54 protein-coding genes (1 of these 54 cut by a window edge) are annotated in these 55,685 nt (G+C 61.6%); 22 read left to right on the top strand and 32 right to left on the bottom strand.

Annotated features, from left to right (window positions below; genetic code table 11):
- Position 1 carries a 1-nt sliver of a transporter substrate-binding domain-containing protein gene (locus DTP52_RS01065; protein WP_109751462.1) on the top strand. It extends 3,620 nt beyond the left edge of the window, so only 1 of the gene's 3,621 nt is visible here; its start codon lies off the left edge, out of view; the stop codon is cut by the window's left edge — 1 of its three bases falls inside, at position 1.
- 117 nt (positions 2–118) lie between these two features.
- Positions 119–3,067 (top strand): HD domain-containing phosphohydrolase, encoded by a 2,949-nt coding sequence (locus DTP52_RS01060; protein ID WP_109751461.1) that lies wholly within the window; start codon positions 119–121, stop codon positions 3,065–3,067.
- Here the strand turns inward: DTP52_RS01060 and DTP52_RS01055 are convergent, their stop codons facing one another.
- Both DTP52_RS01055 and DTP52_RS01050 read right to left on the bottom strand, forming a co-directional pair.
- Positions 3,068–3,550 carry a GAF domain-containing protein gene (locus DTP52_RS01055; protein WP_109751460.1) on the bottom strand — a complete coding sequence of 161 codons (483 nt, stop codon included), beginning with the start codon at positions 3,548–3,550 and terminating at the stop codon, positions 3,068–3,070.
- The gene (locus tag DTP52_RS01050) at positions 3,547–4,437 is read right to left on the bottom strand and encodes an ATP-binding protein (RefSeq protein WP_109751459.1); all 891 of its coding nucleotides are present in this window, start codon (positions 4,435–4,437) and stop codon (positions 3,547–3,549) included. The genes DTP52_RS01055 and DTP52_RS01050 overlap by 4 nt, the downstream gene beginning before the upstream one ends.
- A gap of 163 nt (positions 4,438–4,600) precedes the next feature.
- Between DTP52_RS01050 and DTP52_RS01045 the strand changes: the two genes are divergently transcribed.
- Positions 4,601–6,922 (top strand): response regulator, encoded by a 2,322-nt coding sequence (locus DTP52_RS01045; RefSeq protein ID WP_109751458.1) that lies wholly within the window; start codon positions 4,601–4,603, stop codon positions 6,920–6,922.
- Here DTP52_RS01045 and DTP52_RS01040 read toward each other — a convergent pair.
- The 3 genes from DTP52_RS01040 to msrB form a co-directional block, all read right to left on the bottom strand.
- Positions 6,906–7,367, bottom strand: a complete 462-nt coding sequence (locus DTP52_RS01040; protein ID WP_109751457.1) for a MarR family winged helix-turn-helix transcriptional regulator — start codon at positions 7,365–7,367, stop codon at positions 6,906–6,908. The two genes, DTP52_RS01045 and DTP52_RS01040, sit on opposite strands and share 17 nt — an antisense overlap.
- A complete protein-coding gene (locus DTP52_RS01035) occupies positions 7,364–7,849 on the bottom strand; it encodes a glutathione peroxidase (RefSeq protein WP_109751456.1) in 486 nt (161 codons plus the stop codon). The genes DTP52_RS01040 and DTP52_RS01035 overlap by 4 nt, the downstream gene beginning before the upstream one ends.
- A gap of 258 nt (positions 7,850–8,107) precedes the next feature.
- Positions 8,108–8,500: a peptide-methionine (R)-S-oxide reductase MsrB gene (gene msrB, locus DTP52_RS01030; protein ID WP_109751455.1), complete on the bottom strand. Its 393-nt coding sequence runs from the start codon at positions 8,498–8,500 to the stop codon at positions 8,108–8,110.
- 221 nt (positions 8,501–8,721) lie between these two features.
- On the opposite strand from msrB, the gene DTP52_RS01025 reads away from it, so the two are divergent.
- Together DTP52_RS01025 and htpX are read left to right on the top strand one after the other, a co-directional pair.
- Complete coding sequence (locus DTP52_RS01025; RefSeq protein ID WP_018603142.1) at positions 8,722–9,933, top strand: pyridoxal phosphate-dependent aminotransferase; 1,212 nt, start codon at positions 8,722–8,724, stop codon at positions 9,931–9,933.
- Between the two features lie 302 nt (positions 9,934–10,235).
- Positions 10,236–11,123, top strand: a complete 888-nt coding sequence (htpX, locus tag DTP52_RS01020) for a protease HtpX (protein ID WP_003199411.1) — start codon at positions 10,236–10,238, stop codon at positions 11,121–11,123.
- An 80-nt stretch (positions 11,124–11,203) separates the two neighbouring features.
- On the opposite strand, the gene DTP52_RS01015 is transcribed toward htpX, so the two are convergent.
- The gene (locus DTP52_RS01015; RefSeq protein ID WP_109751454.1) at positions 11,204–11,857 is read right to left on the bottom strand and encodes a thiopurine S-methyltransferase; all 654 of its coding nucleotides are present in this window, start codon (positions 11,855–11,857) and stop codon (positions 11,204–11,206) included.
- A gap of 104 nt (positions 11,858–11,961) precedes the next feature.
- Between DTP52_RS01015 and DTP52_RS01010 the strand changes: the two genes are divergently transcribed.
- Positions 11,962–12,729, top strand: coding sequence for a class III extradiol ring-cleavage dioxygenase (locus DTP52_RS01010; RefSeq protein ID WP_109751453.1), 768 nt, complete (start codon positions 11,962–11,964; stop codon positions 12,727–12,729).
- A gap of 199 nt (positions 12,730–12,928) precedes the next feature.
- Here the strand turns inward: DTP52_RS01010 and DTP52_RS01000 are convergent, their stop codons facing one another.
- A complete protein-coding gene (locus DTP52_RS01000; protein ID WP_109751451.1) occupies positions 12,929–14,602 on the bottom strand; it encodes a DEAD/DEAH box helicase in 1,674 nt (557 codons plus the stop codon).
- 487 nt (positions 14,603–15,089) lie between these two features.
- The gene (locus DTP52_RS00990) at positions 15,090–15,845 is read right to left on the bottom strand and encodes a spermidine synthase (RefSeq protein ID WP_025212625.1); all 756 of its coding nucleotides are present in this window, start codon (positions 15,843–15,845) and stop codon (positions 15,090–15,092) included.
- A gap of 155 nt (positions 15,846–16,000) precedes the next feature.
- On the opposite strand from DTP52_RS00990, the gene DTP52_RS00985 reads away from it, so the two are divergent.
- Positions 16,001–17,347: a class II 3-deoxy-7-phosphoheptulonate synthase gene (locus tag DTP52_RS00985; RefSeq protein ID WP_109751450.1), complete on the top strand. Its 1,347-nt coding sequence runs from the start codon at positions 16,001–16,003 to the stop codon at positions 17,345–17,347.
- Positions 17,348–17,482: 135 nt separating this feature from the next.
- On the opposite strand, the gene DTP52_RS00980 is transcribed toward DTP52_RS00985, so the two are convergent.
- Both DTP52_RS00980 and DTP52_RS00975 read right to left on the bottom strand, forming a co-directional pair.
- On the bottom strand, positions 17,483–18,712 hold the full coding sequence (locus DTP52_RS00980; protein ID WP_109751449.1) for a winged helix-turn-helix domain-containing protein: 1,230 nt from the start codon (positions 18,710–18,712) through the stop codon (positions 17,483–17,485).
- 64 nt (positions 18,713–18,776) lie between these two features.
- Positions 18,777–18,995 carry a DUF1127 domain-containing protein gene (locus DTP52_RS00975; protein WP_053120494.1) on the bottom strand — a complete coding sequence of 73 codons (219 nt, stop codon included), beginning with the start codon at positions 18,993–18,995 and terminating at the stop codon, positions 18,777–18,779.
- A gap of 97 nt (positions 18,996–19,092) precedes the next feature.
- On the opposite strand from DTP52_RS00975, the gene DTP52_RS00970 reads away from it, so the two are divergent.
- Positions 19,093–19,947, top strand: a complete 855-nt coding sequence (locus DTP52_RS00970; RefSeq protein ID WP_018603125.1) for a LysR substrate-binding domain-containing protein — start codon at positions 19,093–19,095, stop codon at positions 19,945–19,947.
- Here DTP52_RS00970 and DTP52_RS00965 read toward each other — a convergent pair.
- Positions 19,937–20,686 (bottom strand): sulfite exporter TauE/SafE family protein, encoded by a 750-nt coding sequence (locus DTP52_RS00965; protein ID WP_109751448.1) that lies wholly within the window; start codon positions 20,684–20,686, stop codon positions 19,937–19,939. The genes DTP52_RS00970 and DTP52_RS00965 overlap by 11 nt on opposite strands.
- 146 nt (positions 20,687–20,832) lie before the next feature.
- Here DTP52_RS00965 and DTP52_RS00960 point away from each other — a divergent pair, with 146 nt between their 5' ends.
- From DTP52_RS00960 to DTP52_RS00950, 3 genes are all read left to right on the top strand, one after another.
- Positions 20,833–21,294 (top strand): MarR family winged helix-turn-helix transcriptional regulator, encoded by a 462-nt coding sequence (locus DTP52_RS00960; RefSeq protein WP_109751447.1) that lies wholly within the window; start codon positions 20,833–20,835, stop codon positions 21,292–21,294.
- A gap of 419 nt (positions 21,295–21,713) precedes the next feature.
- Positions 21,714–22,133, top strand: a complete 420-nt coding sequence (locus DTP52_RS00955) for an organic hydroperoxide resistance protein (protein WP_109751446.1) — start codon at positions 21,714–21,716, stop codon at positions 22,131–22,133.
- A 33-nt stretch (positions 22,134–22,166) separates the two neighbouring features.
- A complete protein-coding gene (locus tag DTP52_RS00950; RefSeq protein ID WP_109751445.1) occupies positions 22,167–23,180 on the top strand; it encodes an alpha/beta hydrolase in 1,014 nt (337 codons plus the stop codon).
- A gap of 207 nt (positions 23,181–23,387) precedes the next feature.
- Here the strand turns inward: DTP52_RS00950 and DTP52_RS00945 are convergent, their stop codons facing one another.
- The gene (locus DTP52_RS00945; RefSeq protein WP_003199385.1) at positions 23,388–23,957 is read right to left on the bottom strand and encodes an elongation factor P; all 570 of its coding nucleotides are present in this window, start codon (positions 23,955–23,957) and stop codon (positions 23,388–23,390) included.
- A 48-nt stretch (positions 23,958–24,005) separates the two neighbouring features.
- Positions 24,006–25,139, bottom strand: a complete 1,134-nt coding sequence (gene earP, locus DTP52_RS00940) for an elongation factor P maturation arginine rhamnosyltransferase EarP (protein WP_109751444.1) — start codon at positions 25,137–25,139, stop codon at positions 24,006–24,008.
- 120 nt (positions 25,140–25,259) lie between these two features.
- On the opposite strand from earP, the gene DTP52_RS00935 reads away from it, so the two are divergent.
- Together DTP52_RS00935 and DTP52_RS00930 are read left to right on the top strand one after the other, a co-directional pair.
- Positions 25,260–25,646 (top strand): hypothetical protein, encoded by a 387-nt coding sequence (locus DTP52_RS00935; protein WP_109751443.1) that lies wholly within the window; start codon positions 25,260–25,262, stop codon positions 25,644–25,646.
- A gap of 2 nt (positions 25,647–25,648) precedes the next feature.
- A complete protein-coding gene (locus DTP52_RS00930; RefSeq protein WP_109751442.1) occupies positions 25,649–26,131 on the top strand; it encodes a GreA/GreB family elongation factor in 483 nt (160 codons plus the stop codon).
- Positions 26,132–26,138: 7 nt separating this feature from the next.
- Here DTP52_RS00930 and cysB read toward each other — a convergent pair whose 3' ends face one another.
- The 4 genes from cysB to DTP52_RS00910 all read right to left on the bottom strand — a co-directional run bounded on the left by cysB (position 26,139) and on the right by DTP52_RS00910 (position 29,701).
- Positions 26,139–27,113 carry an HTH-type transcriptional regulator CysB gene (gene cysB, locus DTP52_RS00925; protein WP_003199376.1) on the bottom strand — a complete coding sequence of 325 codons (975 nt, stop codon included), beginning with the start codon at positions 27,111–27,113 and terminating at the stop codon, positions 26,139–26,141.
- Between the two features lie 110 nt (positions 27,114–27,223).
- A complete protein-coding gene (locus DTP52_RS00920; protein ID WP_014337270.1) occupies positions 27,224–27,724 on the bottom strand; it encodes a universal stress protein in 501 nt (166 codons plus the stop codon).
- Positions 27,725–27,820: 96 nt separating this feature from the next.
- Positions 27,821–28,726 carry a 5'-nucleotidase gene (locus tag DTP52_RS00915; protein WP_109751441.1) on the bottom strand — a complete coding sequence of 302 codons (906 nt, stop codon included), beginning with the start codon at positions 28,724–28,726 and terminating at the stop codon, positions 27,821–27,823.
- Between the two features lie 21 nt (positions 28,727–28,747).
- On the bottom strand, positions 28,748–29,701 hold the full coding sequence (locus DTP52_RS00910) for a putative 2-dehydropantoate 2-reductase (RefSeq protein ID WP_109751440.1): 954 nt from the start codon (positions 29,699–29,701) through the stop codon (positions 28,748–28,750).
- A gap of 266 nt (positions 29,702–29,967) precedes the next feature.
- Between DTP52_RS00910 and DTP52_RS00905 the strand changes: the two genes are divergently transcribed.
- Entirely contained in the window at positions 29,968–31,044 is a 1,077-nt protein-coding gene (locus DTP52_RS00905) for a 3-deoxy-7-phosphoheptulonate synthase (RefSeq protein WP_003183777.1), read from the top strand.
- A gap of 84 nt (positions 31,045–31,128) precedes the next feature.
- Here the strand turns inward: DTP52_RS00905 and DTP52_RS00900 are convergent, their stop codons facing one another.
- Positions 31,129–31,410, bottom strand: a complete 282-nt coding sequence (locus DTP52_RS00900; protein WP_053120470.1) for a GNAT family N-acetyltransferase — start codon at positions 31,408–31,410, stop codon at positions 31,129–31,131.
- A gap of 636 nt (positions 31,411–32,046) precedes the next feature.
- Here DTP52_RS00900 and oprI point away from each other — a divergent pair.
- Positions 32,047–32,298, top strand: a complete 252-nt coding sequence (oprI, locus tag DTP52_RS00895) for an outer membrane lipoprotei OprI (RefSeq protein WP_011335311.1) — start codon at positions 32,047–32,049, stop codon at positions 32,296–32,298.
- 125 nt (positions 32,299–32,423) lie between these two features.
- Here the strand turns inward: oprI and DTP52_RS00890 are convergent, their stop codons facing one another.
- From DTP52_RS00890 to DTP52_RS00880, 3 genes are all read right to left on the bottom strand, one after another.
- Positions 32,424–33,395: a L,D-transpeptidase family protein gene (locus tag DTP52_RS00890; protein ID WP_109751439.1), complete on the bottom strand. Its 972-nt coding sequence runs from the start codon at positions 33,393–33,395 to the stop codon at positions 32,424–32,426.
- Between the two features lie 137 nt (positions 33,396–33,532).
- Entirely contained in the window at positions 33,533–33,826 is a 294-nt protein-coding gene (locus DTP52_RS00885; protein WP_003199347.1) for a hypothetical protein, read from the bottom strand.
- A 56-nt stretch (positions 33,827–33,882) separates the two neighbouring features.
- A complete protein-coding gene (locus DTP52_RS00880; RefSeq protein WP_109751438.1) occupies positions 33,883–34,488 on the bottom strand; it encodes an arylesterase in 606 nt (201 codons plus the stop codon).
- 10 nt (positions 34,489–34,498) lie between these two features.
- Between DTP52_RS00880 and DTP52_RS00875 the strand changes: the two genes are divergently transcribed.
- The 3 genes from DTP52_RS00875 to greB are packed head-to-tail and all read left to right on the top strand — an operon-like array spanning position 34,499 to position 38,218.
- Positions 34,499–35,182: an ABC transporter ATP-binding protein gene (locus DTP52_RS00875; RefSeq protein WP_109751437.1), complete on the top strand. Its 684-nt coding sequence runs from the start codon at positions 34,499–34,501 to the stop codon at positions 35,180–35,182.
- Entirely contained in the window at positions 35,182–37,686 is a 2,505-nt protein-coding gene (locus DTP52_RS00870; RefSeq protein WP_109751436.1) for an ABC transporter permease, read from the top strand. The genes DTP52_RS00875 and DTP52_RS00870 overlap by 1 nt, the downstream gene beginning before the upstream one ends.
- A 34-nt stretch (positions 37,687–37,720) precedes the next feature.
- Complete coding sequence (gene greB / locus DTP52_RS00865; protein WP_109751435.1) at positions 37,721–38,218, top strand: transcription elongation factor GreB; 498 nt, start codon at positions 37,721–37,723, stop codon at positions 38,216–38,218.
- A gap of 17 nt (positions 38,219–38,235) precedes the next feature.
- Here greB and DTP52_RS00860 read toward each other — a convergent pair whose 3' ends face one another.
- The 3 genes from DTP52_RS00860 to DTP52_RS00850 all read right to left on the bottom strand — a co-directional run bounded on the left by DTP52_RS00860 (position 38,236) and on the right by DTP52_RS00850 (position 40,749).
- Positions 38,236–38,544: a hypothetical protein gene (locus DTP52_RS00860; RefSeq protein ID WP_109751835.1), complete on the bottom strand. Its 309-nt coding sequence runs from the start codon at positions 38,542–38,544 to the stop codon at positions 38,236–38,238.
- A 248-nt stretch (positions 38,545–38,792) separates the two neighbouring features.
- Positions 38,793–39,227 (bottom strand): DoxX family protein, encoded by a 435-nt coding sequence (locus DTP52_RS00855; RefSeq protein ID WP_109751434.1) that lies wholly within the window; start codon positions 39,225–39,227, stop codon positions 38,793–38,795.
- Between the two features lie 100 nt (positions 39,228–39,327).
- Positions 39,328–40,749 carry a transglycosylase SLT domain-containing protein gene (locus tag DTP52_RS00850; protein WP_109751433.1) on the bottom strand — a complete coding sequence of 474 codons (1,422 nt, stop codon included), beginning with the start codon at positions 40,747–40,749 and terminating at the stop codon, positions 39,328–39,330.
- Positions 40,750–40,985: 236 nt separating this feature from the next.
- Here DTP52_RS00850 and DTP52_RS00845 point away from each other — a divergent pair, with 236 nt between their 5' ends.
- The 3 genes from DTP52_RS00845 to DTP52_RS00830 all read left to right on the top strand — a co-directional run bounded on the left by DTP52_RS00845 (position 40,986) and on the right by DTP52_RS00830 (position 44,105).
- Positions 40,986–41,795 carry a TatD family hydrolase gene (locus DTP52_RS00845; protein ID WP_109751432.1) on the top strand — a complete coding sequence of 270 codons (810 nt, stop codon included), beginning with the start codon at positions 40,986–40,988 and terminating at the stop codon, positions 41,793–41,795.
- Between the two features lie 184 nt (positions 41,796–41,979).
- A complete protein-coding gene (locus DTP52_RS00840; protein WP_109751431.1) occupies positions 41,980–43,461 on the top strand; it encodes a methyl-accepting chemotaxis protein in 1,482 nt (493 codons plus the stop codon).
- Positions 43,462–43,730: 269 nt separating this feature from the next.
- Entirely contained in the window at positions 43,731–44,105 is a 375-nt protein-coding gene (locus tag DTP52_RS00830; protein ID WP_109751429.1) for a terminase, read from the top strand.
- 27 nt (positions 44,106–44,132) lie between these two features.
- On the opposite strand, the gene DTP52_RS00825 is transcribed toward DTP52_RS00830, so the two are convergent.
- The 3 genes from DTP52_RS00825 to DTP52_RS00815 form a co-directional block, all read right to left on the bottom strand.
- Positions 44,133–44,930, bottom strand: coding sequence for an acyl-CoA thioesterase II (locus DTP52_RS00825; RefSeq protein ID WP_109751428.1), 798 nt, complete (start codon positions 44,928–44,930; stop codon positions 44,133–44,135).
- A 224-nt stretch (positions 44,931–45,154) separates the two neighbouring features.
- Positions 45,155–45,916 carry a CHAD domain-containing protein gene (locus DTP52_RS00820; RefSeq protein ID WP_109751427.1) on the bottom strand — a complete coding sequence of 254 codons (762 nt, stop codon included), beginning with the start codon at positions 45,914–45,916 and terminating at the stop codon, positions 45,155–45,157.
- A gap of 106 nt (positions 45,917–46,022) precedes the next feature.
- The gene (locus tag DTP52_RS00815) at positions 46,023–46,313 is read right to left on the bottom strand and encodes a hypothetical protein (RefSeq protein ID WP_039588883.1); all 291 of its coding nucleotides are present in this window, start codon (positions 46,311–46,313) and stop codon (positions 46,023–46,025) included.
- A 207-nt stretch (positions 46,314–46,520) separates the two neighbouring features.
- On the opposite strand from DTP52_RS00815, the gene DTP52_RS00810 reads away from it, so the two are divergent.
- The gene (locus DTP52_RS00810) at positions 46,521–47,558 is read left to right on the top strand and encodes a patatin-like phospholipase family protein (protein WP_109751426.1); all 1,038 of its coding nucleotides are present in this window, start codon (positions 46,521–46,523) and stop codon (positions 47,556–47,558) included.
- A 164-nt stretch (positions 47,559–47,722) separates the two neighbouring features.
- On the opposite strand, the gene DTP52_RS00805 is transcribed toward DTP52_RS00810, so the two are convergent.
- From DTP52_RS00805 to kdpA, 5 genes are all read right to left on the bottom strand, one after another.
- Entirely contained in the window at positions 47,723–48,421 is a 699-nt protein-coding gene (locus DTP52_RS00805) for a response regulator (RefSeq protein ID WP_109751425.1), read from the bottom strand.
- Positions 48,422–48,499: 78 nt separating this feature from the next.
- Positions 48,500–51,151: a sensor histidine kinase KdpD gene (locus DTP52_RS00800; protein WP_109751424.1), complete on the bottom strand. Its 2,652-nt coding sequence runs from the start codon at positions 51,149–51,151 to the stop codon at positions 48,500–48,502.
- Positions 51,152–51,330: 179 nt separating this feature from the next.
- The gene (gene kdpC / locus DTP52_RS00795) at positions 51,331–51,876 is read right to left on the bottom strand and encodes a potassium-transporting ATPase subunit KdpC (RefSeq protein ID WP_109751423.1); all 546 of its coding nucleotides are present in this window, start codon (positions 51,874–51,876) and stop codon (positions 51,331–51,333) included.
- 43 nt (positions 51,877–51,919) lie between these two features.
- Positions 51,920–53,974 carry a potassium-transporting ATPase subunit KdpB gene (gene kdpB / locus DTP52_RS00790; protein WP_109751422.1) on the bottom strand — a complete coding sequence of 685 codons (2,055 nt, stop codon included), beginning with the start codon at positions 53,972–53,974 and terminating at the stop codon, positions 51,920–51,922.
- A gap of 10 nt (positions 53,975–53,984) precedes the next feature.
- Positions 53,985–55,679 (bottom strand): potassium-transporting ATPase subunit KdpA, encoded by a 1,695-nt coding sequence (gene kdpA, locus DTP52_RS00785; RefSeq protein WP_109751421.1) that lies wholly within the window; start codon positions 55,677–55,679, stop codon positions 53,985–53,987.
- Positions 55,680–55,685: the final 6 nt, after the last annotated feature.

Here is a 55,685-nt window from a genome sequence, read left to right as displayed (position 1 = left end):
ATCCAGCGTTTACTATGCTGTTCGCTCAGCAGTGCGTACATGGGGGGGTTCTCGATCGGTTTCCCTTGCACGCGCAAACACCCATCGAGAACGCCCCCCGACACTTGGAGTGACTGCAATGCCCAGCGCACCGCGTCCGAAAAAACGCCGGTTCCCCCTGCACGTCCACATCAGCGTGATGTTTACCCTGCTTTTGCTGCTGACCGGGGTGGTGCTGGGTATTTTCAATTACCGGCAAACCACGCAAATCATCCTCTCCAGCAGTGAAAAACTGTTCAACCGCATTGAACAGGATGTGCGCCTGGATTTGTACGACACCTACGAACCGATCCGCCATCTGCTGAGCCTGCTGGCCGACTACCCGGCGACGCGCACGCCGCAGATGGCGCAACGCCTGGCCCTGCTCGTGCCTTTCAGTCAGGCGCTGCGGGATAATCCGAACCTGGCGTCGTTGTACCTGGGCGATCGTCACGGCAACTTCCTGATGGTTCGGCCGTTGCGCACCGCGGCCCTCAAAACCGCCCTGCAGGCACCGGCCGAGGCGGCCTACCAGGTCTGGACCGTGGAACGGGCAACCGAGCAGGCGCCGATACTCGCCCAATCGCTGTTTTACGATGAAACCCTGACGCTCATCGGACGCCGGGACATTACCGGTGAAACCTACGATCCACGCAACCGCGGCTGGTTTCGCAGCGCCGTCGGCAGCACTGAGCAGATCACCACCGAGCCCTACGTTTTTTTCTCCATCCATAACGTCGGCACCACCCTCGCCCGGCGCAGCGGCGAACAGGCTGTCATTGGCGCCGACCTGACCCTGGCGGCCTTGTCCCAAACCCTGGCCAAGCACAAGGTGACCAGCGGCACCGAAATCGTCTTGCTCGACCCCAAGGGCAACGCAGTGGGTTATCCCGACAGCGGCCGGCTGCTCGTCGATGCCCAGTCGGCACGCCTGATCAAGGCTCGCGACCTCAGCCCCGCGATCGCCGCTGCGCTCGATGACAACACCGATGCGACGCGCCTGGAGGCGGCCGGACGCCAGTGGATCGTTTCTCGCAGCCATATGCAGGAAGGCGGGCCCCACGGCCTGGAACTGGCATTGCTGGTCCCTGAGGATGAGCTGCTGGCCAATGCCTATCGCATGCGCTGGCAAGGCGCGCTCATCACCCTCGCCACCTTGCTGCTGTGCCTGCCGCTGGGCTGGCTGACGTCCAGAATCCTGGTCAAGCCCTTGCGCGAACTGGTGCAGGAGGCCGATGCCATTCGCAGCTTTGATTTCAACTATCCGGTGTCGCGTCGTTCCCCGGTGCTGGAGGTCGATCAATTGAGCGTATCGATGGCGCGCATGAAAGAGACCTTGGCAAGTTTCTTTGAAATCACCGCCAGCCTGCGCGCCGAAACCCGCTTCGTCCCATTGCTGGAGCGGGTGTTATTTGAAACCGTGAAAATCGGCCAGGCCCAGGCCGGTCTGATCTACCTGCGCGAGAACGACGACAATCGGGTCAAGCCACATGGGCTGGTGATCGACGGCGCACCTCGGGATCTCGATGACTTCAAACTGCGCGGTCATGAGTTGCAAGCGGGCGACAGCCCTCAATGGCTCCAGCAACTGGCCGTCTCGGAAAATTTCGTGACATCCCTGGGCTTCGAGCAGGCGGGCGACTTGCAGGGCGTCCTGCGGGAACTGGACTCGCCGCGGGTCCACCTGATCGGTATCCGTCTGCGCAATCGGCACCAGGAAACCGTCGGCGTACTGGTATTGCTGATCACCGACAGTGGCACCGAAGCCGACCTGGAAAAACTGCAGCCCGACCGCATCGCCTTCCTGCAGGCCGTATCCGGTGCCGCCACCGTGAGCATCGAGAGCCAGCGCCTGCAAGCCAGGCAAAAGCAATTGCTGGACGCATTCATCCAATTGCTGGCCGGCGCGATCGATGCCAAGAGTCCCTATACCGGCGGCCATTGCCAGCGGGTGCCGGTGCTGACCCTGATGCTCGCCCAGGCCGCCGCCGCCAGCCAGGCACCGGCATTCGACACCTATCAGCCAACGGAAGATGAATGGGAAGCTCTGCACATCGCCGCCTGGCTGCACGATTGCGGCAAGGTCACTACCCCCGAATACGTCGTCGACAAAGCCACCAAGCTGGAAACCCTGAACGACCGGATCCACGAGATACGCACCCGTTTCGAAGTGCTCAAGCGCGATGCCTGGGTCGATTACTGGCAGGCCGTGGCAAGCGGCGGCGAGGCCTCATCCCTGGCGCAACGGCGCGACGCGACATTGGCGGCCCTGGATGACGACTTTGCCTTCGTCGCCCATTGCAACCAAGGCAGCGAAGCCATGGCCGAGGCCGACCTGCAACGCTTGCAACAGATTGCCCAACGCCCCTGGACGCGGACCCTCGACGATCGCCTGGGAGTTTCCTGGGAAGAGAACCGTCGCCAGGCCCGCACGCCCAAGCCGACACTACCAGTCACTGAGCGGCTGTTGGCGGACAAGCCCGAGCACCTGTTCGAGCGCCACGCGAGCGAACTGATCCCGGCGGACAATCCGTGGGGCTTCCAGCTCGATGTACCGGCCTGGAAATACAACCGCGGCGAACTCTACAACCTGAGCATCACCCGAGGCACGCTGACCCGCGAGGAGCGCTACGTCATCAACCATCACATGGTGCAGACGATCCTGATGCTCAGCCAGTTGCCCTTCCCCAGCCACCTGGAAAACGTGGCGGAGATAGCCGGCGGTCATCACGAGAAGATGGATGGCAGCGGTTATCCCAAGCGCCTCAAACGCGAAGAGATGAGCCTGCCGGCACGCATGATGGCCATTGCCGATATTTTCGAAGCGCTGACGGCGGCCGACCGCCCCTACAAGAAAGCGAAGAAACTGAGCGAAGCCCTGGGCATCATGGCCACCATGTGCCGTGACGCCCATATCGATCCCGAACTGTTCGGGCTCTTCATCGATGAAAAGGTCTACCTGAGCTACGCCAATCAGTTCCTCGACCCGCACCAGATCGATGAAGTCGACCCCGATGCCCTGCTGGTCAAGGCCGGGCTGAAGGCATGATCAGCAATCCGTCAGGCGCAGGAATATCGCAGCCAACGCTTCAATGCCAGCCTGGTCATGTTCGGTAAAGCGCGCCAGTTTCGGGCTGTCCAGGTCCAGCACGCCAATCAGGCGCCCGTCCTTGACCAACGGCACCACCAGCTCGCTGTTCGACGCACTGTCGCAGGCGATGTGCCCGGCGAAGGCATGGACATCTTCGACGCGCTGAGTCTGCCGGGTCGCTGCCGCCGTGCCACACACGCCGCGGCCAAAGGGAATCCGCACGCAGGCGATCTGGCCCTGGAACGGCCCCAGGACCAGCTCTTCGTTGCGATTGAGGTAGAAACCGGCCCAGTTCAGGTCGTCCAGCTGACTGGACAGGAAAGCCGAGAACTGCGCCGCGTTGGCGATGAAGTCACGCTCATCGGCCAGCAAGGATTCCAGCTGTGCCGATAACAATGCGTAGCCGTCCAGGCCAACTCCGGTGCCCTTCAAATCGATCATGCCTTGTGCTCCAACAATTTCAGGCCTACCCAATAACGGGCAAACTGGTAGGCGCAACGTCCGTTGCGGTTGCCGCGACCGGTTGCCCAACGCACCGCCAGCACATCCAGCGCTTCGTCGCGCTGCCAGGCCAGCCCGGCCTTGGTCGCCAGTTCGCCGATCCAGTGCTCCACCACGTTGAGGAAATGCTCCTGGGTAAAGGGATAAAACGACAGCCACAAGCCAAAGCGGTCGGACAAGGCGATCTTGTCCTCCACCGCTTCGCTGGGGTGAAGTTCGCCGTCGACCCGTTTCCAGTTCTCGTTGTCGCTTTCCTTTTCCGGCACCAGGTGCCGACGGTTGGAGGTGGCATACAACAGCACGTTGTCCGGTGCCTGCTCCAGGGATCCATCCAACACGCTCTTGAGCACCCGGTAATCGCCCTCACCGGATTCGAACGACAGGTCATCACAGAACAATACGAAACGCTGTGGCAGTTTCGCAACCTGCTCGACCACCCGGGGCAGATCGGCCAGGTGATCGCGTTCGATCTCGATCAACCGCAGGCCTTGCTGGGCATGTTCGGCCAACAGGGCACGCACCAGGGAAGACTTGCCGGTGCCACGCGAGCCCCAGAGCAAGGCATGGTTGGCGGGCATGCCATCGAGGAACTGCCGCGTGTTGCGGCCCAGTTGTTCGACCTGGCGGTCCACGCCGATCAGGTCCGACAGGCGCATGTCGAGGCTGACCTGCAGCGGCAGCAGATAGCCGCTACGTCCATCACGCTGCCAGCGGGCGGCCAGGGTCTGGGTCCAATCGATGGCGGGCCGGGGCGCCGGCAGCAAAGGCTCGATCCGGGCCAGCACGGCATCGGCACGCTCAAGAAAAGCATTCAATCGCGAGTCCACGTCTTTTCCTCGGACAGGTTCACAGTAATGATGGCGCTCGGGCTACGAAACGCCGTAGCCAATGGCGGGTCTACTTCACACAATACACACCGGCTGCACCGGTATTCAGAGATGATCAGCTATGCTTGACCGGCGAAGGGAAACGTAAGTGGTTCATCACTCAATGGACATCAGATTCACCCAACGGCTTTCCTATAAGCAGGCCCGCCTGACCGTCCTGGTGGGCTTCGTGTTGGGCACCTTGCTCAGCCTGATGCAGATCGGCATCGATTATGCCAGTGAAGACGCGTCGATCAACCGTGAAATCCTCTCGCTGCTGGAAATCAGCCACAACCCGGCTTCGCGCATCGCCTACAACATCGACGCCGAGCTCGCCCAGGAACTGTCCATGGGCCTGTTGCGCTCACCGGCCATCATCGGGGCCGAGTTGATCGACAATAACAATACGGTGCTGGCCAGCGTCAAGCGGCCTGAGCTGCAAAGCAGCTATCGGTTCATCAGTGACTTCCTGTTCGGCGCCCAGCGGCAGTTCGAGGACCGGCTCTACCTGGACCACCTGCCCGGAGAATCCCTGGGCATGCTGCGACTGGACGTCGACACCTATGCGTTCGGCAGTCGTTTCCTGCGCCGTGCCGAGGTCACCTTGCTCAATGGCTTCGCCCGCAGCCTGATCCTGACCGGCCTGTTGCTGGCGCTGTTCTACGTGATGCTGACCAAGCCCCTGGTGCGGGTCATCCGCGAACTGAGCAGCCGCGACCCGAGCAGCAGCGAACAGAACCGCCTGGAATGCCCTTCCGGCCACCAGTCCGATGAGATCGGCGTGCTGGTGTCCGTCGCCAACCAGCAGTTCGAAAATATCTCCACCGAAATCCAGCAACGACGCACGGCCGAAAATCGCCTCACTGAATACCTGGCGCAACTGGAAAACATCGTCTCGGCCCGCACCGCCGAACTCAAGGCCATCAATGCCCGCCTCAGCCAGTCCAACGAGGAGCTGGAGGTGGCCCGGCGCACCGCCCTGGACATGGCCGAAGCCCGCTCCGTGTTCCTCGCTAACATGAGCCACGAGATCCGCACACCGCTCAACGGCCTGCTGGGAATGATCGCCCTGTCCCTGGACGGCCCCCTGACGGCCGAACAACAGCAGCAGCTATCGATTGCCCATGACTCGGGCAAGGTATTGGTCGAACTGCTCAACGACATCCTCGACCTGTCGAAATTCGACGCCGGCCAACTGGAGCTCGAACGCATTCCGTTCGACCTCGGCTCCCTGGTGGAGGACACCGCCAACCTGCTTTCCCAGAACGCGGCCCCCAGTGTCGAACTGGCCTGCCTGATCGACCCGCAGTTCCCGGCGCAGGTATTGGGCGACCCGACCCGGGTGCGCCAGATCGTCAGCAACCTGTTGTCCAACGCACTGAAATTCACGCGCTTCGGCCGGGTCGACGTGAAGTTGAGCCATTACGAAGGCGGCGTGCGAATCGAGGTCTGCGACACGGGCATCGGCATCCCCCAGGAAGCCCAGGCAAGAATCCTGCAGCCGTTCACCCAGGCTGGCGCCGGGATTACCCGCCAATTCGGTGGCACCGGGCTGGGCCTGGCACTGACCTACAACCTCTGCGAAGCCATGCAGGGCCGGTTGACGATCAGTTCCGAAGCCGGCTTTGGCAGTCAGTTCTGTGCCGACCTGCCCCTGCCTTGCCATCTCCCTGCGCCGCCGGTCGAGCCGTTGCACGGCAACGTCGTCGCCATCACCGCCAGCAGCAGCGGGCTGGCCGAGTTGCTGGGCATGCTGTTGCCGGGATGGGGACTGGATTATGTACAACGCTCCATCGACGACGGGTTGCTGGGGCTCACGCCCGACGTGCTGATTACCGACTGCCCGGAATGCCTGTTCAACCTGCGGCCCACCTTTGACGCACCGATCCTGCTGGTGACCGCCTATGGCAGTTTCATGCCCGGCGAAGAAGCCGCCGCCCTCGCGCCGCTGATCCAACAGGCCCGGCCACTGGCGCGCCATGCGCTGTACCAGATTCTGCGGCGTGCCATGCAGAGCGAGGCGACCATCATCAATGACGCACAGATCGAAGCCCTGGCGCCGTCCTTGCGTGGACGGGTGCTGCTGGTGGAAGACAACCCGGTCAATCAACTGGTGGCCAAGGGGATGCTGGTGAAACTGGGCTGCGAAGTCACCGTCGCGGCCCACGGCGCCGAAGCCCTGGCTCAACTGGAACAGCGGGTTTTCGACCTGGTGTTGATGGACTGCAACATGCCGGTGATGGATGGCTACGAAGCCAGCCGGCAGATCCGCCGCAGCGGGCGCTGGTCGGACCTGCCGATTGTTGCCCTGACAGCCAATGCGATGCCCGAGGAACGCGAGCGCTGCCGCGCGGCCGGCATGAACGACTACCTGTCCAAGCCGTTCCGCCGCGAAGAGCTGGCGGCGGTGCTGGACCAGTGGGTGCCCACTACGTCAGCGCTTTGATCTGGCCCAGCAGGTGATCCAGACCATCTCGCAACGTCCCCAGGCGGTCCAGGTCGATACCGCTGTCGCACAACAACCGGGCCTTGAGCGGGCCAACCTGTTCACGCAGGGCTCGCCCGGCAGTCGACAGGCTCAAGTGCACCTCCCGCTCGTCCAGGGCCGAACGCTGGCGCTGGACCAGATCCAGCTGTTCCAGGCGCTTGAGCAGCGGCGTCAGCGTGCCGGAATCCAACAGCAAACGCTCCCCCAGGGCCTTGACCGTTGGTTGTTGCGGGGCGGCGTCCTGCCATTCCCACAACACCAGCATCGCCAGGTATTGCGGATAGGTCAGGCCGAGTTGATCGAGCATGGGTTTGTAGCCACGGATCACCGCGCGCGAAGCGGCGTACAGCTTGAAGCACAACTGGCTGTCGAGCTTCAGCGAATCGACTGACAGGTCATTCATTTGAGCAGCGCTTCGATCTCACCGGTCAAATCCTCGGGCTTGGTGGTCGGGGCAAAACGCTTGACCACCTGACCGTCCTTGCCGATCAGGAACTTGGTGAAATTCCACTTGATGCCTTTGGACCCCAGCACGCCGGGCGCCCGCTGTTTAAGCTGGACGAACAGAGGATGAGCGTTGGCACCGTTGACTTCTATTTTCTTGAACAGCGGAAAACTCACGCCGAAGTTCAGTTCGCAGAACTCGGTGATCGCCCCCTCGTTGCCTGGCTCCTGCTTGCCGAACTGATTGCAGGGAAAGCCCAACACCACCAGGCCCTGGTCCTTGTAGGTCTGCCACAACGCCTCGAGGCCCTTGTATTGCGGGGTGAATCCGCACTGGCTGGCGGTGTTGACGACAAGCACAGCCTTGCCGGCGAAATCGGCGAGGGTCTTTTGCTCACCCTTGATGGTGGTACAGGGGATGCTCAGCAGGTTGTCGCTCATGGCAAGGCTCCGAAAATGTATGGGATAGGCGGCGAAGATAGCGAACGATTCAATTGTGTGCAATTTAATTGTCCGAAACCACGACTTCAGCCCTCCGGGCTTTTGTGGCGAGGGAGCTTGCTCCCGCTCGGCGGCGCAGCCGTCGTAAAACCGGCCGACGCGGTCTGCCAGGAGAACTATGCCAGGCCGTTTTGGGGCGGCTGTGCCGCCCAGCGGGAGCAAGCTCCCTCGCCACAGGAGGATTGTGGTGAACAGTCCCTACCGAGGCACGAGATCCAGGCACACCGAGTTGATGCAGTACCGCAGCCCCGTCGGCGGCGGACCGTCGGGGAAGACGTGGCCCAAGTGGGCATCACATTTGGCACAGACCACCTCGGTACGGATCATGCCGTGGCTGACGTCCCGCACCTCGACCACCGCGCTGCCTTCGATCGGCGCGTAGAAACTCGGCCAGCCGCAGCCAGAGTCAAATTTGGTCCGCGAATCGAACAACGGTTCGTTGCAGCAGATGCAGTGGTACACACCGTCGGTCTTGGTGGCGTTGTACTTACCGGAGAACGGTCGTTCGGTGCCCTTCAACCGACAGACGTTGTACTGCTCCGGGTCGAGCATGGCGCGCCATTCTTCAAGGGTTTTCTGCAACTTTTCCATCGTCCTACCTCGGCAATTGAAAAAGCCCGATCCGATGCTTTTCCGCAGATCGGGCGGCACGTATGATTGCGCCTCGTCAGACGCCAGTCTGGCAGTCACGTCATGCGCATTCAAACGGATTGTGGCGCCTATTACCGCGTCAGGCCTGGGCACAGACGCAGGATCCCCAGTACGGTAGTTCATACGCCGCCTGGATCGTTCATTTTCGGGAACACATCGCCATGCAGGTCAGCAAATCGAACAAGCTCGCCAACGTCTGCTACGACATTCGCGGCCCGGTGCTCAAGCACGCCAAACGCCTGGAAGAGGAAGGCCATCGCATCCTCAAGCTGAACATCGGCAACCCGGCGCCCTTTGGTTTCGAAGCGCCCGATGAAATTCTCCAGGACGTCATCCGCAACCTGCCGACGGCCCAGGGCTACAGCGACTCCAAGGGCCTGTTCAGTGCCCGTAAGGCCGTGATGCAGTACTACCAGCAGAAGCAGGTCGAAGGGATCGGCATCGAGGACATCTACCTGGGCAACGGCGTGTCCGAGCTGATCGTGATGTCCATGCAGGCGCTGCTCAACAACGGCGACGAAGTGCTGGTGCCGGCGCCGGACTATCCGCTGTGGACCGCTGCCGTGAGCCTGTCCGGTGGCAACCCGGTGCATTACCTGTGCGACGAACAGGCCAACTGGTTCCCCGACCTGGCGGACATCAAGGCCAAGATCACGCCCAATACCAAGGCACTGGTGATCATCAACCCGAACAACCCGACCGGTGCCGTATATTCCAGGGAAGTGCTGCTGGGCATGCTGGAACTGGCCCGCCAGCACAACCTGGTGGTGTTCTCCGACGAGATCTACGACAAGATCCTCTACGACGATGCCGTGCATGTCTGCACCGCGTCCCTGGCGCCGGACCTGCTGTGCCTGACTTTCAACGGCCTGTCCAAATCCTATCGGGTCGCCGGTTTCCGCTCCGGCTGGATCGCTATCTCCGGGCCCAAGCACCACGCCCAGAGCTACATCGAAGGCATCGACATGCTGGCCAACATGCGCCTGTGCGCCAACGTGCCGAGCCAGCATGCGATCCAGACGGCGCTGGGTGGCTACCAGAGCATCAACGACCTGGTCCTGCCCCAGGGCCGGCTGCTGGAACAGCGCAATCGCACATGGGAATTGCTCAACGATATTCCTGGCGTCAGTTGCGTCAAGCCGATGGGCGCGCTGTATGCCTTCCCACGGATCGACCCGAAGGTCTGCCCGATCCACAACGATGAAAAATTCGTCCTCGACCTGCTGCTGTCCGAAAAGCTGCTGGTGGTCCAGGGAACGGCGTTCAACTGGCCGTGGCCGGACCACTTCCGCGTCGTGACCCTGCCGCGGGTCGATGACCTCGACCAGGCCATTGGCCGGATCGGCAACTTCCTCAAGTCCTACCGTCAATAAGCCAGGCAGCGTGCGGGGAGTCCTCGCCTCGCACGCTGTTTGATTCAGCAACATATCCGTTCTGCCGACTCCGCCAGGCCTTCTACACTAGGGACTGGAGAGCCAACGGGCACCCCGGCTCAACGTTCACGGGGTGCAGGCGCCGTATTTCTTTTCCCCAGTCACTTTCAGAAAAGTCTTTCAAACATTTAGGACAGCTGTAGGACACAGTTTGAAATAGTCGGTGAGTTGAATAGCCTGCGGCAGCACCTTATATACCCCGCATAACGCTACATCTTTAGCACGAGGAGATTTCCACAACCATGATGCGCATCCTGCTGTTCTTGGCCACTAACCTGGCGGTCGTGCTGATTGCCAGCATCACCCTGAGCCTCTTCGGCTTCAACGGGTTCATGGCGGCCAACGGGGTTGACCTCAACCTCAATCAGCTGCTGATTTTCTGTGCGGTGTTCGGTTTCGCCGGTTCCCTGTTCTCGCTGTTCATCTCCAAGTGGATGGCGAAGATGAGCACCAGCACCCAGATCATCAGCCAGCCGCGCACTCGCCACGAGCAATGGCTGCTGCAAACCGTCGAGCAGTTGTCCCGCGAAGCCGGTATCAAGATGCCGGAAGTCGGTATCTTCCCGGCCTACGAGGCCAACGCCTTCGCCACCGGCTGGAACAAGAACGACGCCCTGGTCGCCGTCAGCCAGGGTTTGCTCGAGCGGTTCTCGCCCGATGAAGTCAAGGCCGTGCTGGCCCACGAGATCGGCCACGTCGCCAACGGCGACATGGTGACTCTGGCGCTGATCCAGGGCGTGGTGAACACCTTCGTGATGTTCTTCGCCCGCATCATCGGCAACTTCGTCGACAAGGTGATCTTCAAGAACGAAGAGGGCCAAGGCATCGCCTACTACGTGGCGACCATCTTCGCCGAGTTGGTACTGGGCATCCTCGCCAGCGCCATCGTCATGTGGTTCTCGCGCAAGCGCGAGTTCCGCGCCGACGACGCCGGTGCACGCCTGGCTGGTACCAGCGCCATGATCGGCGCCCTGCAACGCCTGCGCGCCGAGCAAGGCTTGCCGGTGCACATGCCCGACACCCTGAATGCCTTTGGCATCAACGGTGGCATCAAGCAGGGCCTGGCGCGCATGTTCATGAGCCACCCGCCGCTGGAAGAGCGTATCGACGCACTGCGTCGTCGCGGCTGACTGAAGCCTCAAGAGAAAGCCCGCAGCGATGCGGGCTTTTTTTGTCTGCTGGTTTAGGCACGCCAGCACAAACACTCACTTCAACGACTGGAAATCCGATACACCCGCTCATCCAGCCGCTTCACTCCAGCCTGCAAGAACTTCCAGCTTTCCCCCAGCACATCCTGTTCCTGCAAGACCTCCAGCCGCCAGACATTTCCCAGCAGCCGCAGCACCTCATCATGTCCTACGGAGAAAGGTGGGCCAGGCATTTCATCCTGGTTGTAATCCAGGGTAATCAGCAATCCCACGCACGCGGGCATGATTTTCTGCAAATGAACCGCATACCGCTCTCGCATCGCCACCGGCAAGGCAATCAACGCAGCACGGTCGTACAACGCCGCGCAATCGGCCACATCTTCGACACTCATGGCAAAGAAATCACCACAGCGGATTTCGACACCCTCGGCACGGAAGACCTTGAACGCGCCCTCTTCACTCACGCTCGGCTCAAGCTCATGCTCAAGAAAAAAATCAGTGGCGGCTTTTTCCGACAATTCCACGCCCAACACCGAATACCCCTGATGGGCAAGCCACAGCAGATCCAGGCTTTTTCCGCACAACGGCACCAGCACCCGACTGCCCTGCGCCAGGCCCAGTTGCGGCCAGAAATGTTGCAGGTAGGGGTTCACTTCCGGCAGGTGAAAACCAATCTGGTTCGATGACCAGCGCTTGTGCCAAAACTCGGGCTCCATGATTCACTCCAAAAAACTCGATCAAAACGGGCTAAAACTTATATTAGATTTAGATCATTGACCTGACGGAAGATGATCACATCTTAACGCTCAGGAGCCCCTTCATGCTGCCCAGCCTGTTTATCTCCCATGGCTCACCCATGCTCGCTCTGGAACCCGGCGACAGCGGTCCGGCATTGGCTCGCCTGGCCGCTCAATTGCCCAAGCCCAAGGCCATCGTCATCGTATCCGCCCACTGGGAAAGCAATGAACTGTTGGTCAGTGCCAATCCGCAGCCGCGCACCTGGCACGACTTCGGCGGCTTTCCACCGGCGCTGTATGAGGTGCAGTACCCCGCGCCTGGTGATCCTCAACTGGCGACGCAAGTGGCAGACATGCTCAATGCCGCGCACCTGCCGGCACGCCTCGACCCTCAACGGCCCTCCGACCATGGCGTCTGGGTGCCATTGTCGTTGATGTACCCGGAGGCCGACATTCCGGTGGTGCAGGTTTCCCTGCCCAGCCGCCAAGGGCCGGCATTGCAGACACAGGTCGGCCAAGCCCTGGCGAGCCTGCGCCAGCAAGACATCCTGTTGATCGGCTCCGGCAGCATCACCCATAACCTGCGCGACCTGGACTGGAACGCTGGCCCCGACAGTATCGAGCCTTGGGCCAAGGCCTTTCGTGATTGGATAGTCGAGAAGTTGGCGACCGACGATGAGACCGCGCTGCACGACTACCGGCGCCAAGCACCGAACGCCGTGCGCAGCCACCCCAGCGACGAGCATTTGTTGCCGCTGTATTTCGCCCGGGGTGCGGGTGGGGAGTTCAGCGTTGCCCATCAAGGCTTCACGATGGGGACGTTGGGGATGGATATCTATCGGTTTGACTGACAGATAGACCGGGTCGCTCCAATCGCGAGCAGGCTCGCTCCCACAGGGGTTTTGTGAACGCCGAAAATCCAATGTGGGAGCGAGCCTGCTCGCGATTGGCGTCCACGCCACTCCCCTGAAGGCACGCCAAACAACAGACAAAAAAATCCCCGAACCAGTCGGGGATTTTTCATGTTCGATCAATCAGCCCAAGAGCCGATCAATCTTCGCGATAGCGGCGCAGCTTGAGCTGCTTGCCGGCCACGCGGGTGTCTTTCAGCTTGGTCAGCAACTTCTCCAGACCATCTTCCGGCAGCTCGACCAGGCTGAAGCTGTCACGCACCTGGATGCGGCCGATGGCTTCGCGGGCCAGGCCGCCTTCGTTGAGGATGGCACCCAGCAGGTTCTTGGCCGCGATGCCGTCACGGGCACCCAGCGCGGTACGGCAGCGAGCACGACCTTCGGCCAGCGGGATCGGGGCACGACGCTCGCGATCACCACGGTCCGGACGATCACCGGTGCGCTCAGGACGATCGCCACGCGGGGCGCTGTTCGGCACCAGGGGACGTTCCTTCTCGATTGCAGCCAGGTTCAGCGCTTGGCCGTTGGTGGCCTTGCGCAGCAGTGCGGCGGCCAGTGCGCGCGGGGTGCAACCGATGTCGGCGGTCAGGCGATCGAGCAGATCACCGTGGGTCGATTCGGCGTCAGCCACCAGTGGCGACAGGCTGTTGGTCAGTTTCTTGATGCGGGCATCGAGAACAGCCTGAGCGTCCGGCAGGCGAACTTCAGCGACTTTCTGACCGGTCACACGCTCGATCACTTGCAGCATGCGGCGCTCGCGCGGGGTAACCAGCAGCAGCGCGCGGCCTTCGCGACCGGCACGGCCGGTACGGCCGATACGGTGAACGTAGGATTCCGGGTCGTACGGCATGTCCACGTTGAACACGTGGGTGATGCGCGGAACGTCCAGGCCACGGGCCGCGACGTCGGTCGCGACCACGATGTCCAGGCGGCCATCCTTGAGGGAGTCGATCACGCGCTCACGCTGGTTCTGGGCAATGTCACCGTTCAGCGCAGCGGCTTTGTAGCCTTTGGCTTCCAGGGCGCTGGCCAGGTCCAGGGTCGCTTGCTTGGTGCGCACGAACATGATCAGGGCGTCGAAGTCTTCCACTTCCAGCAAGCTGAGAACGGCGGAAGTCTTCTGGTCAGCGTGAACCAGCAGGTGAGCCTGCTCGATCGCGGTAACGGTCTGGGTCTTGGTCTGGATCTTCACGTGCTGCGGATCGCGCAGGTGGCGCTCGGCAATGGCACGGATCGATTGCGGCAGGGTGGCCGAGAACAATACGGTCTGGCGGGTAGCCGGCAGGGCCTTGAAGATGACTTCCAGGTCGTCCATGAAACCCAGCTTGAGCATTTCGTCGGCTTCGTCCAGAACCAGGTGGTTCACGGTGGCCAGGACTTTTTCGTCACGACGCAGGTGATCGCACAGACGACCCGGAGTGGCGACAACGATCTGCGCACCATTACGGATGGCTTTCAGTTGTGGGCCCATCGGCGCGCCGCCGTAGACGGCCACAACGGTAACGCCAGGCATCTGCTTGGAATAGGTTTCGAAAGCGGTTGCTACTTGCAGCGCCAACTCACGAGTTGGCGCCAGGATCAGGGCTTGCGGTTCGCGCTTTGCAGGATCGATGCGATGCAGGATCGGCAGGGCGAACGCAGCGGTTTTACCCGTACCGGTTTGCGCCTGGCCAATCATGTCGTGGCCGGCCATGATGATCGGGATCGATTGCTGCTGAATAGCCGAAGGTTCTTCGTAGCCGGTCGCAGTGACGGCGGCAAGAATGTTCGGGTTGAGATTAAAAGCGGCGAAGCCGCCGGTTTCCTGGGTCATGGGTCTGCCTCTAAGTGCATCCGCAAAGACCCATGCTCCAAAGCTGCGCGTGCCGTGTTGAGACTCAAGAGTCGCCCTGGCTGCTTTGTCGGCGGGGATTTGCGAAAACGAATGAATGGAAAAAGAACGTCGTGGAAGCATCCGTTGTGCGGACATGCAACCGAAGCTGACTTCGGGGAATTGCGCTACCTTGACGCGGCCCGGCTAAAGGCCGGCGCGCACTATACCGGAATTCGCCCGAAAAGGGAGCTTTTTTTATCGCCAGACCCCGTTATGGGGCTCTCTGCCACGGGCCCTGGGATTAACGGTACAACCGTTTGTTTTGCGAAGGCTCGGCGTTGCGGGGGTGGGGTGCTAAAACGGTTCATCTTTCCCCTGTGGGAGCAAAGCTCGCTCGCGATGAACACAACTCAGCACTCTCGGGAATTGCAGTGCCTGTATCGCGAGCAAGCTTTGCTCCCACAGGGTTTATCACACCTGGCATGTATCACGTTGCCGGACGGATGGCCTTGATCAACGACTGCAACGAATAACCCAGCCTCGGCGCCAGCCCTTCGGCCCTGGCGACCAGTCCTTGCATGTCCAGCTCCTGGTCCAGGTCCGCCGGCACGATCAGGATCACATTGCCCTCCTTCACCGGCAGTTCCCAGTAATGCCGGTGGTACAAACCGCGCAACAGCGCCGCACCCAATGGCTTGCCGTCATCGGTGGCCCACTGGTTGATCACCAGCCAGCCGCCCGGGTTGAGGCGCTTCTGGCAGTTTTCCAGGAACCCCCAGGCCAGATGCCCGACGCCTGGGCCGACATCGGTATAGAGGTCGACGAAAATCAGATCCGCCGGCTCCGCCGTTTCAAGCAATTCCAAGGCATCGCCAACGCGGATGTACAGTCGCGGGTCGTCGTCCAACCCCAGGTATTCGATGGCCAGGCGCGGCACGTCGGGGCGCAGTTCGATGGCTTCGACATCTTCCAGCGGCAGGAACTTGAGGCAGGCCTGGGTCAGCGTACCGGCGCCCAACCCCAGGAACAGCGCGCTTTCCGGCTGCTCGTGACACAACGCACCGATGAGCATGGCGCGGGTGTAGTCGTATTCGAGCCAGCTCGGATCAGCCGTGAACACGCAGCTCTGCTCAATGGCATCGCCGAACTCAAGAAACCGGTAGTCGGCCACTTCGAAGACCCGGATCATGCCGAACTCGTCGTGCACTTCGGCGAGCAGATGCTCGACGCGCTCCTCTGTCATTTCATCTCCTGATGGTCGCCGGACGGACTGCGGCAACGCGCTGGACTGTACGCAAGTTGTACAAAGGGGCAATTGTCCGCGAAGCGACGCAAACAGGTCACGCACTAATTTGCTGATAACATGGCCGTCCGAGCGTAAATCACCTAGAGATCATGATGAGCCAACCCTGGAGCCCTGACAGCTGGCGCGCCCTGCCGATCCAGCAACAACCCCGCTACCCCGACGCCGCGCACCTGTTGCAGGTAGAGCAGACCTTGGCCAGTTATCCGCCACTGGTGTTTGCCGGTGAAGCCCGGGAGTTGCGCCGTCAGTTCGCCGAAGTGACCCAGGGCCGGGCGTTCCTGCTGCAAGGCGGTGATTGCGCCGAGAGCTTTGCCGAGTTCTCGGCGGCCAAGATCCGCGACACCTTCAAGGTGCTCTTGCAGATGGCAATCGTCATGACCTTTGCCGCCGGTTGCCCGGTGGTCAAGGTCGGCCGCATGGCCGGGCAGTTCGCCAAGCCACGTTCGGCCAACGACGAAACCATCGATGGCGTGACCCTGCCGGCCTACCGGGGCGACATCGTCAATGGCATCGGTTTCGACGAGAAAAGCCGCGTGCCGGACCCGGAGCGGTTGCTGCAGTCCTACCACCAGTCCACCGCCACCTTGAACCTGCTGCGCGCCTTCGCCCAGGGCGGGTTCGCCGACCTGCACCAGGTACACAAGTGGAACCTGGACTTCATCGCCAATTCGGCCCTGGCGGAAAAATACAGCCACCTGGCCGACCGCATCGACGAAACCCTGGCGTTCATGCGCGCCTGCGGCATGGACAGCTCGCCGCAACTGCGCGAAACCAGTTTCTTCACTGCCCACGAAGCGTTGCTGCTCAATTACGAAGAAGCCTTCGTGCGCCGTGACAGCCTGACCAACGACTATTACGACTGCTCGGCCCACATGCTGTGGATCGGCGACCGCACCCGTCAACTGGACGGCGCCCATGTCGAATTCCTGCGCGGGGTGAACAACCCGATCGGGGTCAAGGTTGGCCCGAGCATGGACCCGGACGACCTGATCCGCCTGATCGACGTGCTCAACCCGGACAACGACCCCGGCCGGCTGAACCTGATCGCCCGGATGGGCGCCAACAAGGTCGGCGAACACTTGCCACCCCTGTTGCGCGCCGTACAGCGTGAAGGCAAGCAGGTGCTGTGGAGCAGCGACCCGATGCACGGCAACACCATCAAGGCCAGCAGCGGCTACAAGACCCGGGACTTCGCGCAGATCCTCGGCGAGGTGAAGCAGTTCTTCCAGGCCCACGAAGCCGAGGGCACCTATGCTGGCGGGATTCACATCGAAATGACCGGGCAGAACGTCACCGAATGCATCGGCGGTGCACGGCCGATTACCGAGGACGGGCTGTCGGACCGCTACCACACCCATTGCGATCCGCGGATGAATGCCGATCAGTCGCTGGAGTTGGCGTTTTTGATTGCCGAGACGTTGAAGCAGGTTCGGCGGTGAGTCAGTAAGCTCTTCTTCGCCGGTTAAATTGTCATCGCGAGCAGGCTCGCTCCCACATTGGATCTGCTGTGAACATAAAAGCTGTGGTCACCCGAGATCCCTTGTGGGAGCGAGCCTGCTCGCGATAGCGTCGGGTCAGCCATCACTTGACTGAGCCAATGCCCGGGCCAACCGAACCCCACTCACTCGCTGGCAATTAAGCTGAACCCGCTCCAACCCCAGCCACTGGGCCATGCGCCGCAGGTTCAGCGCCAGGGCCTGCATCCCCTCCTCGTCCAGCCCCGACGCATCTTCGTGCACGGCATGCACCGCCAGGCGCCCCAAAGCCCGCTCCGCTCGCAGATCGACCCGCGCCGCAATGCGCTCGTGATGCAGGAACGGCAGCACGTAGTAGCCGTACACCCGCTTGTGAGCAGGCGTGTAGATTTCCAACCGGTAGCGAAAGTCGAACAGCCGCTCGGTACGGCCTCGCTCCCAGACCAGCGAATCGAACGGCGACAACAAGGCACTGGCGGCTACCTTGCGCGGGATTTTCGCCCCGGGTCGGCACCAGGCCGGTTGTTTCCATCCCTGCACTTCGCAGCGCAGCAGGTCCCCGGCTTCCTCCAGATCGGCCAGTCGCGCCCGGCTGTCGGCCGGGTCGAGGCGAAAGTAGTCGCGCAGGTCTTTCTCGGTCGCAATGCCCAAGGCCTCGGCAGCATGTACCAGCAAAGCGCGTTGTGCCTGGGCCTCGTCCGGCAACGGTTGTTGCAGGATCGATTCCGGTAGCACCCGTTCCGGCAAGTCGTAGAGCCTCTCGAAACCGCGTCGCCCCGCCACCGTGACTTCGCCTGCGGCGAACAACCATTCCAGCGCATGCTTCTCCGCACTCCAGTCCCACCACGGTCCGGCCTTGTCCTGGCGCGTGGACAAGCTGCCCGCACCAATGGCGCCCTGCTCCTGCACCGAAGCCAAAACGCGGCGAATAACATCCTGGCGCTCATGACCGAACCGCGCCAACTGCTGATAAATACCTTCGCCACGGGATGCACGACTCATGCGCCAGCGCATCAGCGGATACATCGACATCGGCAGCAGCGACGCTTCATGCCCCCAGTATTCGAACAGCGTGCGACGTCGGCCCTGGCTCCAGGCTGCCTGGTCGAGCAAATCGCGATTGTAGTGACCGAGGCGGGAAAACAGCGGGAGGTAATGCGAGCGCACCAGCGCATTGACGGAGTCGATCTGCAGGACGCCGAGGCGTTCGATCAGGCGGTTGAGGCGCGAAGGTTGCACCGAAGCTGGCGGCGACCGCCCATCGAATCCTTGGGCGGCCAACGCCAGACGCCGGGCCTGTTTGAGGGTAAAGGACAGAGTCGCGGGCATGGAGATCTCCTTGTCTGCTCGCAACCTACCTCACCAATAAGGGGTTTGTGTAGGAAAGGATGGCTCATTTGTGCATTGGGTCATCCCAGAATGGCCGGACCACTTCCTGTTCCACGTCGGCCCGACTCACGCCGATGTCCTTGAGCGCCTCGTCGCTCATTCCAGCCAGCAGTTCACGTTCGTGGTGCAATTCGTACCAGCGGCTAAACTTGTGCAGCAAGGCGCTGATGGAAAAGCCGTGGGAGAGTTTGTCTATCAGTAGATAACCTTTTTGACCTTTCATCGTGATGTCCTCCGTTGGGGATGGTTCAAGTCTCGCGCTAACGCTAAGATCAATCCAACGAATGTTTCTTATGCAATACATCTCGGAGATTGATCAATTGTCGAGTTACCCGAGCATCGATACGGAAGTGCTGCGTACCTTTGTCGCCATCGCCGACCAGGGCGGTTTCACCCGGGCCGGGGAATTGGTCAATCGCACCCAGTCTGCCGTCAGCATGCAGATGAAGCGGCTGGAAGAGGACGTGTTGCAACGGCGGTTGTTCGAGCGGGACGGGCGCCAGGTCAAGCTCACCGCCGAAGGCCAGGTGCTGCTGGGCTACGCCCGGCGGATCCTCAAGCTGCACAGCGAGGTGTTCAATACCCTGCGTGAACCGCACATGGTCGGCACGGTGCGCATCGGCACGCCGGACGATTACGTGATGCGCTTCCTGCCAGGCATCCTGCAACGCTTCGCCCAGTTCTACCCCTTGATCGAAATCGAAGTGCACTGCGAGTCGTCCAAGCAGTTGCTGCTGCGCCAGGACCTGGACCTGTCCATCGTCACCCGCAAACCGGGGGACGAAATCGGCCAGCTGCTACGCAAGGAGCGCTTTGTCTGGGCCGAAGCCGCCTGCTTCAACGTCCACGAACAAACACCGCTGCCGCTGGCGATGTTCAACAGTGACTGTTTCTGCCGGCAATGGGCCTGCAATGCGCTGGATGCCATGGGCCGCGATTATCGCGTGGCGTACAACAGCTCGAGCCTGTCGGCGCTCATGGCGGTGGTGGGCGCCGGCCTGGCAATCACGGCGCAACTGGAAAGCCTGCTGACCCCGGACATGCGCGTACTGGGCGAGGCCGAAGACCTGCCGGAACTGCCCGAGGCCAGCATCATGCTGATCCGCAACCTGCATAATCCATCGCCGATCACCGAGTGCCTGGCCGAGCACATCATTGAGGGCTTCAAACTTTAAAGGCGAGCAGCACCGCGCACAGCACCAGGAAACCGCAGAACAGCCCGCGCAACAGTCGCTCCGGCAAGGCGTGGGCGACTTTCACTCCCCAACTGATGCTCAGCAGCCCACCGACGGCCAGCGGCAGGCCGATGCTCCAATCCACCTCATGGTGAAACGCATAGGTGGCGAGGGTCACGCCGGTACTGGGCAAGGCCAGCGCCAGGGACAGCCCTTGGGCAACCACCTGGCTGGTGCCAAAAATGCTGGTCAGGATCGGGGTCGCGACAACGGCCCCGCCAACACCGAAAAGACCACCCATGGTGCCTGATGCGGCCCCCAGTACCCCGAGCCACGGCCAGCCATAACGCATCTGCCCCGAAGCCGGTGCGGTAGCGACGAACATCCGCGCCAGGTTGTAGAGTGTCAACGCGATCAGGAACGCTACGAAGCCGATCCGCATGCTGTCCGCATCGATCCCCACCGCCCAGATCGAGCCGAGCCAGGCAAAGCAGAAACCCATGGAAGCCAACGGCAGGACATGGCGCAACTCGATGCGATTGCGCTGGTGATAGCGCCACAACGCGAGCATCACGTTGGGGACTACCATGACCAATGCCGTACCTTGGGCCAATTGCTGGTCGAGACCGAACCAGACGCCTAGCACTGGAATGGCAATCAGGCCGCCACCAATCCCGAACAATCCCCCCAAGGTGCCCAATGCGGCACCAAACACCAAAAACAGCACAAATTCGAACAAGACGATTCCCCTTTCCTCAAGGCGCTTATCCTACGCAGTCGGCACCAGCGGGGAAACGTAACATCTGATCAGAACGTCAGAATTATCTGGCGCATTAAAGATTCGCCCGCTAGATTCATCACGATCATTGATTGAAGGTTTTTGCCATGAGCACCCTGCGCGATACCCCCGAAGCCTGCGAAGCCCTGTTGCTCGACAACCAGGTCTGTTTCGCCCTGCACTCCACGTCGCTGCTGATGACCAAGGTCTATAAGCCGCTGCTACAAGCCCTGGGCCTGACGTATCCGCAATACCTGGCGATGATGGTGTTGTGGGAAAAGGATGGTTTGACCGTCGGTGAAATCAGCACGCGCCTGCTGACAGATCCCGGCTCGTTGACACCACTGCTCAAGCGCCTGGAGGCCGAAGGCCTGCTGAGCCGCACCCGCAGCCGGGAAGACGAGCGCGTGGTGATTGTCGAACTCACCGAACAGGGCCGTGCCCTGCGGGAAAAAGCCCTCGGCATCCCCCAATGCATCCTCGCCGCCAGCGGCCAGACCCTGGAGCAGTTGAAGAAACTGCAGCTTGATCTGCAGGCACTGCGCGGGCATTTGCAAGACAGTCTCTGACTTTCCCTGTAGGAGCGAGGCTGACCCACCGCTATCGCGAGCAGGCTCGCTCCCACAGGTACTGAGTCAAACCCAAACGCTGTGAACACCACAAATCCAATGTGGGAGCGGGCTTGCTCGCGAAGACGGCGGCACATCCTGAATCATCTCTGACTGACCCACCGCTTTCGCGAGCAAGCCCGCTCCCACAGGAGAATCGTGGCGAGCCTGAATTGCGTTCAGCCTGGCGTCACTAAAAAAATTCAACCCTCTGAAACAGCTCTATCTCAAGGGTTACACGCCCTTTCAGCGTTTAAAACCGAACTCGTCTCGAAAATTTAACTTGCGCACTAAATATTAGCGCTATACATTCTCTTCACACCTACTTAGCGCGCAAACATTTAGCGCAAAAAAACCAACCCAGAAACGAGGCTCTCACCATGCAAACTCTCTACACCGCAATCGCAACCTCCACTGGCGGCCGTGATGGTCGTGCCATTTCCAGCGACAACGTTCTCGACGTGAAACTCGCTACGCCCAAGGAACTCGGCGGTGCCGGCGGTGCGGCGACCAACCCTGAGCAACTGTTCGCCGCCGGCTATTCGGCCTGCTTCATCGGCGCGCTGAAATTCGTGGCCAGCCAGAGCAAACGCAAGATCCCGGACGACGCCTCGATTACCGCCCATGTCGGCATCGGCCAGATTCCCGGCGGTTTCGGCCTCGACATCGATCTGCACATCAGCCTGCCAGGCCTGGACCAGGCCGACGCGCAAAGCCTGGTGGAGGCGGCTCACCAAGTCTGCCCGTACTCCAACGCCACCCGCGGCAACGTCGATGTGCGCCTGCACGTGACCGTCTGACCCGACCCTGGACCCGAACTTAAGGAGATGCACATGAACACGCTCAGCAAAGCCCTTGCCGGCACCCTTCTCGCCCTCAGCGTCAGCAGCGCCTTCGCCGATGGCATCGTCGAACACAACACTCAGGCGTTTCTCGACGCGCTCAATGCCGGCACCGGCAAGCCCCTGGAGCAACTGTCACCCAAGGACGCCCGCGCCGTATTGGTTGGCGCCCAGGCCGGTGTGAAGCTGACACTGCCCAAGGCCGACGTCAGTGAGAAGACCATTCAGGTCGATGGTCAGCCGATCAGCCTGACCATTGTTCGTCCGGCCGGAGTCAAGGGTGAGTTGCCCGTGTTCATGTTCTTCCACGGCGGTGGCTGGGTCTTGGGCGACTTCCCGACCCACGAACGACTGGTTCGGGATCTGGTGGCCGGTTCGGGCGCTGTCGCGGTGTTCGTCAACTACACGCCTTCACCCGAGGCGCATTACCCGGTGGCGATCAACCAGGCCTACGCCGCGACGAAATGGGTGGCCGAACACGGCAAGCAAATCAACGTCGATGGCAAGCGCCTGGCCGTGGTGGGCAACAGCGTCGGCGGCAATATGGCAGCAGTCGTGGCACTGATGGCCAAGGATAAGGGCACACCGGCGATCCGTTTCCAGGCATTGCTGTGGCCGGTGACCGATGCCAGCTTCGAGACGGCGTCCTACAACCAGTTCGCCGAAGGACACTTCCTCAGCAAAAACATGATGAAGTGGTTCTGGGACAACTACACCACCGATGCCGGGCAACGCAGCGAGATCTATGCCTCGCCGCTGCGCGCCAGCACCGCGCAACTCAAAGGCCTGCCGCCCGCGCTGGTACAGACCGCCGAGGCCGACGTCTTGCGCGATGAGGGTGAAGCTTATGCCCGCAAGCTGGACGCAGCCGGGGTGCCCGTCACTGCCGTACGCTACAACGGTATGATCCACGACTACGGTTTGCTCAACGTGGTGAGCCAGGTGCCAGCGGTGCGTTCGGCGATGCTGCAGGTGTCCGAAGAGCTCAAGCAGCACTTGAAGTAACTGGGCTCCGGAGCCTTTGTGGCGAGGGCTGTGGGAGCAAGGCTTGCCCGCGATGAAAGCGGCGCGGTGCCTCTGGAATCGAGGTGTCTGTATCGCGAGCAAGCTTTGCTCCCACACAAGCTCCCGCCGTCCCCCGGTCTAACAGAAGACAGCGCAAATAAAAAAGCCCGACTCAATGGTCGGGCTTTTTCATACACAAGGCTTCGCTTATTTAGCGCGGCCTTTGTAGGAACCGCCTTCGCGGGTATCGATCTCGATCATGTCGCCGATTTCGATGAAGTCAGCTACCGACAGCTCGGTACCGTTCTTCAGTTTGGCAGGCTTCATGACCTTGCCGGAAGTGTCGCCGCGAGCGGAACCTTCGGTGTAGTCAACCTGACGCACGATGGTGGTCGGCAGTTCTACGGAAACCAGGCGCTCTTCGAAGAACACGGCTTCGCAGACGTCGGTCATGCCTTCTTCGATGAACGGCAGAACGCTTTCGATGTCTTCGGCGTTCAGCTCGTACATGGTGTAGTCAGTGGTGTCCATGAACGTGTAAGTGTCGCCGCTGATGAAGGACAGGGTCGCTTCTTTGCGGTCGAGGATCACGTCGTCCAGTTTGTCGTCGGCGCTGTAGACGATCTCGGTCTTGTAACCGGTCAGCAGGTTCTTCAGCTTGGTCTTCATGATCGCGCTGTTACGACCCGACTTGGTGAACTCAGCTTTCTGAACCAGCCAAGGATCGTTTTCGAGACGGATCACGGTCCCGGGTTTCAGTTCTTTACCAGTTTTCATTGCGAATATCCGAATTTGGATGGGATTTACAAAAATCTAGGCCGCGTATCATATCCAATTTCCATAAAACTTCACCAGCGCTGCGGCAAGATCGGCTCGCGAGGCCTGTTCCAGACACCATGCCTGGGCATGTTCGGCCAGTTCCTGCTGCTGTTCACGGGTGGCTTTCCAGTGTTCGGCCATGTCCTGGCCGGCATTCCAGGCCCGCCAAAGACCGCTGATCGCTTTTTGCGCCGCTTGCGAAAGCCCCTGGGTGTAGAGCCTGAGAAACGCCTCGAGTTTTTCCAGGTGGACGTCTTCTTCCTGCTGGTAGATGTGCCAGAGCAGCGGCCGGCCAGCCCACTGGGCACGGACGAAAGAGTCTTCGCCACGCACGGCATTGAAATCGCAGCACCATAACAGTTGATCGTACTGATCCTGGCGGACGAACGGCAGCACCTGCACCGTCAACGCCCCGCGTCGATGCAACGCTCCGACCTTCAGACCGTCGATCCCGAGCCAACGCTCGACATCGCCCAGTACCCGTCCTTCGGGAACCAGCACATGAAACGCCTGGGTATCGCTTGCCATTGCGTCAAACCAACTCGCCACCCCGGCGTTCTCGTAGGCAAACAGCGAGATCAGGCAAGTATCCGGCGCCCGTTCGACACCCAATTCCTGCAGGAAAATTCGTTGCGCCCCGGCATCCTGTTGAAATTGCCGACGACGCTCCAGAAGACCGGCCTCACGCAGCAGGCCACCGGTTCCCGCCTGGAAGCCTGGGAAAAAGAAATATTTCTGCACATGTTTATATTTGACCGACGGCAAGCCGTGGCAACCGATCACCCAGTCCTCGGCGCTCAAATAATCGAGGTTCATCCACAATGGCGTTGTCTGACGCTCGGCCATCGCATCCATGTAGGCACTCGGCAACTGGCAGGCGAATGCGGCAATCACCACATCGGCGGCTTCGGTGGGCACCCACTCCCCGGGCCAGTGACGCACTTGCACGCCCTGCTGCCATTGCTCGGACAGGGTGACGTCGATTTCTGGACACAACCGCTCGAAGGCACGCAGGTCATCGACCCACAGTCGCACCGCGCATCGATGCTCGGCCACCAACTGCCGAGCCAGGCGCCAAGTGACACCAATGTCGCCATAGTTATCGACGACGGTGCAAAAAATATCCCAGCGCACGGCCATTCCCGACTCCCTGTGACAAAGGCCCGATTGTCCCGAATAAAGCGATGATGCAGAAGAGCCGACGGCGATTAATCTTCATGCGACAATCACCGCCTCCCATGCCCCTGCCAGGAAGCAGCCATGCCCGATCATTCGACCCCCTCGCGCCTTACGGCTTTGCAATTGACCCTCAGCATTGCCCTGGGCCTGTGGCTGGGGTTCCTCGCCATCGTATTGACGGGCTGGCTGCTGTCCAGATTCCTGTTCAACGAACAACTGGCCCCGGTGGCCGCCGCCGTCCATCAACTGGCGCAACCACCGGCAGTGCAACCAGCCCCAGAGCCGCCCACGCCAATGTTCGAGCAGTATCAGCAGAACCTGCAAAGGAACGAGCAGCGCCAGGCCCTCGATCAGGCCCGCAACAACCCGCGCAACCTGTCCAACCCCAAGTGCCAGTTCTGGTTGCAACAGGACCAGAACGCGCCCAGCGAAAAAAGCCGCGCCAACGTTTTGCAGTTCTGTGAATAACCATGAACAAACAGACCGTCCACCAGTTGATTCTCGACAAGCTCAGGATTGATCTCGACATCGCCGAACGCGCCGCCCAGACCGCCTACGAAACCGCGACCCACGAAGAAAACATCGCCGAGAACAAGTACGACACCCTGGGCCTGGAAGCTTCTTACCTCGCCGCCGGGCAAGCCAGGCGCGTGGAAGAAATCCGCCAGGCCCTGGCCCTCTGCCAAAACCTGACGCTAAGGCCATACGACGATCAACGCGGCATTCAGGTTGGCACATTGATCGGGCTGGAGGATGAGGACGGCCGCCAGCAATGGCTGTTCCTGGGGCCGGATGCGGCGGGCTTGAAGGTCTCGCTGGTAGGCCAGCCAATCACGGTCATCACCCCTCGCTCACCGCTGGGCCGAGGCCTGCTGGGCAAGTTCGAAGGGGATGAAGTGGAGATCGTGGTAGCGGGCGCCCGGCAACAGTTCGCTGTCACCGAGGCGATCTAGGAGGGCTTTAGTGCACCGGTAGTTCGACGCCGTCGAACAGCTCTTCGAGCTCCTGCTTGTTGTGGCACTGGATGGCCTTGGCCATGACTTCCCGAGTCAGGTGCGGTGCGAATTTCTCGATGAAATCGCACATGAAACCCCGCAGGAAGGTGCCACGACGGAAGCCGATCTTGGTCACGCTGGATTCGAACAACTCGCTGGCATCCAGCACCACCAGATCACTGTCGAGCTTGGTATCGACGGCCATCTTCGCGACGATGCCCACGCCCAGGCCCAGGCGAACGTAAGTCTTGATCACGTCGGCGTCGGCGGCGGTGAACACCACTTTCGGCGTCAGGCCACGATGGCTGAAGGCTTCGTCGAGCTTGGAACGACCGGTGAAACCAAACACGTAGGTCACGATCGGGTATTCGGCCAGGGCTTCGAGGGTCAGCTTTGGCAGCTTGGTCAACGGATGTCCCTGGGGCACGACCACGCAGCGGTTCCAGCGATAGCACGGCATCATCACCAAGTCCCCGAACAACTCCAGGGCCTCGGTGGCAATGGCGAAATCCACCGTGCCGTCGGCCGCCATCTCGGCGATCTGCATCGGCGATCCCTGGTGCATGTGCAGCGCCACGTCGGGGTATTGCTTGATGAAATTGCTGATCACCGGTGGCAGCGCATAGCGGGCCTGGGTGTGAGTGGTGGCGATCGACAGGGTGCCTTTTTTCTCGTTGGAGAATTCCTGGGCGATCTGCTTGATGCTTTCGACCTTGCGCAAAATCTCGCCAGCCGTGGTGATGATGCGCTCGCCGGCCGGTGTCACGCGGGTCAGGTGTTTGCCGCTACGGGCGAAGACTTCGACGCCCAGTTCATCTTCCAACAGGCGGATCTGCTTGCTGATGCCGGGTTGCGACGTGTAGAGGCTTTGGGCAGTAGCGGAAACGTTGAGGTCGTGGTGCGCCACTTCCCAGATGTAGCGCAGTTGTTGAAGCTTCATATGTATCCCTCAAAGCAATTGGACGCCACGGGCATCAGCGACGGTATATAACTATATGAAAGGTTTCGACAATAAATCTAGAACTTTTTATAAAAATCCATCATTTAGCCTCAAGCCTCTCCCTGGCGTCGGCGCTGTACCAGCGGTACCAGGTAGACCGGCACCCGGGATAGCTGCAATACCCGCGCAGCCGTCCTGCCCAAGGGGGTTTCACCGCTTGCCCCTTGGCAATGACTGCCTACGATCAGCAAATCGACAGAGAGTTTCGCAGCCTGCTCCAGAATGACCTGGGAAGGATCACCCTGGTACACCCTGACCGATTTGATCAGTTTCAAATCCTGCTGCCCTTCTCCCAACTCCTCGCGGAAACTGTCGAGCACTCGCTGTTCGATATTGGCCATCACCGTATTCAGACCCTGACGGTGAAATTCGTTCAGCGCCTGCTCGTCGAGATAGCTTTGCAACACCGACTCGGCGAACAGCCCCATCGGTTCTACCGCATGCACCACATACAACTCGGCTTCAAACGTCCGTGCCAGCGCCAAGGCATGCTGCATCACATAAGGGGCATAGAGACCCAGGTCTGTGGCGTACAGCATCGAACGAATCATGTGACCTCCTCGCGTGCCAAGATGGCGGAGATTGATTCAGCTTAGCAGCGCCTTGGGGACTGCGACGTGCGGCTTGACGTCCTGGACCTGAGGCACTCAGGGCTTAATTTCGTTACTGATACCGTGGGGCACGTGGCCGGTGGCGACGACCTCTCTGGCCAGTTCGCAGTGGCCGGTCTGGTCATCGAAAAACACATCGGCGGCGAAGGCTTCGAGGAAGGCCGATTTGGTCAGGCCGCCGAGAAACAATGACTCATCCAGACGAATATCCCATTCACGCAAGGTCCTGATGACCCGCTCGTGGGCCGGTGCAGAACGGGCCGTCACCAACGCCGTGCGGATTGGGCAGGCGTCTTCGGGAAACTCGCGCTGCAGTGCATTGAGCGCGGCCAGGAACCCCTTGAACGGCCCGCCTCGCAGCGGCTCGCGGGCAGCCTGTCGCTCGCGGGCCTGGAAGGCTTCCAGACCGGCGGCCTGATAGACGCGCTCCGATTCATCGGAAAACAGCACCGCATCGCCGTCGAAGGCGATGCGCAGTTCTTCACTGGCGGCGCGGCTGGCACCGCCCGACAGAATGGTTGCTGCGGCAAACCCGGCGTCCAGGGCGCTGCGTACGTCTTCAGCGTGGGTGGACAAAAACAGATCGCAACCGAATGCCTTGAGATACGGGTAAGGGCTGCGCCCGCCAACGAAGGCCGCGCGTGAAATCGCCAGCCCATAATGATGAATCGAGTTGAATACGCGAAGGCCGGTGTCGGCACTGTTGCGCGAGACCAGGACCACCTCGACCCGGGCCCGGCCCAGGTGTTCGTTGAGGTTCAGCAGTTTTTGCACCAGAGCGAAGGCGTCCCCTGGCGCGAGGACTTCGTCTTCATGCTCGATCTGGTATTGCCGATAGGCCTCGACACCACTCGACAGGTACACCTTATGGCTTTCGCTCAGGTCGAACAGCGCTCGCGACGAAATCGCCAGCACCAGTTTGTCGTCGATGTTACTTGCCATGCCGCTCCCCCTTACGCCCGTTCAACGGTTATACCGGTCCACGAACGCCAACGCCTGGTACAAGGCTTCGATTTTCGGCAGTCCATACCCGGCCGCTTTCGCCGCCGCCAGTGGCCGGCCGTAGATCGCGTCCAGCTCCAGCGCACGCTTGTGAGAATAATCGTGGTACATGCTCGGCCAGTAGTCGGGCATCTTCTCGGTCATCGTGAACAGATACTCGGCATAGCCCGGCGTGATGTGATGCCCGCAGGCTTGCGCACCGCGGACCACCTCTCCCATCAGTGCCTGGATCAATTCGCGGCTATGATCGTTGGCCATCAACGGTGTAGTACTGGCGCCCAACAGAACCGAAAGACCGTTATACGGTACATTCCACACCAGCTTTTGCCAGCGGGCCAACTGCAGGCACGGCATGGCCTGGGCGTCGATACCGGCGTTGCGAAACAACGTCGCCGCCTCTTCGACGATCACCATGCGTTGCGCCTGATCGGCGCAGGGACCACTGTGGTAACCGACGTTGACCGCGCCGAGCGCCTGGTGGGCGATGACGCCAGGGCCGACACGGTGCACGCAGATCAGGCACAGGCCACCCAACAGGTGCAATGAATCGGGCAGCAAGGGTCGGAGGTCGTCTTCGACATCCAGGCCGTTCTGCAGCAACAGGACTTTTGCACCATCAGCGGCAGCCTGGGTAATGGCCGGGGCCAGTTCGGCATTGCTGGTGGTCTTGGCGCCTACCAGCAGCCAGTCGCAGGGCGGCATTTCGACGGCCGAGCGATAGGCCTGGGCTGGGTTGAGGCTCAGCGCGCCATGCACCGCGCTGTCGATCTGCAAACCGTTTTCGGCCACGGCACCGAACTCGCTGCGCAGTAAAAAGTGCACGTCATAACCGGCACGCGCCAGCATCACCCCATAGAATCCGCCGATCGCCCCGGTGCCGATCATCCCGATCCGCGGCTTAACGCCTGACTGCATCTTTGCAACTCCTCTGGTAAACGGCCCTGCACACTATCAGCGGGAGCGGCATGGCATGCAATCTCCATTACATCTGCTCACGATTCTGTTGCTGCCCCCTCTTCAAGGCTTTTCCCCAGCCTGTAGGGCATTAAACCGCCCCCAGCCCATTGTCGAGCCACCTCGGAACGCGATAAGGTTCGGCTCCCCGACGCGCTTAACATTCGCTGTGCACCGCCGCGCGGGGATCGCTGGCGGCCGGCACCCGTGACCTGACGAGTAACACGATGGCTGATTTACCGATCAATGACCTTAACGTCGCCTCCAACGAGACCCTCATCACGCCTGACCAGCTCAAGCGCGATATCCCCCTGAGCGACGCTGCCCTGCGCACCGTGACCAAGGGCCGGGAAGTCATTCGCAACATTCTCGACGGCACCGACCATCGCCTGTTCGTGGTCATCGGGCCCTGCTCGATCCATGACATCAAGGCCGCCCACGAATATGCCGAGCGCCTGAAGGTGCTGGCGGCGGAAGTCTCCGACACCTTGTACCTGGTGATGCGGGTGTATTTCGAGAAGCCGCGGACCACCGTCGGCTGGAAAGGCCTGATCAACGACCCGTACCTGGACGACTCCTTCAAGATCCAGGACGGCCTGCACATCGGTCGCCAACTGCTGCTGGACCTGGCGGAAATGGGCCTGCCCACGGCCACCGAAGCCCTGGATCCGATTTCGCCGCAATACTTGCAGGACCTGATCAGTTGGTCGGCCATCGGCGCACGCACCACCGAATCCCAGACTCACCGCGAAATGGCCTCCGGCCTGTCCTCGGCGGTAGGCTTCAAGAATGGTACCGACGGCGGCCTCACCGTAGCGATCAACGCCTTGCAGTCGGTTTCCAGCCCGCACCGTTTCCTGGGCATCAACCAGGAAGGTGGCGTGTCGATCGTCACCACCAAGGGCAACGCCTACGGTCACGTGGTGCTGCGCGGTGGCAACGGCAAGCCGAACTACGACTCGGTCAGCGTCGCGCTGTGTGAACAGGCGCTGAACAAAGCCAAGATCAAGCCGAATATCATGGTCGACTGCAGCCACGCCAACTCCAACAAGGACCCGGCGCTGCAACCGCTGGTGATGGAGAACGTGGCCAACCAGATCCTGGAAGGCAACCAGTCGATTATCGGCCTGATGGTCGAAAGCCACTTGAACTGGGGCTGCCAGGCGATTCCGAAAGACCTCGCCGACTTGCAGTACGGCGTATCCATCACCGATGCCTGCATCGACTGGAGCGCGACCGAGAACACCCTGCGCAGCATGCACGCCAAACTCAAGGACGTGCTGCCAAAGCGTCAACGCAGTTGATCGACCTGCTTCAACGCATAAAAAGCAACGCATAAAAAAACGCCGGGCTTCTCAGTCCGGCGTTTTTATTGGGAATCCGTTTTCTCAGAGCTTCGCCGCGTGCCGCTGGTGACGCTCCATGTAGCGCTCCACGTAGGAGCAGGACGGGATCACCGTGTAGCCCATTTCTTCGGCGTACTGCAGCGCTCTTTCGGTCAACGCCGCCGCGATGCCACGGCCGCGCAAGGCATTGGGCACGAAGGTGCGATAGATATCCAGGGTCTGCTTGCCCAGGTCCATGTAGGTCAGATAGGCACGATGACCGTCCACATTGGTCTCGAACTGATGACCAGCCTGGTCATGGTGGATGGTAACCGCCTCGCTCATCACTACTCCTCGCGGGTCTGAATGCTGACCCCTACCTTACCGATGTTTTTCCGGCGAAGGAACATCTACGCCACCCCGTGCCTTCCTGGTCACCGAGCGCCAAAACCGAACCGCTCAAACCCGAGCACGTCGTGAATAGTAGGCACCAATGACGCAAATGCTCAAGGCACGCCTGTCATCGAAGGGGTAAACCTCGTCGGGTTTATCGATTGAGCGCCATCGTCGCGCTGTAGTCGGTCACGGTGCAATAGCTGAACATCGCCAGTTGTTGAGTCTTGAGACGAGCGCGCGTAGTTAAAGTCACCGCCAATACCAATAAAGATGCCTGGGGCATTTGCACAAAAAATGTACAAAAGTGTAGGTGAATCAATAAACAACGACGTTAGCGAGGGCCGTAAGAGTTCTCCCCCACTGCGGAACTTTTTTTCGTCGACGCGCTCCAGCCAAGGGCTTGGAGCTGTATATTTTTTAAACAGCCCTAAGAAAAGTTGCTCGAAAAAGAATCACCGCCTACAATTTTTTTGCTTCTTGCGCTACGTCAGTTTACTTACTACAAGTAATGGGTAGTATGTACGCCGGCTAACTCCTCAGTCTGGGGAGACAGTCACTAATAGAAAGTCCTTGAAGGGGAAACCGATGAACAACGTTCTGAAATTCTCTGCTCTGGCCCTGGCCGCAGTTCTGGCTACCGGTTGCAGCAGCGCATCGAAAGAAACCGAAGCACGTCTGACTGCTACCGAAGACGCAGCAGCTCGCGCCCAGGCTCGTGCAGACGAAGCCTACCGTAAAGCTGATGAAGCTCTGGCTGCTGCTCAAAAAGCACAACAGACTGCTGACGAAGCTAACGAGCGTGCTCTGCGCATGCTGGAAAAAGCTAGCCGCAAGTAATAGTCCTTCGGGATTGTTACCGAGCCGACCCATTTTTTGGGTCGGCTTTTTATTGCCCGGTGTTTTCCCAGGCAATAAAAAACCCGCCGACATCGCGAAACGTCGGCGGGTTGTTTTGGAGCTTTTTACTGCTGCAAGTCGATCGGCGCACTCGTGACCATCGGTGCCGAAGTATTCGGAACAGCGATTTCCACCGGCAGACCATCTTCAGCCGCCACCACGTCCCGTACCACGTCCCAGTTCATGCGCAGGTTGCTGGTGATGTCTTCGCGCTTGAGCATCGCATTGATCACTGCGGTGTGCTTGTCCACCACCGATGGGTTGCCTTTGTCGTCCAACGGTGTGTGAGCTTCCAGGTACACCTTGCCGCCGCTCAAACCCAGCTTGTAGGGGTCGTTGATGATCCGTACCGACGTGCCCACCGGCACCATGCTGGCCATTTCCAGTACGTTGTTGTTGAACATCCGGAAGCAGCCGTGACTGGTACGCATGCCAATGCCGAACTTCTTGTTCGAACCATGGATCAGGTAGCCCGGGGTGCCCAGGGTGAATTTGAAGGGGCCCAGCGGGTTATCGGGACCAGCCGGCACTACATTGGGCAAGGGGTCGCCGTCGGCGGCGTGTTCGGCCTTGATCGATGCAGGCGGAGTCCAGGTCGGGTTCGGCGTCTTGGCGATGATGCTGGTGTGAGCGATCGGCGATCCCCAGCCCTCACGTCCAATCCCCAGCGGGAAGGTGTAGACCACGTTCCGCCCCTTGGGGAAATAGTAGAGACGGTACTCGGCCAGGTTGATCACGATGCCCTCGCGCGGGCCCGGCGGCAGGATGAAACGAGTCGGCAGCACGATCTCGGTGCCAGCACCCGGCAACCAGGGATCGACCCCCGGGTTGGCGGCGACCATCTCACTGTAGCCCAGGTCATAGGTAGTGCCCAGGTCGGCGAAGGTATCTTCGTACTTGGCCTTGATGACCTGTACCTGGCCAATGATGTCTTCACCCGGCGGTGGCAGTGGCAGCTCCAGGGCGGCAACGGGGCCCGCCATACACAGGGCGGCAAGAGACAGGCAGCGGGCGACGGCAGGCAAGCGCGGCAACATCCGGGAAATCCTTCGCAGATCGAACAGGAGGTATGAAAGCGGCGATTGTACACTGACACCTGTTATTTCGGGGAGAGCGGTACAAAGGCGTCCGATGCGCAGCATGTCTGGAACTGAAATGAGACCTGTGGGAGCGATTACAACTCGAACCGCAGCTCCGGCCAGATCGGCGAAGTACCGCGCTTTTGCGACTCCAGGATCGCCCGGCACAGCGAGCACAGGCGATGGTCCTGGAAAATCTTGCGGTCGACGCTCGACCAGCGCGGTTGGGCCGGCAGCAGGCTGCCACAGAGGGTCCGGTCGGCCGAACCACCGAGCTCCAGCTGCCGGGTCACCAGGTGCACCCGTACTTCCTGGCAGGCGAACAGATCCAGCTGCTCGTCAGGCTCGATCAGTTGGTAGGCAAACAGGGACCAGGCGGGACGCGGCATCGGGGGCTCCAAATCGGGGGCGCCACATTAGCCGAAAGCCCGCCTGTAGAAAAGCGTCAAAGCAGCGGTTTGAGCGTCGGCCAGACATTTTCCAGCAACTTGCCCTGGGCTGCGACGGACGGGTGCAATCCGTCGCCCTGCATCATTGTTGGAATGCCACCGACGTCCTTGAGGAAAAACGGCACCAACGGCACTTTTTTCTCCTCGGCCAGGGTGCTGTAGACCCGGGCAAAGGCATCGGTGTAGCGCCGCCCATAGTTAGGGGGCAGCTGCATGCCCAGCAAAAGCACCTTGGCACCACTCGCGCGGGCACTGTCGATCATCGCTGCAAGGTTTTGTTGCAATTGTGTTGGCGGCTGTCCGCGCAAGCCATCGTTGCCGCCCAGTTCCAGGATCACCACGTCCGGCTTATGGGCTGCAAGCAGCGCCGGCAGCCGCGCCTGGCCTCCCGCGCTGGTGTCGCCACTGATGGAAGCATTGACCACTTTATCGTCAAAACCCTCGGCCTTGAGCCGTTGTTCGAGCAACGACACCCACCCTTGCCGGGTATCCAGGCCGAAAGCCGCGCTGATACTATCGCCAACGATCAGGACTGTACCCGCCGCTGCGCTCTGGGCCATGCACATCAGGGCCAGGCCGGCACTCAAAAACCACACACGCATCGGATTCTCCATGGGCTCAAGCATTCTCACCGCGACGGACCTTAGCAAAGTGGTCTCCAGCGCGGAAGGTGAACTGACCATCCTGCACGAACTCAGCCTGGAACTGAACAAAGGCGACAGCCTGGCCATCGTCGGCGCGTCCGGTTCCGGCAAATCCACCCTCCTGGGCCTGCTGGCCGGCCTTGACCTGCCCAGCGGCGGCGAAGTGACCCTCGCCGGTCAGGCCCTCAGCGCACTGGATGAAGACCAGCGTGCACGGATCCGCGCCGAACATGTCGGTTTCGTCTTCCAGTCGTTCCAACTGCTCGACAGCCTCAATGCCTTGGAAAACGTCATGCTGCCGCTGGAACTGGACGGCCGCAAGGATGCCCGCGAGCGCGCCACGCAATTGTTGCAGCGCGTTGGCCTGGGGCAGCGTCTGACCCACTCGCCGCGCCAGCTCTCCGGCGGCGAACAGCAACGCGTGGCGATTGCCCGCGCCTTTGCCGCCGAACCCGACGTGCTGTTTGCCGACGAACCCACCGGCAACCTCGACAGCCACACCGGCGAGCGTATCAGCGACCTGCTGTTCGAACTGAACAAGGAACGCGGCACGACCCTGGTACTGGTGACCCATGATGAACGCCTGGCCCACCGCTGCCGGCGCCTGATCCGACTTGAAGCCGGCCAGATGGTCGCCCCCCTGGAGCCTTGATGGCACGCTTGCCGCTGTTGCGCCTGTTCAGTCTCGCTATCCGTCAATTGCTTCGCGATGCCCGCGCCGGGGAATTGCGGGTGTTGTTCTTCGCCCTGCTGGTGGCGGTGGCGGCCAGTACCGCCATCGGTTACTTCGGTGCCCGCCTCAACGGCGCGATGATGATGCGCGCCACCGAGTTCCTCGGTGCCGACCTGCTGCTCGAAGGCAGCTCCCCCGCCCGCCCGGAGCAGATCCGCAGCGGCACCGAGCTGGGGCTGGACCACGCTCGGGTGGTGGAGTTTTCCAGTGTCGTGGCCACCGACAATGGCATCCAGCTGTCCAGCGTCAAGGCGGCCGATGACAGCTACCCATTGCGCGGTGAGCTCAAGAGCGCGCCGGCGCCGTTCGCCCCGGAAGAAACCGGCGGACGGCCGAACCCTGGCGAGGCCTGGGTCGAAGCACGGCTGCTGACGGCACTGGACCTGAAGATCGGCGACAGCATCGACGTCGGCAACCAGACCCTGCGCCTGAGCCGCGTGCTGACTTATGAGCCGGATCGCGCCGGCAATTTCTACAGCCTCACCCCGCGGGTGCTGATCAACCTCAAGGACCTGGAGGCCACTGGCGTGGTCCAACCGGGCAGCCGTGTCAGCTATCGCGACCTGTGGCGCGGCCCGGCACCGGCGCTGCAAACCTACCGCGACCTGCTCAAGCCTGGCCTTGAAGCCAATCAGCGCCTGCAGGATGCCCGCGACGGCAACCGGCAGATCGGTGGCGCCCTGGGCAAGGCCGAACGCTACCTGAACATGGCCAGCCTGGTGGCGGTGCTGCTGTCCGGTGTCGCCGTCGCACTCTCGGCCAACCGTTTTGCCACCCGACGTTTCGATGCCAGCGCGCTACTGCGTTGCCTGGGCCTGTCACGCCGGGAAACCATGGTGCTGTTCAGCCTGCAATTGACCGTGCTGGGCCTGCTCGCCAGCCTCAGTGGCGCCCTGCTCGGCTGGATCGCCCAACTGGGCCTGTTCGCCCTGCTGCATGATCTGCTGCCCACCGCGGTACCACCGGGCGGGCTGTTGCCGGCAATCGCCGGGATCGGTACTGGGTTGGTGGCGCTGGCGGGGTTCGCCCTGCCGCCACTGGCGGCGCTGGGCCGGGTACCGCCGTTGCGCGTGCTGCGCCGGGACATGCTGCCGATCCCCTCCAGCTCCTGGGTGATCTACGGTGCCGCCTTGGGTGCCCTGGGCCTGATCATGTGGCGCCTGAGCCTGGACCTGGTCCTCACCTTCGCCTTGCTGGGCGGTGGTGTCGTTGCCGCACTGGTACTCGGCGGCTTGTTGTTGCTGCTGCTCCAGAGCCTGCGGCGCCTGCTGGCCCGCGCCTCCCTGCCCTGGCGGTTGGGTCTGGGCCAATTGCTGCGCCATCCCTTGGCGGCGGCCGGCCAGGCCCTGGCGTTCGGCCTGATCCTGCTGTCCATGGCGTTGATCGCGCTGCTGCGCGGCGAGTTGCTGGACACCTGGCAAAACCAGCTGCCCAAAAACGCGCCGAACTATTTCGCCCTGAACATCCTGCCCAACGACAAGCAGGCCTTCACCGACAAGCTGCTGGAATTGTCCGCGCAATCGGCCCCGCTCTACCCCGTGGTGCCCGGGCGCCTGATCAGCATCAATGGCGAGCCGGCCACGGAGTTCGTCACCAAGGACTCTGCGGGTGACCGGGCGCTGCAACGCGACCTGAGCCTGACCTGGGCCGCGGACCTGCCGCAGGGCAACGTCGTCACCGCAGGGACCTGGTGGCCGCAGCAACCTCCAGACGATGTCCCAGGGGTTTCGGTGGAAGGCAAAGTGGCCGAGAACCTCAAGATCAAGTTGGGCGACCGCCTGGTCTTCAGCGTGGGCGGCGTCAATCGTGAAGCGAAGGTCACCAGCCTGCGGGAAATCAACTGGGACAACTTCCAGCCCAATTTCTTCATGATCTTCCAGCCCGGCACCTTGAAGGATCTGCCGGCCACTTATCTCACCAGCTTCTACCTGGCGCCGGGCCACGACCAACAGATCGTCGACCTGTCCCGAGCCTTTCCGGCGGTGACGATCCTGCAAGTCGAGGCCCTGCTCGAACAGCTGCGCAGCATCCTGGCCCAGGTGACCCTGGCGGTGGAGTATGTGTTGCTGTTTGTGCTGGCGGCGGGAATGGCAGTGCTGTTTTCCGGCCTGCAGGCGACCCTCGACGAACGGATTCGCCAAGGCGCGCTGTTGCGTGCACTGGGTGCCGAACGCCCCTTGCTGGTCAAGGCTCGGCGCATCGAGTTCGGCCTGCTGGGCGCGGTCAGTGGCCTGCTCGCGGCCCTGGGTTCGGAGCTGGTGAGCCTGGTGCTTTATCGGTACGCCTTCGACCTGCCCTGGCATCCACATCCATGGCTGTTGGTATTGCCACTGCTGGGAGCCTTGTTGATCGGCGCGGCCGGGGTGTTTGGCACCCGTCGAGCGCTCAACGCCAGCCCGCTGACAGTATTGCGCGAGGGTTGATAGACTCCCGACTTCGCTCCTACAAGAAGTTGCCATGAGCCGTTATCGCCCACCCCGCACCGCCGGCACCGCGCTGATCACCCCCGAAGGTGAAGCGCGGATGCGCGCCGAATTCCATGAGCTGTGGCATGTGCGCCGCCCCCAGGTGACCCAGGCGGTCAGCGAGGCGGCGGCCCAGGGTGATCGTTCGGAAAATGCCGAATACACCTACGGCAAGAAAATGCTGCGGGAAATCGACAGTCGCGTGCGCTTCCTCACCAAGCGCCTCGAGGCGCTCAAAGTGGTCAGTGAAAAACCCAGCGATCCGAACAAGGTGTACTTCGGCGCCTGGGTGACGGTGGAAGATGAGGATGGCAAGGAATCACGCTATCGCATCGTCGGCCCGGACGAGCTGGACCTGAAACAGAACCTGATCAGCATCGACTCACCGTTGGCACGGGCACTGATTGGCAAGGCCCTGGACGCCGAGGTCAGCGTCCAGACGCCTACGGGAGAGAAGAGGGTCTACATCGTGAACATCGCTTATCCATAGCCTTCAGGCCGGATATCTCAGCGGCGAGTGATCAAGCCCTGCCGCGCGATACGAGTCAGTTGTCGGATCATTTCAGGAGCGTCCGCCACGCTGGGGGACTGGATGACGGCGAGGTCAAAACTGTCATTGGCGAACCGCGTCAGTGACTCGCCGTCTTCGACAAACTGGATCAGGAAAGCGGCGGGCCCATGGTTACGGCGCGGCCAACCGTCGAGATAGCGCAAGAGCGTTGGCTGGTGAGTACCGCCCAGGAGAATTTTCGGGTTGCGCTGCACAAGGTTCGCCGTGATCGGCGCAAGACGTACAAGGGGGCTGGGTGCGTTCATCGTGTCGTGTCTCTGCCTCAAAAGTCTGCATGGCAGGTGAGAGGCAACACCGAACCAGCGCTTTAGCGGTATTTCGAAGCCTTGTCTCCGGCTTCTATCGGCAACTGGATGAGTCACCTGGCGCCCCGCAAGTAGCTGTTTAAATCGGCGCATGAGCGGCATCCTAGAGAAGCTGACCGGCCAGTGTCAAGAATCACCGCCCACAAAAAAGGCCCGTACAAGACGGGCCTCGAATTCAAATCGTGCAATCAATCCGCGATGGCACGATCGACCGACAGCTTGCCCGCGCCCTCGATCAGCACGGCAATACTGCCCGCCAGCAACGTCAGGGCAAACTCATAACCGTTGTTGGCCATGAACAAGCCGTTACCGATGTGCACGGAGAAAATCGCTACCAGCGACAGGAAAGCCAGGCCCAATGCCGCGGGACGCGCGAGCAAACCGATGATCAGCGCCAGCCCGGCGAAAAACTCGGTACCGCCGGCCAGTGTCGCCATCACGTAGCCCGGGGTCAGGCCGATGCTTTCCATCCACTGCGCCGTGCCCGCCAAGCCGTAGCCACCGAACAGGCCGAAGAGTTTCTGCGAGCCGTGGGCGGCGAAAACGATGCCGACAACGATGCGCAAGACCGTCAGGCCGTAGCCGGCGCGGGTAAACAAGACTTTGTTGATCAATGAGCTCATGCGGGTTCATCCCTAGATGTGTGGTTGTTGGTCGCCATATTAATCAAAAAAACTTGTACTAAAAGCGCAAAAAATGCGAGATACCAATCGAATTAATAGATCACTTTCGCAGGGCGACTTTTTGATCTCCAGGCTCCAGCGACTCTCGTTCACGATCGAATGCCAAATAGTACTTATTGACACTATTAACGTAGCTGACGGCGCCCATTCCCACCTGCTCCATGGCAATGCGCTCGACCTGGAAGAACCACTGGTTGGGATTCAGCCCCCGCCGCCGGGCCTCGGCTCGCATGCCTTGGACGCGCTCGGGCCCCATGTTGTAGGCAGCCAGGACGAAGGCCATGCGCTCGCGCTCGTTGAGCTTGGGGCTGGCAAAAAACTTGCGGCGGATGAGGGCTAGGTACTTGGCGCCTGCCAGCACATTGGCATCCAGGTTCTGGATGTTATCGACCCCGACTCGCTGGGCCGCCGCCGGGGTGATCTGCATCAGGCCGGTGGGGCCGCTGCCGCTGCGGGCATTGGGTTGCAGGGCTGATTCCTTGAAGGCCAGGGCCGCCAGGTTGAGCCAGTCCATGCCTTGGGTCTCGGCATGTTTTTGCAGCACCGGGCGCAGTTTTTCCAAGCGCTGGCGATCGGCCCGGGCCAACGGATAGTGGACCTGGTACAAACGACGGTAGATCCGCAGGAATGCCGCATCCTGGTTGGAAGGTACCTTGTAGGTCGCCAGGAATCGATCGATGCTCGCCCGTAGCATGGCGGCGTCACGGCGCACGAACCAATACTCGTCAGCCGGCTCGCCGATCAGTACCTGACGGTCCAGGCGCAGCTTGGGCAGGATCTTGCCCCAACGCTCGGCGATGGGTTGCTCGACGATGGTCAAATGGAAAATCCCGCCCTGGACCATTTCCAGGACATCCTCTACAGCCAGGGTGGGATCGACCCATTCGATCTTCACTGGCGGCAGCTTGAGCAGCGCCAGCTTCTGGTTGATCTGGCTCACCGCATCCCCTGCCGCACTGCCGTTGGGCAGCGCCAGGGTCTTGCCGGAGAGTTGCTCCACCCGCGTGTAGCGTTTCTCGCCCTTGATACCCACGAGCAGCAAAGGCACGTCGGTACGGATCGGATCGCTGGCGCTGACCGCATGACCGACCTGGGGTTCGAGCAGCTCCCCAGGCGCCACGAGGTCGCCCTCCCCGCGTTGCAAGGCGCCGAGCAGTTGGTCCTTGGCCTTGGGAATGATCTTGAGGGTGATTTCCTGGCCATCCCGGGCGTGGCCGTTGAGGTATTGTTCGAAGGCACGCAGCCGATGATATTCGACGCCAATGGGTTGCCCCTGGACTTCACCGGAGCTGTTGCGACTCTGGTTGACCAGGACCTTCAACTCCCGACTGCTGCGGATCTGCGCCAGGTCGCGCACCGCGCCCGGAGCCACCGCTTGCACCGGGCCGGGCAGCCGCGCTTCGGCCGGCATTGGCAACAACAGCGAACAACACAACAGTAGCAACACCAGGGGACGTGTCATCCACTCTCCGGAAGGAATACTGCGGACCGCCTCCGTGAAAAAACGAGGCTGAGTCGACAGAAACAGAGCGCCTGGGGCGCTGAAAAAGTGCGAAAGACTGGCACAGTGATGGCTTTTATACCAACCCGACGTGTCTCGCGGCCTTAACAGACAGCCTCAACTCTTTGTAGTTCTTGGCTTTTCTTATAAATCTACAGCTCTGATATGCTTTCCGGCCTTTGGGCCGAGGTAGCACCATGCAACTCATCGATATCGGCGTCAACCTGACCAACCCCAGTTTCGCCGACAAACACCAGGTGGTGCTTAAGCGCGCCTATGAATCCGGGGTCTGCCAACTGGTCTTGACCGGTACCAGCATCGAGGGCAGCGAGCAGGCCCTGGAACTGTGCGATCACCTCGACGACACTGGCGAGCGACTGTTTTCCACCGCTGGCATTCACCCCCACAGCGCCAGTGAGTGGACTGCCGACAGCGCCCGGCACCTCAAGGATCTGCTGATGCACAGCCGCGTGCGCGCGGTGGGTGAATGCGGGCTGGATTTCAACCGGGACTTCTCTCCCCGACCGCAACAGGAAAAGGTTCTGGAAGAACACCTGGCGTTGGCCGTCCAGTTGCAATTACCGGTGTTTCTCCATGAACGCGACGCCGACCAACGCTTGCTGGACATCCTTCGGGATTTTCGCGATCAGTTGCCGGCAGCAGTGGTGCACTGCTTTACCGGTGAAAAAAAGGCGCTGTTCAGTTATCTCGACCTGGACCTGCACATCGGCATCACCGGCTGGATCTGCGATGAACGCCGGGGTACGCACCTGCACCCGTTGGTGCGCGAGATACCCCGTGGCCGGCTGATGCTCGAAAGCGACGCGCCGTACCTGCTGCCCCGCACGCTGCGGCCAAAACCCAAGAACGGTCGCAACGAGCCGGCCTACCTGACAGAGGTCCTGCGCGAAGTGGCCTTGCACCGGGGCGAAACCCAGGAAGACCTGGCAGCCCACAGCACCGCGTGCGCCCGGGCGTTTTTCGGATTGCCCATCCTTTCCGAATGAACCCACATCCCCCTCTGGGAGCGGGCTTGCTCGCTCCCACAGGGAGTTTGGTTATCTGTTGGTCCCTATTAAAATCCCCGACACCTATATCGTCTGTTGACCCATATCAAAATCCCGTCACCTGAGTAGCGGCAGAATAATGGCACCTTGCCAATGCTGTTTCCGCTATCAGAGAAGACCTTCCATGGGTGCCTGGCTTAGCAATATCTCGTTGAAATACAAATTCTGGGCGGTCAATGCGGTCGCCTTTGTCACTACTCTGCTGCTGGTGCTCTACGCGGTGCACCTTGAACAGCAGGCGCGCAACCATGCGGCCCAGGCGAACGCCCAGGCCCAGGCCCACGTGCTCGCTGCCTGGCCTGCCGGGCAGCCCCTGCCCAAGGCCGAAGGCCTCTTGGCATTGCAGCGCGACCAGGTGCCGGTGTTCAACGAACAACCGTTGCCTTCGCTGGCGCAGGCCGATGGCTGGGTAGACCTCGATGCCGGGTCGCTGCTTGATAACGATCCGCTGCTGGGCGCCCAAGTGATCCGTCGAGGGGACGGTCAACAGCTCGCCGTGCTGGCCCAGGGTGTAAGCCTGGGTCAAGTGTTCGGTGAACGCTTCAGCCAATACGCCGTGGCAGTGTTCGTGCTGATGCTGGCGATGCTGGGCGCATCACAACTGTTGATCCGCTTTTTGCTCAGCCAGCTCAACACGCTCAAAGACGTGATGCTGCACGTGGAGAAAACCGGTGACCTGGCCGCCCGCGTTCCCCTGGCGTGCAAGGACGAAGTGGGTCAGATGGCGGCCGCGTTCAACGCCATGCAGGCCGGTTATCAACGGGTGGTCGACACTGTTGCCAGCACCGCCCGGCAGTTGGACAGTGGTGCGGCGCGCCTGGCATCGAGCATGAACGATGTGCGCCACGGCATGCTGGGCCAGCAAAGCGAAACCGATCAGGCAGCCACGGCGATCAACGAAATGTCCGCCACGGTTTATCACATCGCCCAGCATGCCGGCGCCACCCGCGACCTGTCGAAAACCGCCGACACCCTGGCCGGCAACGGTCACGAAGTGGTTGGCCGGGTGCAACAGTCGATCACCGGGCTGTCTTCGGGTGTGCAGCAGACCGCCGAAATGATCCAGCGCCTGGCCGAAGACAGCCAGAAGATCAACGGCGTGGTCAGCGTGATCCACAGCATTGCCGAACAAACCAATCTGCTGGCCCTGAACGCGGCGATCGAAGCGGCGCGGGCCGGGGAAATGGGCCGGGGATTTGCCGTGGTGGCCGACGAGGTGCGCAACCTGGCCAAGCGGGTACAGACCTCCACGGATGAAATCACCACCATGGTTTCGGCCCTGCAAGCCGGGACCCGGGACGCGGTGGACTTCATGCAGGAGAGTTCACTCAAGGCCGACGATTGCGTGCAACAGGCCCGCGAGGCCGGCGACGCCCTGGCACAGATCACCGCAGCGGTAGCGCAAATGCGTGAGAGCAACACTCAGATCGCTGTCGCGGCCGAGCAGCAAAGCCACGTCGCCGAGGAAATGAACCGGGCGGTGGTGAGCATTCGCGACGTGACCGAGAACACCGTACGCCAGACCGTGGATTCAGCCACCACCAGCGATGAATTGGCAACGTTGGCGGGCGAGTTGAGCAAGGCGATCGGGCAGTTGAAACTGTAGAGCGCTGGCTTGCCCGACTCCCTGCTGAGGGAATTCCCTCTGTGGGAGCAAGGCTTGCCCGCGATGGAGGCAGCTCGGTTCACCAAAGACCGTATCGCGTCCATCGCGGGCAAGCCTTGCTCCCACAGCCGTGCTCCCACAAACAAGTCCCCTCGCCACAACAGCAAAACTGTATGGCCATCTATCGCTTCGATAGCCAACCGCCATTCGCCGCCCCGCCCGCCCGGACCTATCCTTGGGTCATTCGGTTTCGTTCAAGGAATAGCATCATGGGCAAACGTCACCCCAATCTTCCGGCCTGGCAATGGCGCGCCTACCCTGACAGTCATCGCCACCCCACCAACCTGGTGTTGCACCTGATTGCCGTGCCGCTGTTCATCGTCGCGTTTCTGCTGATTGTGTCGGGGGTGTTCAGCTTGAGCCTGGGCGATGTCGCCATCGGCATCATCGGCCTGCTCGCGGCACTCGGCTTGCAGCGTCACGGCCACAGCCTGGAGGCCCAAGCCAGCGAACCGTTCAGCGATCGCAAGGATGCCGTCTCGCGCCTGTTGGTGGAACAGTTCCTGACTTTCCCGCGGTTCTTCCTCAGCGGTGGCTGGTGGCGCGCCTGGCGGGATCGCCACCGTCACAACCACAAGCCTTAGCCGAAGCAAGCCATGCCCGCAGCGGCCTTACCCGAAGATGGTCACCGTCTGCCGGCTCATGGCGATCAAGCGACCATCGGCGCTCCAGAACTTCGCGGCGACATGGCCGTAGCCGTCCTGGGCATGCTCGATCTCAGCCAGGTACTTGCACCAGTCCAGTGTCGTGAGTTCCAGCAGCGGCTGGACGAACTCGATGGTCCAGGTGAGCGTACTGCCCGGGGCCATTTGCGAAAGGTGCGGCAACAAGGCCGGCGGCCAGGCATCCACCAAGGCCAGGATATGGCTTTCGTTCAGTGGCTCCTCCTGCACATCGCCGCGCAAACGCACCCAGCCGCCCATGCTCCGGGACTTATTGCCGCTGAACGGCAAGCCTCCAACGCTCCAGCGCATCGCCAGATGCCGCATGAACTCCGGCGTAGCGCCCTTGACGTAGGGCAGTTCCTGGCATTGCTCCACACTTTTGAATTCCGGCGCGGGGTCGGCCTGCACCGCCACCACCGATGAGCGCGATGCGCCGAAACTGCCTTGCACCACGGTCACCACTTGGCCGTTCTGCACTGCGCGTCCGAGCACCTGGCTGACGGCCTTGCCTTCACGCAACACGTCGACTTCGAAGCTGACAGGCACATCGGGTTCGACCGGGCCGACAAAGGTAATCGCCAGCGAGCGCACCGGGCGATCCGCCGGCACCTTGGCACGCATCGCCTCATATTGCAGCGCCGCCACCAGCCCACCAAAACTGGCCCGCCCCTGGCCCCATTCAGGCGCGATGCTCACCGCACCGGGCTGCCGGCGCACGGCATCGATCAAATCGGAAAAGCGCATGACGACCTCGAAAACAGGGAAAAGGATGAAGGGATCTTAACCAGCCTGGGCTGGCGGCACAGGGCTCATTCCGGCCAAAGAGGCTGACAGAAAAGCCGAGGATCTTGAATTGCTCCCTGTGGGAGCGAGCCTGCTCGCGATAGCGGTGTATCAGTCGATAGATAGGCAAGTTGACCCACCGTCATCGCGAGCAGGCTCGCTCCCACAGGGGGTAAGTGCAAGGTTCAGGATTTTTCGAAGCAACTGGCAATCAACTTGTCGAGCACCTTGTCGGACTTGGCCTCGGCCTTTTCCATCGTGGCGTGCCAGGTAGGCACACAAGATTGCAGATCGGTTTCCTCCCTGGCCCGGGCCAGCCATTGCCAGCAATCGTGCCAGTCGCCCAGCGCAGCCTGGGCTGACTTGAGCCGTGGCATGGCAGCTTCAGGCAGGCGGTCGAGTTCAGGGTAGGCTTCGAGGGCGTAGCGAACGCGCTTGATCAGCAGGCGCAACCGGTGACGGTCATGGGCTGGATCGCGCAGGGCTTCGCCGAGTTTCTTCCATTGTTTGTCCAGGCGCTTTTCGATGCGTTTGCGCAAGCCCTTCAGCAGGCCCTCACGCTGGGCGGCGCGAATGAAGCGCGGGAAGGCATCGAGGATCATCAGCAACTGCGCCAACTCAACACTCGCGGCCACGGCGGGATAGGCATCGGCCATTTGCACCTGGCGTCGCCGCGCCGCCTCGGCCTGGCCATGCTGCTCAAGGTAAGCGGCCAGGACTTCCCGGTCGCGCAAGGGCGTGGTCAGGGTGCCCACCGCCGAAGCAGCCGTTTCCAGTTGTTGGACGCCGGGCAACCCGCGCAACGGGCGAAGCAGGCTGCGCAAACGACGTACCGTGGTCCGCAGGTCATGCAGCGCTTCGCTGTCGGTATGGGCATTCAGGCGGGCCTGACAGGCCAACAGGCGGACTTCCAGGCCCAGTATCCGGGCCACCAGCCGATCGATCATGGACGTACTCCGTACGCAGCTTCAAGCGATAAGCCTCAAGCTGCAAGGGAGGATCGCGTCGCCCGCTCCTTCCTTGTAGCTCGCAGCTTAAAGCTTGTCGCTGTTCTTATCGTCCCGCGCGGGATTCGCGGATGTAGAAACGCGCTTTCTCGGCTTTTTTGGTACAGCCTTCGAATGCTTCGAATTGCTGCTGGGTCTTGGCGCCCGTCAGCAGGGACAGGGCCTTGGAGTAGCTGACGGTGCCGGCAAAACCTTCGGCCTTGGCCAGGTCCAGTTCACGCCAGGCGCTGTCGAGTTGGCTGCCACAGCTGTCACGGTAAGCGGTTTTGCCTGCGCAACCGGCCAGGGCCAGAACCATCAGGGATGCCACCAGGGGCAGGCAGATCCGGGCTTTCATCGATTACACCTCAAGTCAGGAAAACAGTCGTGCTGGTAAGACGGTCGCGCCTGGAAAAAGTGCCAAGGCCCGACCGTGTAAATTCAGTGTGGATGAGAATACGCAAATGCCACGCCGGCGTGTCAAAAAACGACGCTTGCGCCACAACGATTGAGCCAAGCTGTCGATAAGTGCATTGTTGAAACCTGTTCGACAAGAGGCCGGGTCATGACAAAACGTGTCGCATTGGTATTGGGCTCCGGTGGTGCCCGGGGCTATGCCCATATCGGGGTGATCGAAGAAATCGAACGACGTGGCTACGACATCGCCTGCGTCGCCGGGTGTTCCATGGGGGCCGTCGTGGGTGGGATCTATGCCGCGGGCAAGCTCAAGGATTATCGCAACTGGATCGAAAGCCTCGATTACCTGGACGTACTGCGCCTGGTGGACGTCAGCTTCCGCCTCGGCGCGATTCGTGGCGAGAAGGTCTTCGGGCAGATCCGCAAGATCGTCGGTGAACTCAACATCGAAGATTTGCGCATCCCCTATACCGCCGTGGCCACCGACCTGACCAACCAACAGGAAATCTGGTTCCAGGAAGGTTGCCTGCATCAGGCAATGCGCGCTTCGGCGGCGATTCCCAGCCTGTTCACGCCCGTGATGCAAGGCAACCGCATGCTGGTGGATGGCGGCCTGCTCAACCCGTTGCCGATCGTGCCGGTGGTGTCGAGCCACTGCGACCTGATCATCGCGGTCAACCTCAACGCCACCAACCAGAAACAGTATCGATTACCGGTGATCCCACGCCCCGCCGCTTTCAGGCGCCGCTTCGACACCTTGGTCAGCTCCCTGGGTTCGCGCCTGCCGTTTCGCCGCAAGCAGGCCGAACAGTTGTTGCTGCTGGAACAGGAAGCCTTGAAGGCCGAAGCCGCCGACATCAACCCGTGGATCGACTCGGCCGAGCCCGAAGGCCAACAACCGGCTGCCGCGCCAGAAAACGAAGGCGCACCAAAATCCGCCACCGGCTCGTTCATCATCGACAACGTCGGCCCGGCCTCGTTGCTGGACTTGATCAACCAGAGCTTCGAAGTGATGCAGACCTCGCTGGCCCAGTACAAGATCGCCGGTTATCCGCCGGATGTGCTGATCAACGTGCCGAAGCGGGTGTGCCGGTTCTTCGAGTTCTACAAGGCGCCGGAGTTGATCGCATTGGGACGGGAGATTGCCAGCGACACCCTGGATCGGTATGAGAGTGACCAGAACTGAATCTGTGGCGAGGGGATTTATCCCCGTTGGGCTGCGAAGCAGCCCTAAAACCTGAACCCGCGGTGTGTCAGGTCCAAATCATGTCTGAAGCTTTTTGGGGCCGCTTCGCAGCCCAACGGGGATAAATCCCCTCGCCACAAAAGCGCTTGGCTTAAACCTTGTGATTAAACACCACCCTCCCCCAACAACCGATACCCCACCCCCGCCTCGGTCGCAATGAACCGCGGCCGGGTCGGGTCGTCGGCCAGTTTCTGGCGCAGGTGACCGACCACGATCCGCAGGTAGTGACTGTCTTCGGTGTGGGTCGGGCCCCAGATGTCCTTGAGCAGTTGCTGCTGGGTGATGACCCGCCCCGGATGCCGCGCCAGTTGCGCCAGCACGGCGTACTCCTTGCGGGTCAGGGCCACTTCGGTGCCGTCCAGCAGCACCCGCCGATACGCCAGGTCCACCGTCAGCGGGCCGAACTTCAGCGCAGCTTCCTGTGGCTCGCCCGCCGGAGCCTGGCGCAACAAGGCACGGATGCGGGCAAGGAATTCCTGGATGCCGAACGGCTTGGTCACGTAATCGTTGGCGCCGTTGTCCAGTGCCTCGACCTTCTGTGCTTCGCTGGCCCGCACCGAGAGCACCAGTACCGGCACCGTCGACCATTGGCGAAACTCGCGCAACACCTGTTGGCCATCCATATCCGGCAGGCCCAGGTCGAGTACCAGCAGATCAGGCTTGTTCAACGCCGCTTGGGCAAGCCCTTCAGCGCCGGTACCGGCTTCCAGCACCTTGTAGCCTTGGGAGCTCAGGCTGATGCGCAGGAATTTGCGAATCTGCGGTTCGTCATCGATGACCAAAAGGGTCGCGGTCTGGCTCATGAGGCTCGTTCGTTGCAGTCAGGTGGAAAGGTAAGCAGGTCACAAGCTGCCGGTCACAAAAGAGTATCGCAACCCGGCTCAAGCTTCATCGTCCATGCCCGGTTGTGCCTGCAGGGGCAGGTGCAACGTGATGCAGGTGCCGCGCCCGTCGAGGCCATCGGCCACACTGATGCGCCCGCCATGGGCACCGACCATGCCCTGGCAGATCGCCAAGCCCAGACCCGTGCCCTGCCCGCCTCGATCACCGCGCGCGGCGGTATAGAACATGTCGAAGATTTTCTCCCGTTCTTGTTCAGGGATCCCTGGCCCCTCGTCGGCCACGGCAAAAAACACTTCGCTGTCGGACGCCCCGGCGCTCAGCTGCAGGCGTCCTTGGGTCGGCGAGAATCGCGCGGCGTTCTCCAGCACGTTCACCAGGGCCTGTTCGATCAACGCCGCATGGACATACAGCAGGGGCAATTCAGCAGGCACCTCGACACTGAGCGCCAGCGGCGCCAGCACCGCCCGAAGGCGGTTCAGCGCGCTGCCGACGATGTCGGCCGGGGCCACCCAGTCCCGCGCCAGCTTCAGCGCACCGTGGCCCAGGCGGGTCATGTCCAGCAGATTCTGGATGTAACGATCCAACCGCTCGGCTTCATCGCGGGTGCCTTCGAGCAGTTCGCGACGATCGGCCAGCGGGATCGCCTCCCCCAATGCCAGCAGGCTGTCGATGCTGCCGCGCATGGCCGTCAGCGGCGTGCGCAGATCGTGGGACACTGAAGCCAGCAAAGCACTGCGCAGTTGCTCGGTTTCACCGTGCAGACGCGCGGCTTCCAGATCCTGAGCCAACTGCGCCCGAGCCAACGCCTGGGCCAATGGTTGGCTGAGGGCCGTCAATAAACGCCGACGCTGGCCACTCAGCGGCTTGCCTTCTTTCGGGCAAACGCCCAACAAGGCCAGCGGCCCGCCCTCCGCCGACAACGGCCACCACCACCAACGCCCGGACGGCAGCGTTCCGGTGCCGGCACCGGCCGGTTGATCGTGCTGCCAGGACCAGTCCGCCGCCGCGCGCTCGGCCTCGGTGAACGTCAATGGCTCACCGCTCTCGACTTTCCAGCCGCCCTGGCTGTCGCGGTTGAGCAGGCACAGTTGCAGGTCGTGCCAACCGTTGAGGTGCTGCGCGGCGGCGCTGATCACCGCCTGGCGGTCGGTGGCGGCGGTGAGTTTGCGCGACAGGTCGAGCAGTTCGCCGGTTTCCTGCTGGGTATCGCGCAGGGCCTGCAACTGGCGACGCTGGCGCGCGGCAAGGTTGCCGGTCAGGGCTGCCATGAGCAGGAAAAACACCAGCGTCAGCACGTCCTCTTCGCGCTGGATGGTGAAAGAAAAATTCGGCGGAATGAACAGGAAGTCATAAGCCAGGAACGACAGCGCTGCGCAGGCCAGCGCCGGGCCGAGGCTGCTGCGTACCGCCACCAGCAACACCGCCATCAGGAACACCAGGGAGATATTGGGCAATGCCAGCAGCCCCGAGATCCCCCAGGCCAATGCGCTGGCCGCCACAGTCGCCAGCAACGCCAGCACATAATCGAACCCGGTCTGGACAGCTGTTGAGTGCACGCGGGCGGGACGCGGTTGCTCATCGCTGTCCAACACGTTGATTTCCAGGCCCCGGGCATCGCGCAGCAGACGCGACGCGAGGCCGCCGCCAAACAGCCGTCGGCGCAGGCGTGGCCGAGACTGGCCTACCAGCACCAGCGTGGCGCGCCGTTCGCTGGCATGCTGGATCAGCGTCCTGGCCACCTCACCGGCCCGCAGCAGCACCACTTCGCCACCGAGGCGTTCGGCCAGTTGCTGGGCATTCTGCAAGCGCTGGCGCGAGGCCTCGTCGCGAGCGCTACCGTTGTCCACATGCACCAGGCTCCACGGCAGATGTCGACGCTGGGCAACGCGACTGGCATGACGCACCAGCCGTTCAGCCTGGACGTCACCGTCCACCCCCACCAGCAAGCGTCCGCGCACCGCCGGCGCGGCCTGCCCCAGTTGTCGGTAGCCCAGGGCCAGGTCGTTGTCGACCTGGGCGGCGGCGGTCTGCATGGCCAGCTCACGCAACGCGGTCAGGTTGGTCTGGGTGAAGAACGCATCGATTGCCGCCCGGGCCTGCTCCGGCACGTAGACCTTGCCATCACGCAGGCGCTCCAGCAGCTCGCGTGGTGGCAGGTCGATCAGCAGCAGTTCATCGGCTTCCTGCAGGACCCAATCCGGCAGCGTCTCGCGCACCTGCACGCCGGTGATGCCACGCACTTGGTCGTTGAGGCTTTCCAGATGCTGGACATTGACCGTGGTATAGACATCGATGCCCGCCGCGAGCAGTTCCTGAATGTCTTGCCAGCGTTTGGCATGGCGACTGCCCGGCGCATTGCTGTGGGCCAGTTCGTCCACCAGGACCAACGTCGGGCGGGCGGCGAGCAAACCGTCGAGGTCCATTTCCTCGAGCATCACGCCGCGATATTCCGAGCGCACCAAAGGCTGCTGCGCCAGGCCGCCGAGCAGCGCTTCGGTTTCACTTCGGCCGTGCGTCTCCACCACCCCGGCGATGACCTTCACGCCTTGACGCAATTGGCTGTGGGCCGCTTGCAACATGGCGTAGGTCTTGCCCACGCCTGGGGCCGCGCCCAGAAAGACCTTGAGCCGGCCACGGTCGTTGCGAGGCAGATTGGCTAACAGTGCGTCGGCGCGGCCGGAATCGCTCATGGCGTGGAAATCTCTTTCAAAATATTGATCAAACACCCTGTGGGGAGCCGGACCGGTGGGAGCAAAGCTTGCTCGCGACCAAGGCGATACGGTTCAACGGATGGACCGCGTTATCGTTCATCGCGAGCAAGCTTTGCTCCCACAGGCTTTGCTCTCACAGGCGCCACTCCCACAGGTTTTTACAGCTTTTCCAGGGCCAGGTTCAGCGCCAGCACATTCACTACCGGTGGCCCCACCAAGGGTTGCTCGATGTTGTCGTCGAGCAATTGCTGCAAAGTCGAGGACGGCAGGTTGCGTGCGGCGGCGACACGCGCCAGTTGATAGGCAATCGCCGCTGGAGGCAAGTGCGGATCCAGCCCGCTGGCGGAGGTGGTCAGCAATGCCAGCGGCACCGGGCCCTGAGCGGGCACCTGGAGTTTGCGGGCGTCATCGATCACCCGTGTGGCCAGGGCCGGATTGCTCGGGGAAAGATTACTGGCGCCGCTGGCGACCGTGGCAAAGGCACCGGCCGATGGCCGTGGATGAAACCAGGCATCGCCGGTGAAATCCTGGGCGATCAGCGTCGAGCCACGAACCTTGCCGGCGGCATCGACGATCAAGCTGCCGTTGGCCTGGACGGGAAAAGCGACTTGCGCCACGCCGGTGACCACCAATGGATACGCGACACCGGTGATCAGGGTCATCAGCAATAGCAGGCTCAAGGCCGGACGAATTAATGTGGACATCCAGAATTCCTCAGTTGAAAACATATCGGTGGCATTAACAGGCTCAAACCAAACCCAACGCCGTCAGCAACATATCGATCGCCTTGATCCCCACGAACGGCACCACGATCCCGCCCAGGCCATAGATCAACAGATTGCGCCGCAACAACGCCGCCGCACTTGCCGCTTGCACTCGCACGCCGCGCAGGGCCAGGGGGATCAGCACGACGATGATCAAGGCATTGAAGACAATGGCCGACACGATCGCGCTCTGCGGGCTGCTCAGGTGCATCACGTTCAACACGCCGAGCTGTGGATAAATCGAGGCGAACAGCGCCGGCAGGATCGCGAAGTACTTGGCGATGTCATTGGCGATGGAAAAGGTGGTCAGCGCCCCACGGGTCACCAGTAGCTCCTTGCCGATCTGCACCACATCCAGCAGTTTGGTCGGGTCGCTGTCGAGATCGACCATGTTGGCCGCTTCCCGCGCGGCCTGGGTGCCGTCGTTCATCGCCATGCCGACATCAGCCTGGGCCAGGGCCGGGGCGTCGTTGGCACCGTCGCCGCACATGGCCACCAGTCGACCGTCATTTTGCTCATGACGGATGCGCGCCAGTTTTTTCTCCGGCGTGGCCTCTGCCAGTACGTCGTCGACACCCGCCTCGGCGGCAATCGCGGCGGCGGTCAACGGGTTGTCACCGGTGACCATCACCGTGCGAATCCCCAGCTTGCGCAGCTCGGCGAAACGCTCGCGGATGCCGGGCTTGACCACATCCTTCAGATGAATAGCACCCAACAGCTTGCCATCGACACACACCAGCAATGGCGTGCCACCACTTTGGGCAATCTTGTCGACTTCCCGGGCCAGCGCTGACGGCAACTCGGTTTTCGCCAGACCGATAAAGCTCAGCAGCGAATCCACGGCGCCCTTGCGGTAGATGCGGCCCTGATAGTCGACCCCGGACAAACGGGTTTCGGCACTGAACGGCACGGCCACCAACGCTTCGACGCCGGGCTCAGGCTGTGGATGCAAACCACGCAGGTATTCGACGATGGACTTGCCCTCGGCCGTGTCGTCAGCCAGCGAGGCGAACAACGCGCCTTCGGCCAGTTCCTTGGCACTCACACCGGGGGCGGCATAGACCGCCGTACAACGACGGTTGCCAAAGGTGATGGTGCCGGTCTTGTCCAGCATCAGCACATGCACATCCCCCGCCGCCTCGACCGCACGGCCGGATTTGGCGATTACGTTCAGGCGCACCAACCGGTCCATCCCGGCGATGCCGATGGCCGACAGCAGCCCGCCGATAGTAGTGGGAATCAAGGTGACCAGCAGCGCCACCAGAAACACCAGCGGCAGGCTGGCGTTGGCGAAATGGGCGAACGGTTGCAGCGTCACCACCACCAACAGGAAGATCAGCGTCAGGCCGATCAGCAGGATATCCAGCGCCACCTCGTTCGGGGTTTTCTGGCGCTTGGCGCCTTCGACCAAGGCGATCATGCGGTCCAGGGTGGACTCGCCGGGATTGCTGGTGATGCGCACCAGCAGCCAGTCGGAGACTAGCCGTGTATTACCGGTGACGGCCGAGCGATCACCGCCAGACTCGCGGATGACCGGCGCCGATTCGCCAGTGATCGCCGCCTCATTGACCGCGGCGATGCCTTCGATCACTTCGCCGTCGCCGGGGATCATGTCGCCGGCCTCGACGCGCACCACATCGCCCTTGCGCAGACGGGTGGCAGGAATTATTTCAAACCCACTGGAGGTCTGGCGACGTGCCTGGAGGCCTTCGCTGCCGGCCTTGAGACTGTCGGCCCGGGCTTTGCCGCGGCCTTCGGCCAACGCTTCGGCGAAGTTGGCAAACAGCACGGTGAACCATAGCCACAGGGCAATTTGCGCAGCGACGAACGTCGGCACGGCGCTGTCGGGGATGAAGCACAACACGGTGGTGAGGATCGCGGTCAGCTCCACCACCAGCATCACCGGCGCGCGGTGCAACTGACGTGGATCGAGCTTGACGAAGGCTTGTACCAACGCTGGCCGCCAGAGGGCCGACAGGTGGGTCTTCGGTTGTTCCGGCGCCTTGACGGCGACGGTTTTGCTCATCGGCATATTCATCATCAGGTCCTCAGAAGCCCATGCTCAGGTGTTCGGCAATCGGCCCCAGTGCCAGGGTCGGCAGGAAGGTCAAGCCGCCCACCAGCAGGATGGTCACGGTCAACAGGGTCACGAACAGCGGGCCGTGGGTTGGAAAGCTGTTCTGGCCAATCGGCGCGGTCTTCTTCAAGGCCAGGCTGCCGGCCAACGCCAGCACCGGCAGGATGTAACCGAACCGACCAATCAACATGCCCAGGCCCAGCACCAGGTTGTGGAAGGGTGTGTTGGCGCCGAAACCACCGAATGCCGAACCGTTATTCGCCCCCGCCGAGGTGTAGGCGTACAACAACTGGCTGAAGCCATGGGCGCCCGGGTTACTCACGGCAGCGGCCGGCCCGGGCAGGCTCGCGGCGACAGCCCCCAACACCAGCACGCTGACGGGCATCACCAGCAGGGTTGCCACCAGCAGTTGCACCTCCCTGGCGCCGAGCTTCTTGCCCAGGTATTCCGGGGTGCGACCGATCATCAAACCGGCCAGGAACACCGCGATCAACACGTTCAACAGCATGCCGTAGAGCCCGGCACCGACGCCGCCGAAAATCACCTCGCCGACCATCATGTTCACCAGCGACACCATGCCACTGAGCGGGTTGAGGCTGTCGTGCATGGCATTGACCGAGCCATTGGACGCTGCCGTGGTGGTCACCGACCAGAGCACCGTGGCGGTGGTGCCGAAGCGCGTTTCCTTGCCTTCCAGCGGTGCGGTTTGCTCGACGGCCGCGTCATTCAGGGCCGGGTTGGGCTGGTATTCGGCCCACAGCGACGTGGCGCCGCCGATCAGGAACAGGGCCAGCATGCAGGCGATGATCGCGCGGCTCTGGCGCTGGTCCTTGACGTAATGGCCGAAGGTGAACACCAGCGCGGCGGGAATCAGGATGATCGAGGCAAGCTCAAACAGATTGCTCCAGGCCGTCGGGTTCTCGAACGGGTGCGCCGAGTTGACGCCGAAGAAACCGCCGCCGTTGGTGCCCAACTGCTTGATCGCGATCTGGCTGGCGGCCGGGCCCAGTGGAATGACCTGGTCGGCGCCCTGCATCGTGACGCTGTGCACGTAGTGCGCAAAGGTCTGCGGCACGCCCTGCCAGACCAGGAACAACGCCAGCAGCAGGCACAGCGGCAGCAGCCCGTAGAGGGTGGCGCGGGTCATGTCGACCCAGAAGTTACCCAGCGTCGCGGCGGACTTACGCCCGATTCCGCGACAAAGCGCCACGAGCACCGCCAGGCCGGTGGCGGCGCTGACAAAGTTCTGCACAGTCAGGCCGACCATCTGGCTCAGGTAGCTCAGGGACGCTTCACCGCTGTAGGACTGCCAGTTGGTGTTGGTCATGAAACTCACGGCCGTGTTGAAGGCCTGGGTCCATTCCATGCCGGGCAGTTGCTCGGTATTGAGGGGCAGATATCCTTGCAGCAGGAGAATCGCAAACAGCAATACAAAACCGGCCAGGTTGAACACGAGCAAGGCCAGGGTGTATTTCTGCCAGCTCTGCTCGGCAGTGGGATCGACTCCCGCCAGGCGATAGCAACCGCGCTCCACCGGGCCGAGGATCGGTGAAAGCCAAGTGCGCTGGCCTTCCATCACCCGATAGTAAAAACGCCCCAGGAACGGTGCCGGAATCAGCACCAGGGCAAAAAAGGCGAGGATCAGCCCGTAGTCATAACCGTGCATAGCCGC

It is taken from the genome of Pseudomonas sp. 43mfcvi1.1 (assembly GCF_900115935.1).
GTDB lineage: Bacteria > Pseudomonadota > Gammaproteobacteria > Pseudomonadales > Pseudomonadaceae > Aquipseudomonas > Aquipseudomonas bijieensis.
This window is presented reverse-complemented; position numbering and strand designations above follow the sequence as displayed.

What these genes read in the sequence shown, in the direction of transcription:
- DTP52_RS00840 (WP_109751431.1), top strand. Translation starts at nt 41,980, where the DNA reads ATGGGTGCCTGGCTTAGCAATATCTCGTTGAAATACAAATTCTGGGCG.
- DTP52_RS00920 (WP_014337270.1), bottom strand. Translation starts at nt 27,724, where the DNA reads ATGATTCGTTCGATGCTGTACGCCACAGACCTGGGTCTCTATGCCCCT.
- DTP52_RS00900 (WP_053120470.1), bottom strand. Translation starts at nt 31,410, where the DNA reads ATGAGCGAGGCGGTTACCATCCACCATGACCAGGCTGGTCATCAGTTC.
- DTP52_RS00960 (WP_109751447.1), top strand. Translation starts at nt 20,833, where the DNA reads ATGAGCACCCTGCGCGATACCCCCGAAGCCTGCGAAGCCCTGTTGCTC.
- DTP52_RS01015 (WP_109751454.1), bottom strand. Translation starts at nt 11,857, where the DNA reads ATGGAGCCCGAGTTTTGGCACAAGCGCTGGTCATCGAACCAGATTGGT.
- DTP52_RS00905 (WP_003183777.1), top strand. Translation starts at nt 29,968, where the DNA reads ATGGCTGATTTACCGATCAATGACCTTAACGTCGCCTCCAACGAGACC.
- DTP52_RS00885 (WP_003199347.1), bottom strand. Translation starts at nt 33,826, where the DNA reads ATGCCGCGTCCCGCCTGGTCCCTGTTTGCCTACCAACTGATCGAGCCT.
- DTP52_RS00945 (WP_003199385.1), bottom strand. Translation starts at nt 23,957, where the DNA reads ATGAAAACTGGTAAAGAACTGAAACCCGGGACCGTGATCCGTCTCGAA.
- htpX (WP_003199411.1), top strand. Translation starts at nt 10,236, where the DNA reads ATGATGCGCATCCTGCTGTTCTTGGCCACTAACCTGGCGGTCGTGCTG.
- DTP52_RS01010 (WP_109751453.1), top strand. Translation starts at nt 11,962, where the DNA reads ATGCTGCCCAGCCTGTTTATCTCCCATGGCTCACCCATGCTCGCTCTG.
- DTP52_RS00990 (WP_025212625.1), bottom strand. Translation starts at nt 15,845, where the DNA reads ATGACAGAGGAGCGCGTCGAGCATCTGCTCGCCGAAGTGCACGACGAG.
- oprI (WP_011335311.1), top strand. Translation starts at nt 32,047, where the DNA reads ATGAACAACGTTCTGAAATTCTCTGCTCTGGCCCTGGCCGCAGTTCTG.
- DTP52_RS01035 (WP_109751456.1), bottom strand. Translation starts at nt 7,849, where the DNA reads ATGAGCGACAACCTGCTGAGCATCCCCTGTACCACCATCAAGGGTGAG.
- greB (WP_109751435.1), top strand. Translation starts at nt 37,721, where the DNA reads ATGAGCCGTTATCGCCCACCCCGCACCGCCGGCACCGCGCTGATCACC.
- DTP52_RS00850 (WP_109751433.1), bottom strand. Translation starts at nt 40,749, where the DNA reads ATGACACGTCCCCTGGTGTTGCTACTGTTGTGTTGTTCGCTGTTGTTG.
- DTP52_RS00880 (WP_109751438.1), bottom strand. Translation starts at nt 34,488, where the DNA reads ATGCGTGTGTGGTTTTTGAGTGCCGGCCTGGCCCTGATGTGCATGGCC.
- DTP52_RS00935 (WP_109751443.1), top strand. Translation starts at nt 25,260, where the DNA reads ATGCCCGATCATTCGACCCCCTCGCGCCTTACGGCTTTGCAATTGACC.
- DTP52_RS00845 (WP_109751432.1), top strand. Translation starts at nt 40,986, where the DNA reads ATGCAACTCATCGATATCGGCGTCAACCTGACCAACCCCAGTTTCGCC.
- DTP52_RS00910 (WP_109751440.1), bottom strand. Translation starts at nt 29,701, where the DNA reads ATGCAGTCAGGCGTTAAGCCGCGGATCGGGATGATCGGCACCGGGGCG.
- DTP52_RS00890 (WP_109751439.1), bottom strand. Translation starts at nt 33,395, where the DNA reads ATGTTGCCGCGCTTGCCTGCCGTCGCCCGCTGCCTGTCTCTTGCCGCC.
- DTP52_RS01000 (WP_109751451.1), bottom strand. Translation starts at nt 14,602, where the DNA reads ATGACCCAGGAAACCGGCGGCTTCGCCGCTTTTAATCTCAACCCGAAC.
- DTP52_RS01055 (WP_109751460.1), bottom strand. Translation starts at nt 3,550, where the DNA reads ATGATCGATTTGAAGGGCACCGGAGTTGGCCTGGACGGCTACGCATTG.
- DTP52_RS01045 (WP_109751458.1), top strand. Translation starts at nt 4,601, where the DNA reads ATGGACATCAGATTCACCCAACGGCTTTCCTATAAGCAGGCCCGCCTG.
- earP (WP_109751444.1), bottom strand. Translation starts at nt 25,139, where the DNA reads ATGGCCGTGCGCTGGGATATTTTTTGCACCGTCGTCGATAACTATGGC.
- DTP52_RS00875 (WP_109751437.1), top strand. Translation starts at nt 34,499, where the DNA reads ATGGGCTCAAGCATTCTCACCGCGACGGACCTTAGCAAAGTGGTCTCC.
- DTP52_RS00815 (WP_039588883.1), bottom strand. Translation starts at nt 46,313, where the DNA reads ATGAAAGCCCGGATCTGCCTGCCCCTGGTGGCATCCCTGATGGTTCTG.
- DTP52_RS00810 (WP_109751426.1), top strand. Translation starts at nt 46,521, where the DNA reads ATGACAAAACGTGTCGCATTGGTATTGGGCTCCGGTGGTGCCCGGGGC.
- DTP52_RS00930 (WP_109751442.1), top strand. Translation starts at nt 25,649, where the DNA reads ATGAACAAACAGACCGTCCACCAGTTGATTCTCGACAAGCTCAGGATT.
- kdpB (WP_109751422.1), bottom strand. Translation starts at nt 53,974, where the DNA reads ATGAATATGCCGATGAGCAAAACCGTCGCCGTCAAGGCGCCGGAACAA.
- DTP52_RS00955 (WP_109751446.1), top strand. Translation starts at nt 21,714, where the DNA reads ATGCAAACTCTCTACACCGCAATCGCAACCTCCACTGGCGGCCGTGAT.
- DTP52_RS00820 (WP_109751427.1), bottom strand. Translation starts at nt 45,916, where the DNA reads ATGATCGATCGGCTGGTGGCCCGGATACTGGGCCTGGAAGTCCGCCTG.
- DTP52_RS00805 (WP_109751425.1), bottom strand. Translation starts at nt 48,421, where the DNA reads ATGAGCCAGACCGCGACCCTTTTGGTCATCGATGACGAACCGCAGATT.
- DTP52_RS01040 (WP_109751457.1), bottom strand. Translation starts at nt 7,367, where the DNA reads ATGAATGACCTGTCAGTCGATTCGCTGAAGCTCGACAGCCAGTTGTGC.
- DTP52_RS00860 (WP_109751835.1), bottom strand. Translation starts at nt 38,544, where the DNA reads ATGAACGCACCCAGCCCCCTTGTACGTCTTGCGCCGATCACGGCGAAC.
- DTP52_RS00855 (WP_109751434.1), bottom strand. Translation starts at nt 39,227, where the DNA reads ATGAGCTCATTGATCAACAAAGTCTTGTTTACCCGCGCCGGCTACGGC.
- DTP52_RS00915 (WP_109751441.1), bottom strand. Translation starts at nt 28,726, where the DNA reads ATGGCAAGTAACATCGACGACAAACTGGTGCTGGCGATTTCGTCGCGA.
- kdpA (WP_109751421.1), bottom strand. Translation starts at nt 55,679, where the DNA reads ATGCACGGTTATGACTACGGGCTGATCCTCGCCTTTTTTGCCCTGGTG.
- DTP52_RS00800 (WP_109751424.1), bottom strand. Translation starts at nt 51,151, where the DNA reads ATGAGCGATTCCGGCCGCGCCGACGCACTGTTAGCCAATCTGCCTCGC.
- DTP52_RS00975 (WP_053120494.1), bottom strand. Translation starts at nt 18,995, where the DNA reads ATGAAAGGTCAAAAAGGTTATCTACTGATAGACAAACTCTCCCACGGC.
- DTP52_RS00830 (WP_109751429.1), top strand. Translation starts at nt 43,731, where the DNA reads ATGGGCAAACGTCACCCCAATCTTCCGGCCTGGCAATGGCGCGCCTAC.
- DTP52_RS00825 (WP_109751428.1), bottom strand. Translation starts at nt 44,930, where the DNA reads ATGCGCTTTTCCGATTTGATCGATGCCGTGCGCCGGCAGCCCGGTGCG.
- DTP52_RS01025 (WP_018603142.1), top strand. Translation starts at nt 8,722, where the DNA reads ATGCAGGTCAGCAAATCGAACAAGCTCGCCAACGTCTGCTACGACATT.
- DTP52_RS00950 (WP_109751445.1), top strand. Translation starts at nt 22,167, where the DNA reads ATGAACACGCTCAGCAAAGCCCTTGCCGGCACCCTTCTCGCCCTCAGC.
- DTP52_RS00985 (WP_109751450.1), top strand. Translation starts at nt 16,001, where the DNA reads ATGAGCCAACCCTGGAGCCCTGACAGCTGGCGCGCCCTGCCGATCCAG.
- kdpC (WP_109751423.1), bottom strand. Translation starts at nt 51,876, where the DNA reads ATGTCCACATTAATTCGTCCGGCCTTGAGCCTGCTATTGCTGATGACC.
- DTP52_RS01060 (WP_109751461.1), top strand. Translation starts at nt 119, where the DNA reads ATGCCCAGCGCACCGCGTCCGAAAAAACGCCGGTTCCCCCTGCACGTC.
- DTP52_RS00980 (WP_109751449.1), bottom strand. Translation starts at nt 18,712, where the DNA reads ATGCCCGCGACTCTGTCCTTTACCCTCAAACAGGCCCGGCGTCTGGCG.
- msrB (WP_109751455.1), bottom strand. Translation starts at nt 8,500, where the DNA reads ATGGAAAAGTTGCAGAAAACCCTTGAAGAATGGCGCGCCATGCTCGAC.
- cysB (WP_003199376.1), bottom strand. Translation starts at nt 27,113, where the DNA reads ATGAAGCTTCAACAACTGCGCTACATCTGGGAAGTGGCGCACCACGAC.
- DTP52_RS00870 (WP_109751436.1), top strand. Translation starts at nt 35,182, where the DNA reads ATGGCACGCTTGCCGCTGTTGCGCCTGTTCAGTCTCGCTATCCGTCAA.